The following is a 54,039-nucleotide window of genomic DNA, read 5'->3' on the forward strand; positions in this document are numbered from 1 at the left end:
ACATGCCCGCCTTCGGCCTTGCCCTTCTCGATGTAGCCCATGATGGTTCTGAACTGGCCTTCGCTCACGATGGAGCCGAGGTTGTTCTCGGGATCGAGCGGGTCGCCGATGCGCCAGTTTCCAAGCTCGGCGAGCAGGGCTTCGGTGAAGGCGTCCTTGCGCTTGCGGGGCACGATGATCCGGGAGTTGGCGGTGCAGTTTTCGCCCATGTTCCAGAAGGCGGCAGCGGCGGCCTGCGCGGCGACGGCGGCGTAGTCGGTCACGTCGTCGAGCACCACGAAGGGGCTCTTGCCGCCGAGTTCCAGCACGATGCGCTTGAGGTTGCTCCGGGCGGCGTATTCAAGGAAGCGGCGGCCCACTTCGGTGGAGCCGGTGAAGGACACCACGTCCACGCCGGGGTGCAGCCCGAGCGCCTCGCCCACGGAGGAGCCGGGGCCCGTGATCACGTTGAACACGCCTTCGGGGACGCCCGCTTCGGCGGCGAACTCCGCGAGCTTCAGGGTGGAGAGCGAGGTGACGCTGGCGGGCTTGAGGATGACGCTGTTGCCTTCGGCAAGGGCGGGGCCGAGCTTCCAGCCCACCATCATGAGCGGGAAGTTCCACGGCAGGACGCAGGCGACCACCCCGGCGGGCTCGCGCACGATGAGCCCCAGCCTGCCGTCCCCGGAGGGGGAGATGCCGCCGTACTGCTTGTCCGCGCATTCGGCGTGCCATTCGAGGCACTCGATGGTTTCCGGCAGATCCGTGAGCAGGCATTCGCGGACGGGCTTCCCGCTGTCCAGCGATTCGAGGACCGCCAGCTCGACCTGATGCTTTTCGATGAGCCCAATGAAGCGCATGAGGATTTTTTTGCGCTCCGAAGGATGCATACGCGACCAGACCCCGCTTTCAAAAGCCTTGCGCGCCGCGGCGACGGCCTTGTCGACGTCTTCGCGCCCGCAGGAGGCGACCCGGGCGATTTCCTTGCCCGTCGCGGGGTTGACGGTCGGCATTGTCTCGCCGGAGAGGGCGGGGGCGAATGTCCCGCCGATAAAGGATTCGGTCGGGTAGGACAGGTTCGCGGCAATCCGTTCGTAGTCGGCGTGGGACAGCAATGTCATGGTGGCATCTCCTTAATCGTTTGAGAGGCTTTTCAGATCCAAGGGCCGGAGGGCGGTGCGGCGTGCGTTTCCCGCCTGCCGGTTCCGCAAAACTCCCCGCCGAAAGGCGGCGGAGGGTTTCGCTGTTGATGGTTGCCCGCCCGGCCGGAACCGGCGCAGGAAAAACACGGCGGTCAATCCCTTGGGAGCATATGCCCGTGGGGGAGCAGCATCCCTCTGTCTGGGCCGTTCCGGAACGGGGCTCCCTCTTGGCTTTATTCCTTATGATACGGATCGTTGGGGGCAGCGGCAGCCTTGAACGTTTTCCGGCAGGGGGACGGGTATCTTCCCGGCAACCTTCCCGCCGATCTGCACCGGGGCGAATGCCTTCCGTTCCATCGGCCCGCACTGGAACGGATGCCTTCCGCGCGGCCCCGCCAGCCGAAAGCCTTGGGAAGGGAGAGGGGCCGGGAGGGGAACCTGTGCGGGGGCTTCCCGCTCTCCCAAAAGGCTCCCCCCGGCACGTTTCCCCTAACCTTCCGCCACGGCTACCAGGAAACGAACCCGTTCTTCAGCTTATCGTTTTCTTCCACGATAAGGTGGTTGAACCCGGTGATGTGGACGTCCGAGCAGGACACGTAGGGGACGATCGCGGGCACGCCGTCCAGCGTGGTTTCCCGCAGCCCCTTGGCGTGGAACGCGCCGCCGCAGACGCTTTTCTGGACGAAGGTTTCCTCAAGCCCGATGAGGCCCCGGAAGTACCGTTGTGCAAGGCGGGTGGACGTGCCGGTTCCGCAGGGGGAGATGTCGGCCTGCGCGTCCCCGAAGATGCACTGGGCCAGATAGCCGCCGTCCTCTTCCGGGGCGTTCTGGCAGAAGAGTACTTGATCAAGGTAATTGATCGCCGGGTTCGTCGGATGGGCCACCTTGATGACCTTGTTGGCGGCGGTGAGGATGTCCTTGCTGAGGTCACGCAGGAGGTTGACCGTGTCCTTGGTGATGGTCAGGCCGAGGGACTGTACGTCCGCCAGCACGAAGAAGTTGCCGCCGTACCCGATGTCCACGGAAACGTCGCCGTATCCGGCAAGGTCGATGTGCAGATCCTTGCGGTACAGGAAGGCCGGGACGTTTTCCAGATTGATGCTGGCGACCATGTGGTTTTCCCACTTCACATAGACCGTCACGAGCCCGGTGGGAGTTTCGAGGACGATCTTGGTTTCGGGCTCCACGCGCTTGACCATGCCCGTCTCCACGAGGACCTTGGCGACGGAGAGCGTCCCCGCGCCGCACATGGGCTGATAGGTCAGCGCATCTATATAGAATACACCGTAGTCTGCTTCAGGCGAGCAGGGCTCGGTCAGGATGGCCCCGACGAGGGACAGGAACCCGCGCGGCTGCTGCATGATGCAGGTGCGCAGCCAGTCGTGGTTTTGGCGCATGTCTTCCATTTTTTCAGCCACGGAAGCGCCCTTGAGCGGAGGGATGCCGCCGGTGACGACGCGGATCGGAGTTCCCGTGGTGTGGGCGTCCACAACAAAGATAGACTGGGATGCAAGCATAATAGGCTCCTTTTTGAACTCGTATTTTCCAAAAAGAATCTGTGTTGGAAAAGACCGCCAACAGGGATTCGATAAGAATAAAAGTCTTTGGAAAGGGAGGGATGGGGCTTTGGGGAAGGGAGGGAAAAGCTTTTCTTCAGAAAAGTTTTCCCTCCCTTCCCCAAGCTTTCCACTAACTCAGGCGCTTGCGGATGGCGAACGAGGCCGGGGTCTTGCCGAGCCCTCCGAGGGTACAGCGGAGATCGAGGGGAAGCATGAGCCCCACGTCGTAGACGGCGGCGATGGTCTCGTCGAGCGGGATGACCTTGTCGAAGCCCGCCAGCGCCATGTTGGCGCAGGCCACGGCGTTGAAGCCGCACATGATGTTCTTGCCGAGGCAGGGCACTTCCACGCGGTTCGCCACGGGGTCGCAGGCGAGGCCGGTGATGTTCTGGAGGGCCATCGAAGCGGCGTCGAGGCACTGGGCCACGGTCCCGCCGAGCATATGCGCCACGCCCGCGGCGGCCATGCCGGAGCCCGCGCCGCACTCGACCTGACACCCGGCGACTTCGGCGGCGAAGGTCGCGGACTCCGCGATGAACACGCCGATGAGCCCGGCGGCGAGCATGGCCTTGACGATCTCCTCGCGCGGCAGGCCCAGCGTGCGGCCCACGCCGATCAGCGTGCCGGGCAGCCCGCCGCACGATCCGGCGGTCGGCGCGGCGACGATGACGCCCATCGCGCTCTTCACTTCCATGATCGCGGTGATGTACTTGGTGACGTTGTTGAACAGGTCATTGGGCAGGAGCGTCTTGTTCCGCTGGCCGGAGTCGATCAGGTGCGCCTGCGGGCCGAGGATGCGGTCGGCGTACTCTGTCCCGGCAAGCCCGTCCTCGACGGCCTTTTCCATGATGCCGACCAATCGGCTCATCTTATTGAAAATATCCTCTTCGGTGGTATTTCCGCGCACGCTCTCGTAGTGGGCGGCAAGCTCCCACAACGGCCTGTCGTCCTGCTTGGCGTATTCAAGAAGCCCGGCGGCGTTGGAGAAGGGGACGGAGCAGCCCCCCCATGAGCGCGTGGGCAGGATGGGATCGAGGACGATGCACCCGGCCACGCCGGGCAGTGCCCGCAGCCGGGCCACGGCTTCCCCATCGAGCGCGGAGGCGCACTTGAGGTTGATGAGCAGGCGCGTGCCTTCGCTTTCCGTCCGCAGTTCGTCGGAGGATGCCACGGCCTTTACGGACGCGGCGGCCTGTTCGAGGGGGACGGCCTCCGCGTCCATGAGCAGCAGGTATTCATAGTAGCCGCCCTCGATGCTCACGGGGAAGCCCTCTAAACGCTGCATCTCCACCATACCGCCGCCCACGGAAACGGCTTCCCAGTGAAGGGTGCGCCCGTCGCCGCCGGTTGCGGTGATGCGGTAGTTGTTGGGATGGGTGGCCCCGTAGTCGAGGATGGAGAAGGTCACCTCGACGCCCTCGCGCTCGGCGATGGCGCAAGCATCGGGGACGCGGGGATCGGTCAGGTCAATGTCAAGGAGCCCGCTGACGAATCCGATGTCCGAACCGTGCCCGTGGTAGGATTCGGCCAGTGAGCCGTTGACGTCGAATTCGACGAGGACGCTGCGGACATCCCCGCCGAGGGACTGGCGGACAAGGGCGCCTATGCGGGCGGCACCGGCGACGTGGGAACTGGAAGGGCCGCGCATGACGGGGCCGATGACGTCGTTGAACAGGCTTGCGGGAAGTTTTGCCATAATGATTCCTTAAAGTAGTGCTTGAAAAAGAGGGGCGGGGCCCATTGAGGCCCCGCCCTGCAGGGTTACATGAGGCCGGGGAGGGAACCTGCGAACATATTCAGGATAAGGAGGACGGCAAGCCCCACGACGCCGGAGATCAGCGTGGGGATGGGGTAGACGAGGAATGCCTGCTTGGTGCTCAGGCCGGACATCTTGCAGATGGTCCAGAAACCGGAGTCGTTGGGCAGGCCGAGGCCGATGCCGCCGCAGCAGATGGCGAGGCCCACGAGGACGGGGGAGGCGCCGAGCTGGGAAGTGACCGGGGCGAGCACGGCGGAGGCCGTCACGATGGAAACCGTAATGGAGCCGAGGCCGATGCGCAAGCACTGGCTCATGAGGAAGCCGAGCAGGATGACCGGGATGCTCCAGCTCTGCATGACATTGACGATGGCGGTGCTGATGCCGCTCGCACCTATGACGGCCCCGAACGCGCCGCCCGCGCCGATGATGGCGAGGATGGAGCCCACGGATTCGGCGCCGCGCGAAACCACGGTGTCAAAAGGTTCGGGCAGGTGGTCGCGCAGGGCGAAGTACGCCACGAACACGGTGATCAGCAGTACGATGTTGGTGTTGCCGAAGAAGGAGACGATGCGGCTGGCGGAAGAGGCCGGATCAAGGAAGGCGTTCAGCGTGTTGGCGATGAAAATCAGCACGATGGGCAGGAAGATGATGGCGATGCCGAGCGCGCCGCTGGGGTGATTCTTTTTGGCGAGGGCCTGTTCCACGAGGGCGGCGTCGGGCTCTTCGTCCGTGAGGAAAATCGGGGACTTCCTGCCGAGGAACTTGCCGTACAGCACGCCGCCGATGAGGGAGGCGGGCAGGGCGATGAGCGCGCCGTAGACGATGAACCAGCCGATGTCAGCGCCCATGTTCCCGGCGACGGCCACGGGGCCGGGGGTGGGGATGACGAGGGCGTGCGTGCAGGTGAGGCCGACGACGAGGGCCGTGACCAGCGTGTTGAGGGCCAGCTTGCCTTCGCGGGACATTTCGCGGATGAGGCCGATGAGGATGACGAAGGCCGCGTCAAAGAACACCGGGATGGAGATGATGTAGCCGGTGAGGTTCAGGGCCAGCGCGGATTTTTCCCGCCCGCACAGCCGCAGCATGGTGTTGGCGATTTCGCGGGTACACCCGGATTCATGGAGCACCTGCCCCATGGCGACGCCGAGCAGGATGATGATGCCGATGTCGCCCATCGTATCCCCGAAGCCCTTGCAGGACGTCTTGATGATGGCCATCGGGTCAAGGCCGGAGCATACGCCCATCAGCAGGCAGCCGATGAACAGCGAGAGGAACGGGTGCAGTTTGAATTTGATGACCAGCGCCAAGACGACCGAGATGGACACAAGAAAGGCCAGGATGAGCGAGAGGTTACCGTCCATGAGGGGCTCCTGTGAAAAGGTTTGGATCCGGGAAGGACATCCTGCCGTGGGGAGGCAGGGGGCCGGGACTGTAAGGGGCTCTTTGCCGTCGATGTATCCGCCGGAGGTCGCGGGGGATGCGCCTCCGGCGGAAGGCCTGATGAAAACGCGGGGGAAGCGCTTCCGGCTTGGCCTGCGGAGCACGCGGGGAACGCGCCTCCGGCTGACGGTTCAGGTACTCCGGGGGGAATGGAATACCCGCCCGCCGACGGCACGCCGTGGTTCCCGTGGGATGGAAACCGGGGCGCGGGCCGTGGCGGGAAAAAGAAATCCCGAACGTTTATGAGAGATTACGGCCTGACGGCTATAATCCTTCGGGCGGAATGGACATGGAGGCCAGTTCTTCCAGCGGGAGCGGGAAGAGGGGCGGCTGCGCGTGGTAGGGCGGCAGCGTCTCGATGGGCAGGCCGTGCGCGTGGGCGATCATTTCGGCTACGGCGGCGGAACACATCCGGCCCTGACAGGTGCCCATGCCCGGGCGGGCCTGCGACTTGAGCCCGTCGGGGGAGTAGCACCCGGCCTCGATGGTCCGGCGCAGTTCCCCTGCGGTCAGTTCCTCGCAGCGGCACACCACGGCGTCGTCGGCGGGCAGGAGGGCCGACGGGGAGGGCGCGAAAAAGGTTTCCATGAACGGCTGCATGGCGTCGCAACGGTACAGCCGGAACAGCGCGGCCTTTGCCAGACTGTCCCGCGTTTCCAGCGTCAGCGCGCCGAGCTCGCGGCAGATGTCGAGGGCCACGGCCTCGCCGCTGGCGATGGCGGCGTCGGCTCCGCGCACGCCCGCGCTGTCGCCAGCGACCCGGATGCCGCAGACGTTGGTCTTGCCCCATACGTCCGTCTCGACGTGCCAGTAACGCTGGCGGGGGTTCCACGCATGGCGGCAGCGGGCAAGGCGGGTGATGCGGGTTTCCGGGACAACCCCCTCATGCAGGAGCACGGCGGTCCCTTGCAGGGACTTGCGCTTGCCGAAGCTGGTGAAGTCCACGGTCAGCGTTTCGCCGTCCCTGCGGATGGAAACGTCCTTGGCGGCGGGGTGGCAGGGCGCGCCGAAGAAGGTGCGCAGGCCCATGCCCATGCCGTGCAGCAGGTACTGCGGGCGCAGGAGCGCGCCGGGCATACGCAGCGCGGCCTTGAACAGGCTGGCGGGGCTGCCCGTCAGCGCGACGCCCGCGATGGGGATGCCGAAATGCTTCAGGTGCACGACGGTCTGGAGGATGAGCGGGCCGTTGCCGCACAGCACGACCGGGCCTTCGGGCAGCATGGAGGCGGACTTGAGCAGCACGTCGGCGGCCCCGGCACCGAGCACGCCCGGCAGGGTCCAGCCCGGCAGGGGCACGGGGCGCTCCATAGCGCCGGTGGCGATGAGGATCTGCCGCGCCTGCATGACGTGGCTCGTCCCCTGATGGCTGACATAGGCCCGGCCCGGGGCAAGGTGCCAGACGTTCGCGCCGCCGAGGAAGGTGGCGGGGGACTGGCGGAATTCGCGGACGAGGGCTTCGCCGCGCGCGTAATCGGCCCCGATTTCCTTGCGTTTGTCGGTGGAGGCGGAACCGGCGCTGCGGAAGATCTGGCCTCCGGGCTCGGCCTGCCGGTCAAGGACGAGGACGGAAAGCCCGTGCCGCGTGGCCTGCAACGCCGCGCTCATGCCCGCGGGCCCGGCCCCGATAATGACGATATCCCATTGCGTACGCATCACTTGTTCTCCTCTGTCCTGAAGGAAGGCGCTCCGGACTGCCGTTTCACCGACATGCCTTCCCGCACGGGGATGAGGCAGGACTGCTGGTTCGGGACGCCGTCGATCTCCATGAGGCATTCGTAACAGACGCCCATGTGACAGTACGGGCCGCGCCCGTCGTGCTTGCGGGCCGTGGTGCGGGTTTCGCCGCCCGCCCGGTCGAGGACCGCCGCCGCAACGGTCGTGCCTTCCTCAACCTGTATGGCCTCGCCTTCAAAGGTGATGGTGACCAGTGCGCGCTGGGGGGGAAAAACGGACTTGAACATGAAAAAACCTCTCTCCTGCGCTGTCGTTTCCGTGCCGGAACCGGCTGCGGCTGCTTGTCTACGGGACATCCCGCGGCCTGCTTCCAAGGAAGGGGAATCCCTGAAGGGGGAACCCTCCTTTCCGGGCGGCCTTCCGCCGTCTCTCGCCCCGTTTCCCTTGCGGGCGGCCTGCTGTGCCTTCCGGAAGGCCCGCTTTCCGCCAGAGGGGGGACGGCCTCCGGCAAGGGCCTGCCGGAAGGCAGTCTTTGCGGGGCTGGCGGTTCGCTTTCCGGGCCGGAGCCGGGGCCCCCGGTTTTCACAGTGCGGGCTTTTCCGGCTGGCCCGCCTTGGAAAGCCATGCCCGTTTCCGGGCTGCCTGCGGGACCGTTCCCGCCGTCCCGATCAGGCCGACGGAAGCGACGGCGGGTTCATGCCGAACCGGTCGATGCACAGGGGGGCGAGATCGACCAGCGGGGTTTCGCCGCGCAGCATCTGGGACACGAGCTTGCCCGTGATGAGGGACAGGCCGATGCCGTTGCCTTCATGCCCGGCGGCCACATACACGCCCTCCACGTGGGTGGGGGAGATGATGGGCTTGCCGTCCGGGGAGGCGGGGCGGACGCCCGCGTAGGCCCGGATGAGCTTTACGCCGCTGAAGGACGGGAAAAAATGCTTGGCGCGCTGCGCTATGGCCTGCATCACGGCGGGGTGGGGCGTCGTGTCCATGCCGACGAAGCGGCGGCTGCTGCCGATGAGCACCGTGCCCGCCGCGGACGGCTCAAGCACCATCGCCACGCCGAACTGCTCCATTTCCGGGGTCACGCCGGGGCGCTTCTTGCCGCTCTTGGCCGCCAGATAGCCGAATTCCGCGTAGTTCTTGCTCACAAGCCCGTCGAGGCGCTCGGTGACGAGGATCTGCCCCTGCCGGGGGCGGATCGGGACTTTCACGCCCACCATGTCGCCGAGGCCGGGGGTCCAGACGCCGGAGGCCAGCACCACTTTCTTGGTGGCGATGCTGCCGCTGCTGGTTTCCACGCTCTGCACCGCGCCGTTCTTGACCGTGATCCCGGTGACGGCTGTGCGGTTGAAGGCTTTCGCACCTTTCTGGCGGGCCAGCTCCGCGAGGCCGAAGCACAGGCGCATGGGGTTGAGCTTGGCGTCGCCGTTGAAGTTGAGGCAGGCGATGACCTTGTCGGAGACGTGCGGCTCGTGGCGGAGCAGTTCGTCGCGGTCCCAGAAGGTCACGTCCACGCCTTCGTTCTTCTTGCCCTCATAGTTGGCGAGCACGGTTTCCATGTCCCGCTCGTCGTCGACCAGCAGGCCGAGGCCTTCGGGCTCGAATTCGATGTCGCAGGGCAGCTCGCGGCTGATTTCCGGGAACATGTCCTGCCCGATCTTGCAGAACTGGCTGAAGTAGCCGGGCGCGCTGTCGTAGGTCACGGCGTGGCCGTCGCAGCGGCGGCTGGAGCCCCATGCGTATTCGCCGCGCTCGACGAGCGCCACGTCCGCGCCGTCACGGGCGAGGTAGCAGGCGACGGCGGTCCCTACGGCTCCGCCCCCTATGACGACGATTTCCGCGTTTTCGTGTTTGTTCATCGTTCGTTCCTTTGGCCTTTCAGCGGCGGGAGGCTTGCCGGGCGGTTTCCAGCCCGGCGCGGGGGCCCTCCGGCGGCGCGCCCGGGGGCCGGAGCCTGCCGGGGCGGTCGGGGAGGGCTCCCCATTCGGGGGATTTAGGCGAAGTTGGTCTTGCCGAGCAGTTCGTCGAGCTGGGCCTTCACGCCTTCGGAAATGGGCTGGCGGGGCAGGCGGAGCGTGCCGGTGCCGAAGCCGCGCTGCTTGAGGATGTACTTCACGATCTGCCACAGCTCGCCGGTTTCCTCGGTGAGGCGGAGCAGGGGGAGGATCTGGCGGTACAGCGCGCGGGCTTCCTCAAGCTTGCCCTGATTGACGATGAGGTCGTAGAGGCGGGCGGACTGGGCCGGGGCGACGTTGGCGAGGACGCAGACCCACGCCTTCGCGCCCATGACGAAGCTCTCGTAGGCGAGGCTCTCGCAGCCGCAGAAGATCACGAGGCGGTCGGCCAGCTCGTCCACGGCGCGGGTGAGGCGCATGATGTCGCCGGTGGATTCCTTCAGGAAGCCCATGTGCGGCAGATCAGCGATTTTGTCCAGCGTTTCTGGGAGGATGTTGACGCCGCTGCTGCCGGGGTTGTTGTAGATCATCACCGGCAGGGTGACGTTTTCGGAGATGTGCTTGTAGAAGGCGTAGATTTCGTCCTGGCTGGGATGCAGGCCGGGAGGGGGGAGGATCATGACGCCGTCGGCGCCGATGGAGGCGGCGTGTTTGGCGACTTCGAGGGTGACGTCCACGTTGGTGGACACCGCGCCGATGATGACCGGAACGCGCCCGGCCACTTCCTTCATGGCGAATTCGGCGAAGGCCTTGCGTTCTTCAAGGGTCAGCGCGGAAAATTCGCCGGTCGCGCCGAGGGGGAGCAGGCCGTGCACGCCGGATTCGATGAGCCAGTTGATGTGCTTGGCGCAGGCGGCGTAGTCGATCTCGCCGTTTTCCTGAAAGTGGGTGACGGTGACGGCGAAAATGCCGTGGATCTGTTTCATGAAGAACACCTCATTGTGTTGGTTGCGGCGGATTCCGCGCGCCGGCTCCGCGATGCGGGCGGCGCTGGCCGCCGTTGTCCGTTGCGGAAGCCGGGAGCCGGAGGGCGCGGATTCCGTGTTGCGTTGGTTGCTACGGATTCTTCACTGACAGCAAGGAAAATGCCAAAACGGGACGGTTTCCCTATCGTATGAGAATCGTTTGGAAAGAGGAAACCTTTTTTGGCGGACGGCAAAACCGTGTCCGAAAAGGCATGATTTGAGTGTTGCGTTTCGCTCCACTTTTTTCTAAAAGGGCGTTCAAGTGTAGCGATACACGACAGGCGGACACCGGCGCGCTACACTTGGAGCGTCCGTTACGCTCCGCCGCCGCGCCGCCCCCGCCCTTGGGACGCCGTTTCTTTGAGTTTGTCCCGCGGGGCGTCCTTGTTGCGCCGCCCCGTCCGTGGGACGCCGCACGGGGCAGAAGCCCCGCAGGGCGATCATCGCCCGTTGACCCGCCTTTGGGACGCCGCTGTCCAATACGGCGTTGAATGCTTCAGCCGTCGGCGCTGTCCGCGTCTACGGGACGCCGCCCCGTTTTCCCCTTTTCGCCCGGACTTCCGGAGGCCCCGCATGGATACCTATGAAAAACGCAATCTCCTTGAAAAGAGCTACCAATCCGCCGTCCATGAGGCGTGGAAACAGTTCATCGCCAACAAGCCCATCAGGGAGAAGGACATCCCGCCGCACATCCTGCGCAGTTGGAAACTGAGCCGCGAGGCGGGCATGGACCCGCTGAACCCGCAGGTGCCGCCGGTCCTGAACAAGCGGGAACTGGCGAGCCTGTGCCGCCAGCACCAGACGCTCATCGACTCGGCCAAGCCCATCCTCGACATGCTGGAAGTCTCGATCCGCGACACCGGGTACATCGCCATCCTCGCGGTGGCCTCGGGGCACCTGCTGGCCGCCGTGGGCGACGACAACCTGCTTGTGCAGGCGCGGAGCCAATACAACATCCCCGGCGCGCAGAGGAGCATCAAGACCATTGGGGCGTCGGCGCTGTCCATGAGCATCGTGGAGCGCGCGCCCATCCAGATAACCGGCTATGAACACTATAATTGCTGGTTCCACGAGTGGAAATGCGCCTCGGCACCCATCTTCAACGACAACGACATCCCCATCGCCTCGCTCACCATTTCGAGCCATATTTCCTGTAAGGACATCCACACGTTGACGCTCACGACCTCCTGCGCCAACTGCATCAGCATCCGGCTGCGGGAGAGCGCGCTCATCGACACGGAAAAGCGCCTCAACGCCATGCTCCAGCGCGTGCTCAATTCGCTCCCCGAAGCGGTCGTGGCCATCGACGGGAACGGCTCCATCACCCACGCGAACAACAAGGCCGCCAACTACCTGCTCCCCAAGAACGGCGTCCTTGTGGGCAAGAACATTGACGATCTGTTCCCGAAGCCCGAGTTGCCGCGCGTCCGGCAGTTCATGCGGCGGGGGGTTCCGGAGACGGGGGACGTGACCATCCTGACGCACGAGGGCGAGCGGACGCACTTCTGCCGCTTCGAGCCGATCCAGCTCAGCAACGGCGACTTCGGCATGACCCTCTCCATCAGCATGAAGAGCCAGATCATCAATATTGCCAACCATGCGGGGGGCAATTACGCCAAATATTCCTTTGACGCCATCAGGGGGAAAAGCCCGGAACTCAAGGCGCAGATCGACCTTGCCCGGCGCACGGCGCGCACGGCCTCGCGCGTGCTGCTGACCGGGGAGAGCGGCACGGGCAAGGAGCTTTTCGCGCAGGCCATCCACAACAGCAGCTCGGTGTGCAAGGGGCCGTTCGTGGCGGTTTCCTGCGCGGCGATCCCGCGCGACCTCATCGAGTCCGAGCTATTCGGCTATGTGGGCGGGGCGTTCACCGGGGCCAGAAAAGGCGGCATGATCGGGAAGATGGAGCTTGCCAAGGGCGGCACGCTGTTCCTCGACGAGGTCAACAGCCTGCCCCTCGAAATGCAGGCCAAGCTGCTGCGCGCGTTGCAGCAGATGGAGATCGTGCGCATCGGTGACACCAAGCCGACGCCCGTGGACGTGCGCATCATCGCCGCGACCAACGAGGATCTCAAGGACGCCGTGGCGCAGGGGACGTTCCGGGGCGACCTGTATTTCCGGCTGAACGTCATTGAGATCGCCATCCCGCCGCTGCGCGAACGGAAAGCCGACATCGGCTATCTCGCGGGCATCTTCCTCGACCGGCTCAGCCAGGCCAGCGGGCAGGGCGCGCCGGAGATTTCCGGCCCGGCGCTCAAGGCCATGCAGGACTATGCGTGGCCCGGCAACATCCGCGAGCTGGAGAACGTCTGTGAACGCGCGTGGTTGCTTTCCGGCGGCGCGGCCATCACCAAGGCGCACCTGCCCCCGCGCATCCTTGAGGCGGCGCACGGGGCGCAGCCCGGCGAGGAGGGCGGCGGGCTTGGCGAGGGCTTCGATGCCGGGGCACGGGAAGGTGCGCCGGGCGATGCGCCCGCCCGGAACGAGGTTGTCGCGTCCGGAAGCGTGGACACGGTGTATTACGAGCTTATCCGCAGCACGCTGGACGCCTGCAACGGCAACCTGAGCAAGGCGGCGGAGCAGCTCGGCGTGGCCCGCAGCACGCTGTACAGAAGGCTGCGAAAGTTTGGGATTATTGAATGAATGGGCGGATGGGGAGAGAAGACTGGGGAAGGGGGGAGAAGCGTGGGGCGCTCCTCCCTTTCTTCAGAAAGGTTTCTCCCACCTTCCCCCGCATCTCTTTGTTCGAGAACGCTACAGTTTGGCCGTTCTTTGTGAAAAGTGTAGCGTTGCGCTACAGGTTCCGCGTGCTCCGCTACAGATGCTTTGAGCGGACAAACAGGGCTTTGTGAAAAGAGATAAGCAATTTGAACGGATAGGAGTTTGGCACCGTTATTGCTCACTGAAAGGGCATGAGAACAAGGCGCTACGCCTCTGAAAACGCCAAACCTTATACGGAGCACAAAGCCATGATGAAGCGCATCGACTATTTCATCCCCACCCGGATCGTCTTCGGCGCGGGCCGCCTGAAGGAACTCGCCACCCTTTCCCTGCCCGGCAAGAAGGCCCTCTTGTGCGTCACCGAAGACAAGCTCATGGAAAAGCTCGGCATCCAGCAGCGCGTGATCGAACTGCTCGGACAGAACGGCGTGTCCGTGGCCGTGTTCGACAAAGTCACCCCCAACCCGACCCGCACCGGCGTCATGGCGGCCGCCGCGCTCGCCAAGGAAAGCGGCTGTGACTTCGTGATCGGGCTCGGCGGCGGCAGCAGCATCGACACCGCCAAGGCCGCCTCCATCATGATGGCCAACCCCGGCGACCTGTGGGATTACGCCTCCGCCGGAAGCGGCGGGCGCAAGCCGGTTTCCGGCGCGTTCCCCGTGGTGGCGATCTCCACCACCGCCGGGACGGGCACCGAAGCCGACCCCTATGCCGTTGTGACCAATGAGGAAACCAACGAAAAGCTCGACTTCACGCTCGACGAGATCTTCCCCGCCATTTCCATCATCGACCCAGAGCTGATGCTCACCCTGCCGCACAAGCTGACCCTGTTCCAAGGCTTCGACGCGCTGTTCCACGCTTCCGAATGCTACGTGAACAACGGCAACGAGAACCGCCTCACCGAGCTTTTCGCCGTCGACGCCATCGAAAAGGTCGCCAAGCACCTGCCCATCGTCTCCGAGGACGGCTCGAACCTCGAATCCCGCAGCAACATCTCCTACGCCGCGAATATCCTGTGCGGGTTCACGCAGTCCCTCGTGTGCACCACCTCCCACCACATCATCGCGCAGGCCCTCGGCGGGTTCTTCCCCAACGTGCCGCACGGCGCGTCCCTGCTGCTCATCGCCGACGCCTACTACAAGAAGGTCTGCTCGCTGCTGCCCACGGAATTCGACGCCATCGGTGAAATCATGGGCGAAAAGGCCGACCCCGCCAAGCCCGGCTACGCCTTCGTGACCGCCCTTGCCAAGCTCATGGAGCGTACCGGCATGGACAAGCTCGCCATGTCCGACTTCAACATCAACAAGGACGACCTGCCCAAGGTGGCCCATATCGCCGCCGCCGAAGTCGGGTTCGAGTGCGACCGCTACACCGTCACGGAAGCGGACGTGGTCGAAATCCTGATGCAGTCCTACAAGTAGCCGCCGTTCCCTTTCCGGGAAGCCGCGCGGGGTGCCGCTCCCCGCGCGGACGGCGGGGGTCGCCTGCGGGACAGGCGGCTTCCTTCGGCCAGAGGACGCTTCCCGCTCGGACGGCGGAAACCGGCAAAGCGCGGGAGCCGCACACCGATCTCTGGGCCGCTCCCCGCACGGGCGGCGGGGCCTGATTCCAGCGGATGCCTCCGGCGCTCCCGGCCCCGTTTCTGTGCGGACGGCGGTCCCCCTCCAATGGGAACCAGCGGGCTGCCCGTCCCCCGCGTGGGCGGCGGGCTTGCCCGAGAAGGCGGGGAAGGTGGGTTTGCAGCCGTTCCCCGCGTGGGGCGGTGGCTGTATTCGCGCTGAGGGCGTCCCGGCGGCTCTTTGCAGCCGTCCCCCGCGTGGCGGCTGGGACTGGAACCCCTTCCCCGTCGGGGCGTCCGATAGGCTTTGAATTTTGGGAATATGCCCGGAGCCCATTCCCGTGTGGCGCAGGCCCGGCAGCCTTGCGGGGTGGAGAGTGGCCCGCCCCGCAAGGGAACCTTCGGGCAGGGGCGGCCCCCTCGGGCGGGTCCGCCCAGCCCGGCTGGGGCCGCTTGCCTCCGCATATGTCCGCTTCCCGAAGGCCGCCGCATCCGACGGCGCGCGGCGGGAGGCCGTCCATCCCCTTCCGGGTCGCCGCCATTCCCGGCGTGCCGCCCCCGGACAACGCTTTTTTTCGTGGAGCAGCCGTGAAGCTGAAGACCGTCCTCTTCGGGACAACGTATGCATTCGGTTCGATCAAGGAAGTCCTGAACAAGGCCGGGGAGTTGCGCTCCGGAGACGTGCTGGCGGGCGTCGCCGCCTCGTCCATGCGGGAACGGGTCGCCGCCAAGCAGGTGCTCAGCGAGCTGACCCTCGGCGACCTGCGCGAAAACCCCGTGGTCCCCTACGAGGACGACGCCATCACCCGGGTCATTCAGGACGCCGTGCACACGCCGGTTTACGGGAGCATCAGGAACTGGACCGTCGCGGAGTTCCGGGAATTCCTGCTGGACGGGCGCACGTCCGCCGCCGACATCGAGCGCGTCCGCAAGGGCCTCACCTCCGAAATGGCCGCCGCCGTGTCCAAGATCATGTCCAACGCCGACCTCATCTGCGCGGCGAAGAAGATGCCCGTGGTGGTGCGCTCCAACAACACCGTGGGCCTGCCGGGGCGGTTCTCCTCGCGCCTCCAGCCCAACGACACGCGGGATGACGTTTCCTCCATTGTGGCACAGGTTTATGAGGGGCTGTCCTACGGCGCGGGCGATGCGGTCATCGGCATCAACCCGGTGACGGATACCGTGGAAAACACCAAGGCCATGCTCAACGCCTTGTGGGAGGTCATCGAGCGGCACCGGATACCCGCACAAAACTGCGTACTCGCGCACGTGACCACCCAGATGGAGGCCATCCGGCAGGGGGCCAACGCGAGCATGATTTTCCAGAGCATCTCCGGGAGCGAGAAGGGGCTCGGCGAGTTCGGCGTGAGCGTGGGGCTGCTTGACGAGGCGTATGACCTCGCCGGGCATTACTGCCAGGCCGCCGGGCCCAACGTCATGTACTTCGAGACGGGGCAGGGTTCCGCGCTGTCGGCGGATGCGCATTACGGCTGCGATCAGGTGACGATGGAGGCCCGCTGTTACGGGCTGGCCCGCCGCTACCAGCCGTTCATGGTCAACACAGTGGTCGGCTTCATCGGCCCGGAATATCTGTATAACCATCAGCAGATCATCCGCGCCGCCCTTGAGGATCACTTCATGGGCAAGCTGCACGGCCTGCCGATGGGCTGCGACTGCTGCTACACGAACCACGCCGACACTGACCAGAATTCCAACGAGAACCTGATGCTCCTGCTGGCCGTCGCCGGGGTCAATTTCATCATCTCCCTGCCGATGGGGGATGACATCATGCTGAACTATCAGACGAATTCGTTCCACGACATCGCCACGGCCCGCCAGCTGCTCAACCTGCGGCCCGCGCCGGAGTTCGAGCAATGGCTGGAGCGGCACGGCATCATGGAAAACGGTATGCTCACGGCGCGGGCCGGGGACGCCTCATTCCTCTTTTAAGGCGCGGCGTCGCCCATTCGTAAGGAAAGGACATGCGGGAACAGGATGTAGAGCGTATCGCGGCGGAAGTGCTCGCCGCGCTGAGGGAAGGCGCTCCGGCCGGGGCGGATCGTCCGGTCGGTCACGGGGAAACCGGGACTGGCGTTGTCCCGTCCGCCGGGCGGGGAGGCAAGCCGGAAGCGGCGCATACCGGGATGCCCACGGCTCAGGACGAAGGCCGGGACGGGGGCGGTACGCTCCCCGATCTGGCGGGGCCGGAATTCCGCCGGGGGTGTTTCATCGCTTCACCCCATCGGCGTGACGTCATTGATGATTTCGTTTCACACACCGGGGCGCGCATCGCCACCGGGACTGTGGGGACGCGGCCCCCGACGCGGGCCTACCTGCGTTTCCTTGCGGATCATGCCCGCTCGAAGGGGACGGTCTTTAAAGAAGTACCTGAAGAATGGATCAGCGGGCATGGCCTGTGGAGCGTTTCCACGCTGGCGGAGGACAAGGATACCTACCTCACGCGGCCCGACCTCGGGCGACTGCTGTCCGAGGAGTCGCTGCGGGAGCTGAAGCGCCGCTATGCCGACGCCCCGCAGGTGGTGATCGTGCTTTCGGACGGCCTGAGCACGGATGCGCTGCTCGCCAACTATGAGGAAATCCTGCCTCCGCTCTTGAACGGGCTCAAGCAGGCTGGCATCCGGGCCGGGGCCCCGCTGTTCCTGCGGCACGGCAGGGTGAAGGCCGAAGACCGCATCGGCGAGGCCGTGGGCTGCGACGTGGTGGTCATGCTCGTGGGCGAGAGGCCGGGGCTCGGGCAGTCGGAAAGCATGAGCTGCTATGCGGTCTACCGCCCCACGGCGGACACGCTCGAATCCGACCGCTCGGTGCTTTCGAACATCCACCGGGAAGGGACGCCGCCTGTGGAAGCAGCAGCCGTCATTGTGGATCTTGTCCGGGACATGCTGCATTGGAAGGCCAGCGGCATCAGGCTGAACAGGCGTCAGGCCGGGGACGCGGGCGCATGACGCCGTCAGCGGGCCGGGATGCCGGGACGGGAAAGGGGGAAGCCCATGCCCAATGAGACGAATACCGGGACGCGCGCCTATGTGCCGGGGAAACAGGTGACGGTGGCGCACCTCATCGCGCACCCCGCACCGGAAATCTGCGAAAAGGCCGGGATTCCCGACGTGGACGCCATCGGCATCCTCACCCTGACGCCGGGCGAGACGGCGATCATCGCCGGGGATATGGCGGTGCGTTCGGCGGACGTGAACGTGGCCTTCCTCGACCGCTTTTCCGGCACGCTGATCCTGTACGGTTCCGTGGGCGCGGTGGAGCAGGCCCTCACGCAGGTTAACGATATGCTCAAACGGCTGCTGCAATTCACCATTTGCCCCGTCACCCGGCACTGACGCCGGGGGGCGCGGCACCGGGCCGGGCAGTGCGGGGGCCCGCGCCCGTTCCGGAGTGGGGTCGGGCGGGGCGATGCCAGCATAGCGATACGCTGGGTGCCCTCCCGCCTTCCGGGGTGGGGGATGCCATGCCGTTTCCAATCCGGAAGCGGGGTGGCTCGCTTATCTGCGGGCCCGGCGCGCTGAGGCCGCTGGAGGGCGGCCTTACGCCGATGCTGAAGGGAGAAGGCCGCTACGGAGGAAATCATGCCCAAACGCTGGAAATGCCTGCTTGCCGGGCCGCCCGAGGCCGGGAAGAGCACGCTCTGCGCCGCGCTTCTGGAGCCCGGTTCCGAAAGGCGGGTCATCAAGACGCAATCGCCCGTATTCCATAAAGATCTGATGGTAGACCTGCCCGGCGAGTACATCACCTACCCGCAGCGCCGCACGGCGTTCCTTGTGGCGGCTGAGGATGTGCGGGCCATCCTGTATGTGCAGTCCGCCACGGCGGAGCCCGCCCATGTCCCTCCGGGGCTGCTGCAAACCGTGCCGAACCTCCTCATCGCCGGGATCATCAGTAAAACCGACCATCCCGACGCGGACATCCCGCGCGCCGAGCGGGGGCTGGAGCGCATGGGCCTGCGGGGGCCGTTCTTCACGGTGTCGGCATTCCGGCCCGAAACGCTGGAGCCGCTGCGCCGCTGGCTTGAAGAGAACCATCTCGTCCCGTGCGCCGGAACCGGGAAAGGCGCCTGATCTGGAGGAAAGCCTTGTAAGGAAGGCAGGTTGAAAAGGCTCTCGAAGGAGGCTGGGCTGGACGGACGGCAGCGGGGCGGGATTTTTTTGCCACGGGCCGAAAAAAAGCTTGCCATCCCCGCATGGTAAGCGTAGTACTCTTTCCACATGACGCGGGGTGGAGCAGCACGGTAGCTCGTCGGGCTCATAACCCGAAGGCCGTAGGTTCAAATCCTGCCCCCGCAACCAGAAAGTTCAAAGGCTTACGATTTTCATCGTAAGCCTTTTTGTATAGAAAGAAAACCACCCGCTGTGCGGGAGGTTCCGAAAAGCTTACAGTGTATGCGACACAAATTTGTGTGTTGTTGTGCGCAAAAATTTGTGTCGCGTTACATTCCGGCTTGGGGATTTTACGGGGCGGTTGATTGAGGTAAAAATCTATTTGGTAACATAGTGGCAGCACAGCATAAGAAAAGGAGTTACGCTGTTAAGCGTAACTCCTTATTTTTTTACTTGGTGCGCCAGGGAGGAATCGAACCCACGGCCCGCAGCTTAGAAGAACATTGGCGGGGTGCGGATAGGAAACCCATCAACACCATAACAGATTGTGCTTGTATGTTTATCCGCTCTAAGCCTAGGATAGGGAATCCCATAAACATCCGTACAGCGGGCAACCAACGGGCAACCATATGAGCGACGAATCCAAGCGGACGTGGCTGACGCATCCCGGCAAGCCGGGGGTCATCTACAGGGAACATCCTACACGCAAAATCGCGCGCAAGCCAGATCGGTTCTGGGCCATCCGCCACCGGGCCGGGGGAAAGCGCCTCGTCGAGACGCTCGGCTGGACTTCCGAGGGCTGGACGGCCGACATGGCCCACGCGCTGCTCGTGGAGCTGCAGCACAATGCCAAGCTCGGCCTGCGTCCCCAGACGCTGAAGGAGAAGCGCGAGATGGCGGCGGGGGCAAAGGCCGAGGCCGCCCGGCAATCCGCCTTGGAGGGCCTGAAGGAGCTCACCTTTGGCGAGCTTGCCGGGTTCTATCGGGAGTGGGCAGCCGCCAACCGCCGGAGCGGGGCAGGCGTCGCCCGCATTCTGGACAGGCATATCCTCCCCGAGCTGGGGGAAAAGCGGGCGGCCGACATTACGCCAGCCACCGTGAACGAACTTAAAGCGCTGCTTGAAGCCAAGCGCCCGGAGAGGGGCCGCGGCCAGAATGACCCGGACGCCCGCCTCAGCCCGCAAACCGTGCTGCACTGCCTCAAAACCGTCCGTGAGGTCTACAATTACGCCTTGGAGACGCCCCACCCGGACATGCCCGAGAGGATGCTGTACGTCGGGAAGAATCCCGCCATCCTGAGCCGCAGGGGGCGCGGCGTGCGCGTCCCCGTGAGCGACGCCCGCAGGCTGCGCATCCTGACGGACGCCGAAATAGAGCGGCTCCTCGCCTACGAGGGGCAGCACAAGACGTTTGCGGCGGAGCTGCGCGACATGATACTGCTCTCGCTGGACACGGGTGTCCGGTCCGGGGAGCTGATCCGCCTGCGCCGGGAGGATGTGGACACGGAACGGGGCACGCTCCGCATCCTGTCGGGTTCCGATTTCGGGCTGACCAAAAGCGGCCGCACGCGCATCGTCCATGCCGGATACCTCTTTCCCGAGGCCCGCGACGTGCTCCGCCGCCATGCCCGGGGCGACTCCCCCTACCTGTTCCCCGGACGGGACGGCGGCGTGCGCGACGGCACAGCTCTGGGCCGGGCCATGAACCGCATGGCCGAGACGCTGGGCCTGAACAGCGGCGTGACGGACCCGCGCAACCGGGTGGTCTGGCATACCCTGCGGCACACCTTCGCCACCCGGATGCTGGAGTCCGGGGTCGACATCTACACCCTCAAGGAATTGCTCGGCCATTCCAGCGTCGCGGTAACGGAAGGCTACCTGCACCTGTGCGACCGGGCCAAGCGCGAAAAGGCGCTGGCCCGGATCACGCTGGAACGTGCGGTTACATTTCGGGGACATCAATGACCGTTACGCCCTTGTTTTCGAGATAGGCGACGAAGGCTTCCCGGGGGTAGTAAACCTGTTCCCCGATGAGCCGCCGCTGGCGGGGGCCTCTGCCGAGCTTGTCGTCGTTGGCCAGCGTCTTGGGGCTCAACCCGCCCCCGGTGAACCACTTGACCGCCTTGCGGGCAATCAGGGGCGGGTAGAGCGGAATGAGATAGCTCAACACGCTGGATTCTATATGTTCTGCCATAGTTGCTCCTCCCTCCGCCCGGTGCGGGCGGGAATGGTCTCTGGGGGACGCCGTCGCGTGGCGGCGTCCCCCCAGCCGTTTACGGCCTCAAAAAAACAAACCCGAAAACGAACCCGACCACCAGCATCGCAAGCGTCCAGTTCATTGTCCCCCTCCATACTGTTCCGTATGCACGGCGCGCACCAGCTGCATCATGGAGGCGATGGAGGCCAACGCCTCCTGCCCTTCCTTGAGGATGCGGTCGTGCTGGTCGCGGGGCAGGCGTCCGTCCCTGATATCCTCGGCGCACTCCGCCGCATACTCGCCGAACTCTTTGACGCTGCTGATGAGCGTATCCATGAGATCGCCGGTTCCCGTGCAGGGCTTTACTTTGACGAAGACGCCGCCCATCTCTCGCGCCATGAACTGCAGCGGCTCCATCGAGCCGGTCGTGGCCATGATGGGGAGGAGCCAGTCCACGTCGAGCTTGTGCTTGGGCTGCCCCGAAACGCTCGACATGAACGTCTGGTAGTTGAGCCCCAGCCGCTCCGCGATGCCCTTGCCGTCCAGCGTGTCGCAGCCAAGCACGCTGGCGTGCACGCTCTGGCGCAGTGAGGGAAAGCCGCAAGTGCCTCTCATGCTCTTTCACTCCGTTGAGTTGCGGTTCAAAAAGATTCAGGTTGAATTCGCGGTTTCCGCCCGCGCTTTCTTGCCACTGGTTCCGGCAACAAGTCTTTAGGAAAACCCATTTCAAGAAGTTGGTTCACACGTTCCGGAGAGGCCATATCCGCGATGAGGAGCTTGCTTAGACCGCTTCGAGATATATTCATTTCGATTGCTATCTGAGCGATACTTTTGCCATTCCTTCGCAGAAACAGGGAGAGCCGTTCTTGCCTCGTGAGTGGAGATTGTGTTACGTTTGCAACCAATTGCATGTTTTTTACTCCCAAGATGCTTCGACTGCCTATTGCTGTGTATCTTTAGTGATCATGTAGAACTAAAAAGAGTTTAGGTCAAACATTTTTAATTCTGGATGCTGTAAAAATGGAACAAGATTGGTCTGAACAATACAAGATCGTTTGGAATATTTTTCTCGCGCATCCCCAGTCGGTCGAGAACGGCATATCCCGTCGTGGTTTATCAAGATATCTTGGTATTTCATCTGGTAAAACACAGAAATGGGAGGCTGGACAATGGCCGAGTGCTGAAGACCTGTCCAAACTTCATGACAAGCTGGGCCTCTCATACAGGTGGCTGGTAACGGGAATAGGGGAGCCTTTTGATTCAGAAGAGAGTGCTGCGAACCTGAATGATTCTGCTGAGGCAGAGCGTCTGAGAAGCCGGGTAGCGGAACTTGAGCGGGAAAATGCAGCCCTGAAGGAGCGGCTGCTCGCGGCTCATGAAGCCAACACCGAGATGGGCAGGGCAAACGCGAAATTGAGTGAACTGGTGGCCAAGCAGAGTGAGCAGGGGTTGGACAGAGGAGATGTGGAATCCGCTGGCGCTGTGCGTGGTGTGCCGCAGGGTGGCATATTAGAGAGCTTTACCAGTAAGAATTGAATATCTCAAAAACAGAACAGGCCGGATTGCTCCGACCTGTCCTGCTATTGACATTGGGTTATAAAGCCTGCCTGTATCAGATCCTCGACATGGGCAGTGGGGCTTTCAGTCCTGATCACGCTGCCGTTATACATCGCTGCCCGTTTTGCCGAGCCGCGCATCCATTCTTCGATGGTCGGATCGGGATCAAAGGTGGACTTCCAGAGTGCCTCCGCCAGTTGCTGGAAGCCCTCGGCCTCCAGCAACATTCCATCCATTGTTTTGAATCGCATGGTTCTCCTAGACGACAGCCGCGAGGACGGCGGTGCGGTTGCGGTAAAAACGGACGACACCTTCGCTGATCCCGGTCCAGAGTGATTCGGTCTGCGGAGCGGGACGATTGGCGAGTCCGCTGTCAAGGCGATAGGCGGGACGGCCGTCAACAGTGATCGGAGAAATCTGCAGTCCGACACGGCGCAGCCGGGTAATCGCAGCTCGTCCGGTATGAGGCAGCCAGCCAAAGCGTTCGCACATCGCATCCAGCATTACAACCCGGCTTTCCGTAAACATGCCAGCAAGCTCGGCCTGTACCCCACGCAGTCCGGGGCATTCGATGACCGGAGCTGCTGCCGGAGAGTTCGGAGTCTTGCAGGCTTCAATGAATTCCCCAAGGAAACGCACCCAGCTCGTTACCTTCGCGGCACTTACGGTTCCAGAATGCTGCCTAAATTCAACGGTGCCATATCTGGGAAAAGACTGCAAATTCACCTTGAAATAGCGGCCAGACTGTGCGCGGACCATTTCTTCGATGGTTCCGGCGCTTTCGAAGCGGGCATCGAGAAAATCTGATACCGAACGGCAGTATGTGTTGGTGCTGCCCCTGCGGCTTTGCGGCATGAATGCGTCAATTTCGGCTTCGTGTCTGGCATAGCGGCGCACGATGGTGTGGATGTCGCCAGCGGTCAGGTCTCGGGCGTCGAAATGGACATGGAGTCCGCAGCTGCGGTTTGCCGTCGCTCCTGCGTCATCCAGCGCGGTAGCCACCGCACGCGCCTCCTCAAGGCCAGCCTCGCCGTGCAGAACGGGGCTGACGACTTCGAACCCGCCATGCACGCTGGAATCGCTGACCAGCTTCCAATGACCACGCGTGTTATGATTATAGTCTTCGTTTTGGACAGAGATGCTGATGGCGCGGAGCGCACGGAGCGCGGTCTGACGGTCGATACCCACGATTTCCATTTCAATGCCGAACTTACGATTCATTTTTAACCCCTTGTTTTTACTAGCGTTACACTCTCGCCGTGGTTGTGTGTTCGCTCTTTGCGAGGTTGATTGCAAGTCTTTTGTTGCTGATTTTATTGTTTTTTTATAAGGCCCGCCCGGACATCAACGTCCACGCGGGCCTTATTCCGTCAGCTTGCATCCGGGAAGTAGAGGACATAGCCGAGCCCCATAGAGTCCATCTGGCTTCCTCCCAAAAACTCGTGAATGGTGTAAGGATCAACTTCTTCTGTTTCGCCTAAAAAACCGGCCAACGCGAGCGCGATATCGAAGGGTTGAGCATCGTCATTCACAACTATGGCGGGGCATTTCTTGCCATACATGCCACGTCCGGAATAACCGGGATAAAAGTTCATTTGGCCGTCATGTTCTGCGCAGAAATTCTTCAGGGCATCAGCTATGTCAAACATTTAATACCTCGATATTGTTTGTTTTATTTATTCCTGTGGGTACGTGATCCCCCTTTCAGGGATGGATTGCAAGCATTTTGTCTCGTATTTATTCGATTTTATTTGAAAAGGGGCTCCCCAAAGGGAGCCCTTTTATTACATCCACGCCTCAAGCTGCCGGATGGTCTCTGCGGCGACGTCGTGGTCTTCCGGGATAACCGTGTCCACTGTCTGCCAGAGTGCCCGGTATATCTTGTCCGCAGGCAGGCCCGCGCAGAGCAGTTTGCAGCTCATGGACTCGGCAACGCCAAGACAGAATTGATCGATGGGGTCAGGGTTACCGACCAGCATGACGACGTCAGCCTGCTCGCAGCGGGCCTTCATCTCATAGATCGCTTCCCGCTCACTGGCGGTCTGCAGCAGCAGAGTCATCTCCGGGAACCGGAGCTGAAGAAGTCCCTTCATGAGCGACGTGGCGACGGTATTCTGCGAGCCGGTGATGAAGTACACAGTCAGCATGGTATGTTCTCCTATATGTTGATTTTATTGGATAACCTCTTCCCGTGACTGTGTGTTCGCTCTTTCCTCAGATGATTGCAAGTCTTTTCTTACTGATATTATTCGTTTTTTTGTATTCGTGGGATACGCCCGGTTACAGCTTCATGATGAAGCACAAGGCGTAGTAAGGCGGCAGGGTGCTGAGGGCCTGAGCCGTAAGCGTGTGGTATGCCCGTCATCGGTGACGGCGTGTCCGTGTGCGGCGGTCGTGGCCATGCACGTTCGAGCCGACGGCGTGGCCGGGATCGGAGACTCCGTCTCTCGTGGGGTTACCTCGTTTCAGGCGGTGCCTGCAGGCGCAGCCTTTCGGATTTGAATGACGTTTCACAGTGGTTCTCATCACCAAACAGGTTGGCCAGCCCGTCGATGGCGTACATCGGCCACGGGTTCCCGTCTGCCGCCATACGGTAGGCTCGGCTGGACAGTGTTTCGTCCGGCCAGCCGCCGATGAGCGCATTGACGAGCTGGTCAACAGCGATGAGCAGGTTTTTCCAGTAGTTCATGCTGTGCTAGAAAGAGATTGTGATGGCGTTCAGCTCCTCAGCCGTAGCGGCAATATTGATTGCATCCCTGAGAGCCCATTTGCGGGCATAAAGTGCGGAGCCGTTCGCGATAATTTCCTGTTGCATGACGCGCAGGTCCGCCAGTGTGACCGTGTGGATTTCATTGTTGTAGTCACAGAACTGCAGGCTCTCCGGCGCGCCTTCGGCTTCCATAAGCGTGACAAGCCCGGAGACATTGCGGTTAGCCGCATCATTGGCGTCGATGTCGAAGCCCAGTGAACAGGTCAGATGGGCCGTGGCGGTCGCCTTTGTAAAGGCATTGGCCAGCTCCTCCTGTTTCCTGCCCCTGGTGGCTTCAACGCTGTTGTATTCGGCAAGGCGGGCGGCCTCGGCTGTCGCGGCCTCATCCTCAAGCCGGGCCTTTTCCGCTTCCCACAGTTCCACAAATGGAGCGACATCTTCCGCATAATCGGCAAGGGTCAAGGGGTGGTTGATATCATCCCTCCATTCCATTTCGCCCGTACCATTATGCCACTGGATGGCGTGCAGATTTTCAGGGACGGGGAAGTCAAACTGCAGTGGGGTGCCATCAACGATGATGAGACGGTCGGATGGGACGACGATGACATGCTGTTTCATGGAGAATATCCTTTCTAGTCTGGCTAGAGTTTCATGATGAAGCACAAGGCGTAGTAGGGAGGCAGGGTGCTCATGGCTTGCGCCGTGACCGCGTGAGTGTGTCCGCCATCGGTGACGGTGTGCCCGTGCGCGGCGGTCGTGACCGCGTGCGTATGGCCGTTGTCGGTGAGGCCGTGGCCATGTTCCGACGAACCAACCGCGTGGGCGTGGCCGGGATCGTAAACGCCGTGGGCATGTGCCCAGCTGTTGCCCGTATATTCAGAGTAGGTCCATGTATCGGGCGCGTCATTACAGACGCCGCCAATGCCTCCGCCGCTATGGGCATGTGCTTGATATCTGACGGCATGGTTGTGCCATGCCAAGGTGTTCCCATCCAGCGTCGAACCCTGAATGCCGATTCCGGTTCCAGCGGCCCCGGTCCAGATGTTCAGTGCGCAGTTCCAGATGGCTATGCCCGCCTTGGCGTTCCCGGCAGTCCCGCCGGGTGCGGCGGTGCCGAGGCCGATTCCCGTCTGGGCGCTTCCGGCGGCGACGCTGGGGGTAGCCGTTGCCGTGCCGCCGGTTGCGCCGGGCTGATAGGCTTTTCCCGCCCCGAGGATGAAACGGTCGGTCAGGTTGGGGGTGCCGTTGGTGCCGTCGCACAGCGCCCACCCCGTGGGGATGGTGCTTGCGGAGCCGGACCACATGCCGATGAAGCCCGTAGGGACGACTTCCTCAAGCCGGTTCAGGAGCTGCGGGAGTGCCATCAGCGCACCCCCCAACGGCCCGCCAAGCTAGGAACCGTCTCTCTCTCTCTCTCTCTCTCTCTCTCTCTCTCTCTCTCATGGGTATTTCCTTTTACAGTTTCATGATGAAGCACAGGGCGTAGTAGGGAGGCAGGGTGCTCATGGCTTGTGCCGTGAGTGTGTGGGTGTGCCCGCCGTCGGTGACGGTGTGCCCATGCGCGGCGGTCGTGACCGCGTGCGTATGGCCGTTGTCGGTGATGCCGTGGCTGTGCTCGGATGAGCCGACGCCGTGGGCATGGCCGGGGTCATAGACACCGTGGGCGTGTCCCCACGAAGCGCCTTGAGCGCCAACCAAATACTGGCCATCATGGCCGACGCCTACCCATCCGCGTTCTCTGGCATCGTCCTGATAGCGTCCAACAAGACCTGTATGGACATTCTGGCAATACCCTTGGCGAGTCGTATTGGTTACGCCCCAAACGGAATGGGGATGGTTGGGAAGGGTATTCCCATCCAGCGTCGTGCCCTGAATGCCGATTCCGGTTCCTGCTGCCCCGGTCCAGATATTGAGGGCAGCGTTCCATATGCCGATTCCGGTCCCGGCGTTCCCGGCAGTCCCGCCGGGAGCGGCGGTAGCGAGGCCGATTCCCGTTTGGGCGTTTCCGGCGGCGACGCTGGGGGTAGCCGTTGCCGCGCCGCCGTTTGCGCCGGGCTGGTAGGTTTTTCCCGCTCCGAGGATGAAACGGTCGGTCAGGTCGGGCGTGCCGCCAGTGCCGTCGCACAGCGCCCAGCCCGTGGGGATGTCCGCAGCCGTTCCCGACCACATGATGATGCCCCGGCTGGGCATCAGAAAGCGGCGCACTTCGTCGAGCGCGCGCATGAGCATGGGGTTGGCCATCAGCTCACCTCCACAAGGATATCGTAGTCCGTGGGGATCGCGTCGTGCCAGCGGATGACGGTCGAGGCTGCCCCGGCTGCCCCCACTTCCTGATACTGGTGTACGGCGGCATCGGCCCCGGCCTCGCAGCGCAGGCCGCACAGGTAGACCCGCAGCCGCTTGTTCCCCACGGTATAGGCGGGGACCGTGTAGTTCGTGCCCTTGGCGATGGCGCTTGTGCGTGAGCCCGCAGGGGAGAATGCCGACACGACGGCCGCCGCGAGCAGGTCCCGCAGGTCCTGCTTCTGTTGCTGCAGCTCCTCTTCCACGCCCTGCAGGCCGTCGGACTGCGCCTTGAGGGCGTCGTCCTGCGTTTTGGCGTTGGCGTCGAGGCCCTGCAAGGTCTCGCGCAGCCGCAGCACGTCGTCCTCGAGGAGGTTGTCCGGGTGCGGCAGCGGGAGTTTCAGGTACGTTGTCTTTTCATCAATCATGGCGGCTCCTAGATCACGGCCATGAGCCGGATGTTGCTGACGCGGGGACGGGCTGTGGCCGTGCCGGTCAGGGTCAGCCTGACCTTGGTCTCGCTGACGTTGGAGAGCGCCGCCTTGAAGCGGTACTCCACAAGCCCGTCGCCCTGATTGGTGGTGCCGTCGGCGGTGAGCGACTCCCATTCGCCGGAGTCCTTGCGGATCTGCGGGGTGACGGTCGCCCCGGAGGGGATGACGGCGTCGTAGACGAGCACGGCCTTGGTCGCGTCGCGGGCGGGGATGGAGCGTGTCGCATAGTCGGCGGTCAGGCCCACGGCCCCGCTGATGAGCTGCGTGCCGGGCCACAGCACGGGGCTGGCCGTCGGCGTCCCCGCAAGGCGGGCCTTGACGCTGATCGGCCCGGTCGTGGGCGTGGCGAGGCGCAGGGGCTGCCCGTCGGCCACGGTCAGGGTTTCCCCGCCGGGCAGGGCCATGTCGTACTTGACGCGGGTGTCGGCGTTCGGGGTTTCGGAGAGGGAGAGGAGCAGCAGGTCGGTGGCCCCGGAGACGGATACCGAGCCGAGTTCCTGCTGGCTCGACGCGCCGCTGAAGGACGCCTCCAGCAGCCGGAAGGTCAGGTCGCGGTCCTGATGGGCCGTCCATGTGCTGGCGTTGCTGGAGGAAAGCAGCACGCCGACCTGATAGGGCTGGCTGACGACCCACTGCTGCGCGGTGGCGTCGAACTTGCCGAGTTCGGCGACGGAAAGGGCCGTCTCCGCGTCGTCGCAGAGCACCACGAAGGCGTATTCGGTGCCCGCCGCCAGCGAGAGCGGCGAGGGCAGGAGCACGCGGGTGTGGCCGCCGCCGGAGACGACGATGGAAGAGGCCGGGATATGGGCTTCGGTGAGCACTGTGCGGGTGGGTACGCCGTTGGCCACGTCGCGGATCTGCAGGCGGGCGTCGCCGCCCTTCGCCGTGAACCACAGGTCGACCCCGGCAAGCTGCGTGGCCTTGTCCAGCACAAAGGTCTGTGCCAGCGGGTCCACCCAGATGGTGGTGATGGTGTTCACCTGCCGCAGGGTGTTGACCGTGAGCTGTCCCTGCCCGACGAAGACCGCCGAGGCCCGCGAGCCGCCCTTGCCCGTGAAGGTCACGGCCTTGGCCCCGGAGGGGACTTTGGCCGGGATATGGAACGAGCCGTCCAGCGTGCCGTTGCCGTCGGCGGTGCCGGAAACGGCCAGCGTGATGCCGTCGAAGGTGGCCGAGGCAAGCTGTTCGCCCGCGCCGAACCCTTCAATGTGATAGGCTACGTCGATCTGGCGCAGGTACTCCAGCGCATTGGTCGTGGAACCCAACTGTTCGGTACGGGTCGCGGTGTCTTCCCCCACGACCCACGAGACGCCCGGCACGTAATGCCCGTTGTTGAACCGTTCGGTCACGGCGCTGGCCCATTGGGTCTGGCTTTCGGTCCAGCGGTCCAAGGCGGGGTTCAGGCTCGCACTCCCGGGAAGCGGGTCAAAGGCCATGTAGGGGTTGACCTTCATGGAACCGGTACGCAGGGGCTGGGCCAGCAGGGGCGACGGCGTCCAAGGGTTGGCCGTGGGCGCGGCCACGTCATTGGGCAGGGCCGTTGCCGTGGCTTCGATGGGCAGGGTCAGGACGCCGCCCACCACGGCGGCGGTCTGGGAAAGTCCCTGATCGCGCATGTCGTCGTTCAGCAGCGGATCAACGAAGATGCCCGCCCGTGCCCCGGATTCGCGGGTGAACACGTCGGCCTCAAGGCGTTGCCGGGCGACTTCCTGCTGCACCGCGTCGATGCGGCGGTTGATGGTTTCGATTTCCGAGAAGGGGACTACGCGCACGCCGTCGGAGAGCACGGTGCGGGTGCTGCGCCATGTCTGGCCAACGGTGGCGATGGGCAGGAGCGACGCGGGCACGCTGGGGCTGCGCGGGGTGTTTTCGGAGGCCACGCCCTGCAGCCAGACGAACAGCCCTTCCTGATTGATCGCCAGCCGGTCGAGGCGCGGCAGGGCCTGCCGGTAGGTGATGAGGATGGAGGAACCGTTAACCGCGCCTTCGATGCGGAAGCCGTCGGCGTCCAGCCCCTTGGGTTCGGCGCTGACCACGCACTCGTAGGTGCAGGAATAGGTCGAGCCGGTGGCGGGCTCGTTGCCCGTGGGGGACCAGTCCACGGTGTCGCCGTTCTTTTTATAGTCCGTCCCCGCCGTGTAGACGGTATCACCCTGACGGCACTCGACGATGGAGACGACGGCGGTGTCCGGCAGGGCGTCGGCGGCCCCGGAGTAGCTGCCGTGGACCACGCTGACGGTCTTGCGCATGGTGATGCGCACGGCCTCGACGTCGTGCAGCGGGGGGTGGGCCACCGTGATGCGTTGTCCGCCGGACTGTGTGGACGTGGCGTCGGCGGTGTGCACTTCCGTGTCGATGCGGCGCAGGTCGGGCACGGCGGCATAGGTCAGGCGGCGGGAGGTGGGCATGTCCACGCCGTAGCCGTTGACGCGGGCGCGGCCTTCCGAAACCGTATAGACCTGATGCCCGTCGGCGTCGTCCCCGGCCATGAGCACGGTCAGGCCGTCCACGATGTACGAGCCGCCCGCCGTGGAATCGCGGTCGTATTTGGCGATGCTCTGGGTGAACGTGTCCAGCGTGGGCGGGGCTTCCTTGGCCCGCAGCTCGCCGTCGTCCACGGTATAGACGACGTAGAATTCCCCGTCGCCGTTGTCGCCGTCAAAGCCCCACGCGGCGTTGGCCTGAAGCCGCCAAGCGCCCGGCTCGCCCTCGCCGCGTGAGCCGATGGCGGGGTTGTACAGGGTGGGGTAGTCAAGCTCAGACACCACGCGCTGCGTGAGCCGGATGCCCACGGCCACCGTGCCGGCCACGGGGATGGTGAAGGTGGCCTCGGGCACGCCGCGCACCGCGCCCCGGAGGTAGACGGCCCCGGACTGGGCCCGGACTTCGCCGGTCTCCTTGTTCACGATGATCCCGGCGTCGCGGATGATGTCGCCGTCCTTGAACAGCGCGTCGGCCACACCCTGCAGGCGGTGCATGGCGGCGGACTGCGCCTCGTTCAGCTCCGCGCCTTGCAGCGTGTAGCCGTCGCGGTAGAGGATTTTCTCATAATTTTTCGATGCGTTGAAGTTGTCGTAATAACTGTCGGGCATGTTGGGCATGAAAGCCTCCTGAAAGTTGCCGGGCACAGTGCCGAGAGTCGTGTCCCCGGAGGGGCTCGGAAAGCGGCGCGTGGTGCGGCTGGCTGATTGGCGTAAAGGGGGGACGTTGCGGGGAGGGGCGGATGGCCCTAGATCGGCAGGACGAACTCGACGGTCTGGCGGACGGAGGGGCTGCGGTTGATGCGCGGCAGGATGATCTGTGCCGCCAGCAGCAGGCCGGGCTGTTTGAGGTCGGCGGGCGTGAAGTAGCGCTGGCCCTCGGGCAGCCCGTCAACGAACTCGGTGTCCATGAACAGCCCCATTTCCCTGATGATCGCGTTGGAGGCGTCGCTGTAGGCGTAGGCCGTCTGGACGTAGAGGTACGGGGTCGGCTCCGTCACGAGCCGGTAGCGGGCCTCCTGCACCGCGCCTTCGGAGCCGGTGGACACGGGGATGACGATGCCGCCCGCCTCGTCGGGCTCCACGAAGCCGATGTGCGAGGGGGTCCGGCGGCCCAGTTCGTTGAGCAGCGCGGTGCTGTCCACGAGGGAGGGCAGGGTTGCGCCGTCGGCGTCCCATGCGGGATCACCGGAGCCCCACGCCAGATGCAGGGGGCGGGACGAAATCGCCAGCGCGATGGCGGCGCGTCCGGTTTTGGTCAGTGTTGCGAGTGCCATGTTGTTCTCCTTATTGGATGGTGATGTGCGAGGGGGTTTTCCAGTCCTGCCCCGTTTGGGTCCATGCCCCAGCCCACTGCGGCGCGAACAGCGTGAGCAGGCCGGATGCGGGCGGGGCGGGGGCAAGGGCTGGCGTGCCTGTGCCGAGGGCGGACAGCCCGGCGCTTTCGGGCGCTGCCCATGTGTTGGGCTTCATGCTTAGGGCCTGCGCGCTCAGGATACCATGTTCCGGCTCCACTTCGGGCAGGGGGCTGCCGGAAACGGAGAGCAGGCCGGTCCCGGCGGCGAACGGCGGGGCCGGGTCAAGGGCTTCAGCGGGCAGGGCCAGCGAGGACGGCAAGGCCGTCTCCGGGGGTGTCCATGTGTTTTCGGCCAGTTTCATGGCCAGATCGCATTGGGAGACTTGTTGCACCCGTTCTGGGTCCGGGATGCCTCCGGCCGAGGCCAGCCATGCCGTGCCCGCCGCTTGCGGGGCGGGCGGGTCGAGCCGGGGCGTTTCCGTGCCTTGGGTCACGATAGCCATTTCGTGCAGCCGCCGTTCCTCGCGTCCGCACTCATGCCCGGACAGGGTGAAGGAACCGAGCCGGGGCGGGTTGCCGATGACCACCGCAAACGTCGCCCCGAGCCGCGAGTTGGTGTCCGCCAGCATGGATTCCGTGGGCACGAGCTGCGCGCGGGAAAGGCTGCGGCGGCCCATGCGCCAGCGCGGGAGCTTGCGGTCGAAGCCGGTATAGTCGAGCCAGCTCCGGGCGTCCCATTCCCCGCGCCACGAGCGGCCCAGAGTCTGGCGGTCGGCCCACAGGATGCTGAACAGCGCGCCCATGACGAACGGATGGTTGCGGGGCAGGGGCTCGGAGAGCCTCGAGCGCCCGACGATGAAGCGGTCGAGGTACGGCGCGGTGTGGCCGGACACGCACTCCGTCCCGAACGAGGCCGCATGGAGCGACGGCAGATAGGCTTCCGCCTGAAAACTCCTCTTTGTCCCGAACGAGACGACGATGTCGCCATCCGGGCCTTCGACGGGGACGCCGGAATAGAAGGACAGCCAGCCGTCGCCAAGGGCCGGGCCTTCCGAGAGCACGATGGGCCGCCGGTCGTAGGCGTCGGTGTACATGCGCCACAGGCGGCAGCGCGCCGGGGCCATCTCGGTGCAGATGGTGACGATGCGGTGCACGTCGTCCATGTCCGCAATCTGCGGCAGGCCAAGCTGGTACGTTGCCCAGTAGGCCCCGGGGCCGTTTTCTTCGATGGCGGCGGCATAGCCGAACCGGCGCAGCGCCGCGTAGAGGCTTGCGGGCGTGCCCTTGATGCTGTGCCATGCGATGGCGTCGAGGATGAGGCCCGCCAGTTCCGCGTCCGTCCGGGCCGTTTCGCGGAAGTCGACGTGCAGTTGCCACGCGAGACGTTCCAGTTCCGCCGTGTTCAGGGGCGTCAGCCCGCCGGACGCCTCGGCCACCCGCCCGATGGGGGCGAGCATGCCGGGGACGGGACGCCCCGCGGTGAGCGCCAGCCGGTGCCACAGGAGCAGGCTGGGGACGCTGCGGACGACGCGGCGCAGGAGCGTTTCCAAGGCCGAGCCTGCCGCGCCGAACGCGGGGTCGTCCGCGAGGGCGGGCGTGAGCAGGCCCCGGACCTGCGGATCTCCGAGCCTAATCATGGGGCCGCCCGTCACGGCTCGCGACTGCCGTCGGCTTTACGGTGTCTACCCAGAAAGAAAGGGTGCGCTTAGTCATCTTCAATCCCCATAAATTGCAGGTCGAGCGATGTTTCGCGGGCGATCTGGCGCTGTTCCAGCTTTTGGTAGTGCGGGCTGGCCAGTTCCACGCGCTTGGCCCCGGCGCGTTCGAGCAGGCTGATGAGCCGGGTGGGGTTGATGTCCCGGCCCGGGGCGCTGCGCTGCCACACCCGGTATTCTTCAAGTGCCGCTTTAATGTTTTGCGTCACGCTGGCGGCCAGCGGGCCGTTGTCCCGGTGCAGCCACCAGCCGCCGGAGACGGCGTACTCGACGGGCTCAGGCGCGGCCACGATGACCGTGTCGGTAAGCGGGCGCACGCCGTCGGCGCTCAGGCGTTCCCGCACCAGTTCCAGCACGCTTTCTGGGGGCAGTTCGCCGCCGCCCATGACCGGGCGCACGTCCACGGTTCCGGGTACGGGCGCGTATACGGCCACGTCGGCGATGCCCTGATGGGCGGACAGGGCGTGGTAGCGGTAGGCCCCGGAAGGCCCGGCCACGGAAAAGCGTTCCGGGGCGAGCCGGATGCGGGCGCGGTAGCTGGCGTCGTCCTCGACGTCGGCCCCGAGCCGGGTGGTTTCGGTGTTGCGGACGGCGTCCACATAGGCGAGCGGGTCGACCAGCCTGTTGATCTGGCCGGGGACCAGCCCGTTGGCGTGCACTCCGGCCCGCAGGCAGGTTGCCGCTACGTCCACGGAGCGTTCCCCGGCGGGGATGGTTGCCGTCTCGTCCGTGGCGAAGGTCAGCCCCGTGTCGCCGTCCCCGGCGTTGGCCCGGGTGCCCTGCGGGATAAGCACGGACCAGCCCAGCGGTTCCGCCGTGCTGAACCGCAGCACAGTGCGGGACGGGCTGGCGGGCAGCCGGGCCGTATCCACCAGCGCGCCGATGAGGTCCTGATGCGGCCCTCGGGCGTGGGCCAGATACTGCTGGTTCCCTGTTTCGTTGATGAAGGCCGCCAGCAGGCTGATGATGTAGGCGTTGGACTGGAGGAACAGCCGCACCGGGTCGCCGGGATAGACGGTCTGGCCCGAGGCTTCCTCGTAGGCGGTAATGACCATCTCCTCGATGCCGGAGGGCGTCAGTTCCGAAAAATCCACGGCGGTGAAGTCGTCAAGCAGGCTCACAATGCCACCCCTTCCCTGAGCTTGAAGGTCACGACGGGCCGGAGTTGCCCGTCGAGGGTTTCAGCCCGCAAAAGCCGGATGCTCACCACCTCGGTGCGGGGTTCCTTTTCTTCGATGGCGTCCGTCAGTTCCGCAATCCGGAGCGCGGCCATCACCGGGGCCGGGGCGTCGATAGCGCCGCCGTGCGAGGCGAAACGCCGGTCCAGCGGGACGGAGTAGGCGAACGTGGTCAGGATCATCCGGATGTTCTGGACGATGGCGTCCAGCCCCGTGGCCCCGATGACGAGCGGGGCCGCCTCGCGCATGTCGACGACGGGCATCAGTGGTACTCCTTCAGGGCCAGCGTCAGGCCGATGGTGTGGACGCCGCCGGGGCCGCTGTTGCGCCAGTCCTGCGTCACGCTTTCGATGATGACCTTGCCCCAGTTGAGCCCCCCGAGGATGAGCCGGTTGACCTCGCCGCGCTTGCACATGGCCCCGAGGCTGTCGGCTTCCTGCATGGGATTGACGCCGAGGGCGGCGCTGAGGGTCATGGAAATGGAGAAGGTCCCCAGCTCCGGGGCGATGAATTCGACGCAGGGGAGCGCGCCCTGCACCTGATGCTCCTCGATGCGGGCCTTGCGTTCCCGGGTGACTTGCGACGGGGTGAACACCCGCGTGTCGGACACTTCAAAGACGACGTTGCCGAGGGTGCCTACCTTCATGATCAGCCCCCGACCGGCGAACCGGAGGTATCGGAGCCGCTCCTGACGTTGTCGTGAACGTGACTGCGAACTGATACGCTTCCCGCGACGATGTCATTGTCGGGGACGGTGATGCCGCCATTGCGTACGGTGAAGGAACCCTGCAGCTCACTGCTGGCAGCGCCACCGCTGTAGCCGGTTTGGATGAGGTTGCCAGCCAGCTCAATGCTTGGAGCCTTCAGGCTGATGCGGGTAAGGCTTTCGACGGATATGTCTTTTTCGGCCTTGAGCGAAACGCTCCCTCGGACGTTGGCGATGAGCTTATGTTGTACGCGGTCGTACCAGAGTTCTGTGCCGTCCTCGTAGCGGACGTAGTCGACCTGCGCTTCTTGGTTGGGGGAAGGTGTTTTCGTCGTGTAATGCGCGCCGAGGATGACGCCTTGTTCCAGACCCTGCCCGGAAAACAGGCAGGCCACGGGTTCCCCGATGTCGGGCAGGGTCTGCGCCTTGTCCTTCAGCGTGCGACGCTCAAGGACGCGCAGGGGCATGGTCACCATGCCGTCCCCGTCCGGGAGCTGGACGCGGGCTGCTCCCGATGCCGGGTCCACGCCGGTTACGATGCCGAAGCGCAGGCTTGCTCCCCGGTTGGCTTCCAGCGCCGCTATCCGTCGTTCCTGTTGCGCGTAGTCGAATCCGCTCATGTTGCCCTCAATAGTCCAGCGTTCGGCGTAGCTCCACGCCGGTCGTATATTTGCCTTCGATTCTGTGGGTTGCCGTGGTGACGAAATACTTGCCGTCGAATTTCCCGAAACCGTCCAGCGTCAGCGTGCACCCGGCCACCACGCCGGGGTGCCCCATGATGTCGAGCGAGCCGGTGTTTTCGGCTTCGTTTTTGTTCCGCAGGGCGCTTTGGGCGAAGGTTTCCGCTTCGGCCTTCGACTCGATCTTCTGGTTGATGAGCGTTATTTTTTCCCGTTGCCCGTCAGCGCCGGGCTCACCGAAGGAATAGGAGTGCATTTCCCCTGATTCCGGGTCCATGTACTGGACGTCGCAGCCGCTGTAGGCCGTCCCTTCCGATTTTTCCTTGAACGACCATCGTGACGGCGAAAACTGCCCTCCGGTTCTGGAGATGGCGACGGTGGCGGCTCGTGCGTCACCGCGTTTTGCGGCCTCACAGACGAGCTTGCCGTCATGGACCTTGACGTTCACCCCCCGGGAGGAGGCCAGCCGCTGTAGGAAGGGCAGGTCGGATTCCTCGCGCTGGTCCTGCCGGTTGAACGGAAAGGCATCGGCATTGTAGAGCAGTTCAAGCCCGTTGCGCTGGGCGATTTCTCCGGCCACGGCCTGTAGGGAATAGCCTTCCCATGCCTGCGTTTTTTTCGTTTCCCGCAGTCCGTCCGTGAGCGCGGCGGACACGGCCTTGATGCTGACCTTGGTCGGCGGGCCGGAGTATTCCACCTCGTCGACCTTGAACGAGCCGCAGTTCAGGGAGGCGTCCTGTCCGGAGCCGAACCAGTCCGTGCACAGGATACGCATGGACACCTCGGTCCCTTTCTTGGGAGCCCACTCCCCGAGCCACTTGCCGTCGCGGTCATGCAGATCGAGGCGTACCTCATCGGCCTTGCCCGCGGCGTTGTCGGTGTAGGTTGCGGACAGGAGCGAGGGGGCGAGCGCGTCCGTGGCGTCGTGGCCGCCGATAGTGACGGCGAGCCTCACGCGCCGGGCGTGCTCCTGCTCTTGTTTCCCGTTGGTTACATCCACGGCGGAAGGACCTCCTCCGCTGCGAAACGGCGAAGCATACGGCCGCGAGCAAGTCGCGTCCGTGCCGTTTCTGCGCTATCCGCTCGCCGCTGCTCGCGACTGCCGTCGGCTTTAAGGTTGGTTACATCCACGGCGGAAGCTCCATGTTGATTTCCGGTTTTTTGACGCCGTCGGGCACGTTCAGCCGGACCCCGGCGGGGAACTCAAGCATATCCATATGTTCGATGTTGGCGGCGATGAGCCTGTCCATGAGGTGTTCATCGCCCCACAGCCGGAGAGCGATGGCATCCCAGCAGTCACCTTGTTGCGTTATGTATTCAGTTGCCATAAGCCAACCTCCTCTGATCTCCGACGATGTTGCCGAGCATGCGGGCAATCCGTTCCTCAATGGCGGAAGCGCGGCTGTCGATGCTGCGCAGCAGCGCGTCGCCCATGTCCGCAGCAGGGATGCCGTTGAGGGTGACGGGCATGGAAAAATACAGATTGACTGGTTGCTGGGCGGATGGGGACGCCGTGTTCCCGGCGGGAGCCGTCCGCCGTGCCTCCCCAGACGCGGCGTATTCCGGAACCCGGGAAGAGGCCGGGGCTGTCCGGGCCTGCCCGGGGAGCTTGGCCTGTGCCGGTTTGGCCATAGCTTCAGAGAGGGCGGGTTTCGTCGGCCCGATGAAGGGGGTCCCCGCGGCTGCGGGCTGGAGCGCGGCCTGTTCGGGATTGGAGCCGAACGTGAAGAAATCTCCCACGCTTTCCCAGAACCCGGTCTCTTGTTTGGAGGCGGTGTCCTTGCCGGGATAGGCCGCCTTGGCCCCTTCCACAGCTGCCTTGGCGGATTGCGGCTCTTCATCGTCTCCAAATCCGAATGCGCCCTTGATATCCTTGTAGATGCCCTTGACCGTCTCAACGGGCTTCATGGCCATCGCCTTGACGCCCTCCACCAGTGTGTCGATGAGCTTGGCTCCGGCGTCGTACAGCGACATGCCGTTCCAGAGGTCAGAGATGAACGTCAGTGTGCCGGTAAACGCGGCTTCAACCAGTTCAAGGATGGGGCACACGGTTTTCAAACCGGACCAGACGGTGTCCACGACGGCCCGGAATCCTTCGAATTTGTTGTAGGCCCAGACGAGCCCCGCTCCGAGCGCAGCGATGCCCACGATGATCAGCCCGATGGGATTGGCTGTGAGTGCCGCGTTCCAGAGCCACTGTGCGGCGGTGATGATTTTGATTTTGGCGGCGCTGGCCAGAGCGACTGCCGCGTGGGCCTTTTGCGCCACGGTTGTCGCGATGACGGATGGGCGCAGTGCAGCGAAGATGCCCTTGGCGATCTGCCAGCCGTCCGAGAGGACGGTCGCCGCGTAGCCGCCCGCCAGCGCGGATACCTTGAGTCCAACCAGTGCGATGCCGACGAGCATGACCCCCTGCGTGACGCCGGGAAACGCTTCCGCTAAGGCCCGGACAGGCTTGATGACGGAGGTGACATACTCGGCGGCTGAGGCAAGGGGCGGCAGGAGCACACTGCCGATGGTGATGGCGAGGATTTGTCCGGAGGCCGCCAGCCGATCCAGAGCGCCCTGCGTCGTCTCCGAGCGGGTTTTGAACTCGGCGAGCTGGGAGCCTTTGGCTTCTTCGGAGTTGGCCAGCGCGAAAATCTCACGCAGTTTGTTGGGATTGTTGATGAGCGGGGCCAATGAGGCGAGCGATTCCGTGCCGAACAGTTCCTTGGCGATGCCAGCCTGTTCCGCTTCTGGCATTTTCTTGATGGCTCCGAGTACCGTGAGCAGGGTGTTTTCCGCTTCCTTGCCGCCTTTTTTCATGCCTTCCGCTATGGCTCCGACATTGCGAAACCCCAACTGCTTCATGGTCTCTTTCTGAGCCTTGGTCATGGCGTTGCCTTGGCTCAAGGTCAGCAGGAAGTTCTTCATGGCCGTCCCGGCGGTTTCCTTGTTTTCCGAGGTTGAAACCAACGCGGCGGCCAAGCCTACGATGGACTTTTCGGAAAACCCCGCCATTTTTCCCACCGCGCCCATCCGGGCTACGACTGAGGATGTGTCCGCAGCTGTGGCGTTCATTTTTGAGGCCACATAGTTCATGGCATCGCCCATGCCGCGGGTCTGCTCCGCCGTGAGCTCCATGCGCGACTGGTAGGTAGCAAGGCGCTCCCCGGCTTCCTCGGCGGTGATGCCGTAAGCTACGGACATTTCGGCGGCGTCGTTGAGGAATCTCTTTATTTTTTCGGGATCAAGATTACCGTCTGCATCGTTGGCCACACCAGCCTCGGCAGCGGCAGCGGCTATCTTGGTGACTTCGTTCGGGCCGAGCCCCGTCCGTTCCGAAACGGAGAAGATGTCCTGCTTAATCCGTTTTTCGTCGTCATCCTTGGCAAAATTGGCCACCTTTTTGAGGTCGGCCCAGTTGCTTTCGTAGTCGATGGCAAGCTTGACCGGGGCGACCACCGCGGCGGCCGTAGCCACCGTCCCCATGATCTGCCCGTGGTACTCTTGCCGTTTGGCTTGGTTGGCCAGCATTTTCTGCTGGCGCCCGAGAGCGGCTTCGGTGCGCCCGATGGCCGCTGCCGTTTCGGATTGTGCCTTCGCCATGTTCTCGACGGTGACGCCGTATTTTTTTGCCGCCCGTTCCGCGCTTTTGAAAGCCCGCTCGGAGGCTTGCACTTGCCCGATCAGCTTGGTTCTGGTCTCGGGGAGGAGTGGTCCAGCATTGAGACGGGCACGAGCCGCTTCAAGTTCCGCGCTGGCTTTAACCAGTGCCCCTGATTTCTGGGAAACGGTCTGTAGGCCTTTAAGATCAGACTTGAGCCCTTTGACGCGGGAGGAAACCGTGGTAAAGGCGGAAGCGACGGAGGCCCCTACCGCGGCCCCCACAGCAAACGTCACGCCAAAAGAAGTGCCCATGAAAACCTACCAAGAGTTGATGCCCAAACAGTATGCAAGCTGGTGGCCGCTGTTCGTTCCCGTTGCGGCCATAGCCGCCTGTATCGATAAATGGTTCCTCGATGCCACAAGCTGGCCGGAGGCGGCGGGGCACAGCGTTTTTGCCGGGCTCTGCTTCATGGCCCTTGTGTACGCGGGAAAGGCCGTGCGGCCCTTCCCTTGGGTGATTCCCGTGGCCGCCGCCGTGACCTGCGCCCGGAAGTGGTTCTTCGACGCCCCGACATGGGCGGCGGCGCTGGACGCCGGGCTGGTCACGGCCTTTGTGCTGCTGGTCGTCCTCCATCTGATGAAAGGGGCACGCTAGGCGGAGAGCCGTTTTTCCAGCTCGCAGGCCGTGTCCAGCCAAGCCTCGGCTTCGTCAGGCGTCAGTGCCAGCACATCCCGCAGGGGCCACCGGGTCAGCCGGGACAGGCTCACCACCAGCATCCGCAGCCCTTTCTCCAGTGTCCCGTCCGGGTCTTTTCTGGCCCCGAAACGTGAGGAGCTGGTCCTGTAGCCGCTCATAATCCTCCATATCCAGTTCGCGCAGATCTTCAGGGCGCAGCCCGGTGAGGGCGGCGACGAGCGTGGCCTCTTCGTCGAGCCCGCCGTTTTTTATGGGGTAGTCCAGCATGTCGCCCACGGTGGGGCGGCGCATGGTGATGGAGGACAGGGTGCGGTCGGAAAGCTGCGCCGGATACCGGAGCGCGATTTTCGCGGTCTTTTCCATTGGGTTACTCCATGCCGAGGTCGCCACGGACTTGGGCGAGGTAATCGGTTCCGGCGATGGTGCAGATGAAGTTCAGCTTGTCGATCTCCACCAGTTCCTTGCCGCCCTGCGAAAGCTTGAGGTAGTTGACCTCGAGCTCGGTTTCCGAATCCATTTTCTTGCCCGGTTCGGCCTTGCCGACGCCGAATTTTTTGGGGACGGTGCGGGCTACCAGCTTCACGGCGTCGGTGCCGAACTCGCCGTTCCCGGCGTCGAACTTCTGCACGCTGGCCCGGACGTCGAGCTGGTGCGTTTTCGGCGCGAGCAGGGTGACAGCGTTCTCGTTCACCGTATTCCATTTCAATTTCAGGCTGATGGCCTTGAAGTGCCCGATGACGGGCGTGTCCAGTTCCCCGGCGATGCCGAGCCCGCTCATGGACTCGGTGACGTATTCGAGGCTCGGCAGCTCGATGTCGGCCACGCCGAGCAGGGCGGAGCTGCCTTCCATATAGACTTTGGCGTTGATGAGCTTGTCGGGGATGACGTTTGCGGAGGGAAGGTTCATGGCGTCTCCTTACTCGGCGAAAAGGTTGGTCAGATACGACGGGTCGTATTCTAGCGTGAAGCGGATTTCCCGGGCCGGGGGCGGGGGCGCGATGAAGACGTGGAACCGGGCGATGCCGTCGATGAGGTCGGTGCTCGGGTTTTCCCCGGCGAGGAAGGCCACCTTGCCGCCGAGGATGTATTCCCGGGCCGCGAGGCCGTTGAGCCAGAGGTTGAACGAGTCGCAGATCTGCTCGATGAACCGGCGGCGCAGGGGCGAGTCGGTGAACTGCCACGCGGTCAGTACCAGCGTGTTGCCGATGTAGTTGAACATGCGGCGTACCGGGATGAAGGTGTCCTTCACGTCGGTAACGGCGGGGTAGGCGGCGGTGCGGTTGCCCCAGACGGTCATCTGGCCGGTAAAGTTGAGCCCGGTGACGATGCCCTGCCCGTTGAGGTAGGCGGCCTCGGAGGGGGTGAGGGCCAGTTCCCTGCCCGCGTGGGTCAGGCCGTTGCAGAGCATCCGGCGGTTGGACGGCGACCAGTAGGGCACGCCCTCGTTGTCGGCGTCGCGGCTGGCGACCGTGGCGGCCAGATGCACGGAGCCGTGCTCGACGGCGTTGCCGAAGACCGGCGAGCCGAAGAAGATCTGCAGGGCCGGGTCGGTGAGGTTGTTGTCCTTCACCCATGCCGGGACGTCGGTATATTTGGCCACGCTGGACGGGACATCGACAAGGCCGGTCGCCTTGAAGTGGCCGTTGATGTTCGCGGCCTTCGCGCCGATGACCACGGCCACCGCCGGGTCGTCGGAGAAGCCGGGGGCCAGAAGCTGGCCGGGGACCAACCCGAAGCGGGGAAAGACTTCCTCCACCAGTTCCAGCCCGGTGCGGCTTCCGGTGGAAGCGTCGATGCCGCCGATGACGTCGGCCTTCGTGACCTTGGAGACGTCGGACTTGGCCGGGGTTTCGCCCTGTGCGGGCGCGGTGTGCTTCGCCGGGTCAAAGACGTTGATGCAGACGATGGGGGCCACCCCGTAGCGCGACAGGTAGACGCTGGCGGCCTCGTGCAGCGTGAAGCCGGTTTCGTCCTCGCCGGGCGCGCCGAGCTGGGCCGTGAATTCCGCCATTGAGAAGATGAGCAGCGGTTTGTTGACGGGCCGTTCCGTGCCTTCGGGCAGGTTGTGGACCGGGGCCGTGCCGATGATGACCGGGAGGGAGACGTCCACGCGCACCGGCGCGACGATGCCGGTGGCGGTCTCTTCCCAGTAGACGCCGTGATTGTACATGGTTACCCCTTAATGTGGTTGCGCTTCACGCGTTCGTGGGTCGTGAAGAAGCCTTTCTTTTCCCGCATGCCGCGCAGGGCCTCACCCGCCTTGTCCAGCGGGAGGAAACAGGCTTTCACGTCAGGATCGGCAAACAGCTTTCCAAGGTGGCTGGGAATGCCTCCCTGGAACACACTGCCGTACATGAGCAGTACAGGCTGGCGGAATGTCGGCCCGAGGTAGATGAGCGTTTCAGGGAGTGGAGGAGTCGCTTTCGCCTTCTTTTCCGTATCCATAGTTTTTCCTTTTATTCCCAGCCCTTCATAGTCCATTGCGACAGCATGACAGCCTGAAGGAAGGGCCTTGGTTTCGTTTCGGCCTTTTCCCATGCCAGCAGCCGTCCCCGGTGATCGGGCACGAGCTGGAAGCGCCGTTTCAGCGGCGTTTCCCGGCAGGCTCCGAGTACGCGGGTGATGCCGGACATAAGGATTGCCAAGTCTTGTTCCGCGCCCTCGGCGTCTCCCGGTTCCGGGTTGTAGACGCAGCAGATGAGCGCGATGACGGCGGTTTCTCCTCCCTCTTCATGATAACCGTTCACGGGTACGAGGATGATGCCGGGAAAGGTTTTCCAGCCATTTTCGGGCGGAGGCAGGTCTCCGATAAAGACTTGTACGGGCTGTATAGTGTCGCCTTCGGCGGTCTGGCCGAGCAGGTGCAGATCGGCAAGGCCGTCCGTCAGATAGGTTTTCAGGGCGGGTAGGATGTGTGGGTTCATTTCGCGGCCTCCAGAGCCAGCGTCCGTTGAACGTGACTGGCCAGCACGACAGGCAAGCAATCATCAATTTCTCTCATGCACAGTTCCCAGACTCGGTACGATGCCACGTGATATTGAATTGTTGGCCCATATGACTCTCGAATAATTTCTTTTTGATAGGTTCTCTTTGAGTTGGATACCTTCCAGTACTTCACGCCCATATGCCCGCCCTGCATTATTGCGATGAACGGAAGGCTCGCGCCTTCAATGCGACTTCTTCCGTCGCGTCGTTCTCCCTTGCGCAAGGCAAAGGTGAAATCCGGCCATTCCTGTGGGCGTTTCCCCGGGCGTGCCGTTACAGCCTTCTCTTCGACATCGTAGTGAATGAGCGGCTGCGCTTTGCTGCGCACTGTAATGCTCCCAGAGACCGTCCCGCCTCGGCTTATCGGTTTTCCAAGAAGAACCGCTCTCTTAAGAGCCTTTTGGGGAAGTGGAATCTCTCCAATGAGATACTCAACAAGGACATCCCGTACATGCTGCATCGTCTCGGCAACAGCCGGATACATGGCCTTCTGGATGCCGTAGGGCACGCCCTTGAGCTGGCGCAACGCCCGCGAAAAATCCTCGTCACTGATGCCGATCTCGATCATGCTCAGGTTCCATTCCGATAAAGGTTCACCCGGATCAGCCCGTGTTGATCCACGGCATCGTCGACGGTCCAGAGGGTGCCGTCGATCCGCATGTCTTGCCGGGGACGGGGGAGTGGGACAGCCCCTTCCCCGGTGGACGGCACATGCAGCGCGCGGCGTAGCTGGTGCACGCCCCACGTTTCCACGTTGCTTTCATAGCGCCCTTCTGCGGGGGCCACGGCGTCATCCCAGATGCCGACGGTGTCGAGGCCGTCCACGTTCATGGGGACGCCGAACTCGGCGGGGTTCAGGAAGGCATGCCGCACGTCGAAGGCGAGGGCTTCTTCAAAGAAATTCCGGCTCATGGAGTCCCCCTGACAAGCGACTTTACGTCCGCCTTGATTTCACGCAGGTCCAGCGACACGGCGTCCATCGTCGCTTCGGTTTTGGCCAGACGGCGCTCGTGGTCGTCCGTGCGGTCGCGCAGGGTCGTGAACATGCCCTCGTGCCGGGCCTGCGTGTTTTCGAGGCTCGACAGGCGCTCATCCATCCGTCCGATGTAGATCGCGCTGGTGACGGCGGAGGAGCCGATGCCGACAAGGATGGCGACAAGCAGCGGTATGACAACCGACTGGATATACTTCATGATCAGATACTCTCTGCCTGTTCGATCCACAGTTGCAGCTCCCCGGCCTCCTGAGCCGGGAGGTGAACCCATTCCCCGGGTACGGTCTTCCATTGTCCGGCCTCCCTGTATGCCCATCCGTCAGTCACGAGGGCTCCCGGCGTCGCCGGAGCCGGGGGCAGGGCGCTTGTCCGTCCCGCCACGGCGTTGCAGCCACTGGTCAGCAGGGCCAGAGCGTACAGCGCGAGTGCGAGCTTGGCGGCGGTAGTCCCGAAAACCTTCAAGGAACAGTTGAAGGATGCGGACAAGCGCGGCCCAGACATCACTTGCCGCCATTGGCCGTGTCATCGGCGTTCTTGGCCTTGCCCTTGTTGCAGCCGATCCAGTTGAGCAGGCCGTACACGAGGCGGTAGAGCACGCCGGACCGTTCCGTGGGAGCGGGCAGGAACACGCAGATAAACGCGCATACGCCGGACAGGGCGGCCAGCCCCTGCGCGAAGACGCCGGATTGGGTATCCAGCAATGCCGAAAAATCCATAATGGCCTCCTACACGGCGCGGGTCATCCAGCCCGCGAGGAATTTGCGCTGCGAGAAGCTGCTCGCGGCGATGTCGAGGTATTTCTTGCCCTGTGCGGCGTTCAGCGCGTGGACCACGTCCCTTTCGGCGCGGTATTCAAGCACCAGCGCGAGGGCCTTGACGGTCTTCGGCCCCACGGCCCCGTCTTCGTCGAGGTCGTCAAAGAGCCGCTGTTCCTTGCCGTTGCGCCGGACATAGTTCATGGCGTTGCACACGCGCTGGAGGAGCTTGCCGGAGCCGCCCCGGCCCAGATTGACGGCCTGTTCGAACAGTTCGTTGGCCACCAGTTGCGGCCAGCGGGCAAGGCCCATCTTGTCCCACCACTGGACCCGGTAGAACGCCGTGACGAGGTCCTCCAGATTGGGAAGGGTGGTCAGGTGGCGCGAGAAGGCGAGGCTGCCCTGCTGGAAAGAGGGGTGCGCCTTGGCCGCGTCGATGAAATGCCAGCCCGGCCAGTCCGGGAAGAACGCCCGGGCGATGCCCGCATACGTTTCCCCGCCCTTGTCGCCGGGGACGTTGCACCAGTCGCCCTCGAACGTGCGGACAGGGTTGTAGGCGATGTTGAAGTCGGCGCTCATTGAGTGCCCTCCCCGGCGCTTTCGGGAGTCGCCTCTGGAGTGTCGGCGTCCCCGCAGGGGGCCGCGTTTTCGTCGGGAACTATCCCTTTTCTCTGCCCTCTCTTTTGGGCCTGCGCGGGCACGGGGGCCGTGACATGCAGCGGCGTGGCGTAGCCCTCGCGGATGAGCGCGTCGGCCTTGTCCGCGTCCAGCGTGACCGCTTCACCGGGAAGGAAGAGATGCTCGCCGTTATCAAGGGTGACGTGCAGGCGCACGTCCTTGGCCGTCTCGCCCATCACGCCACCGCCTTGATGAGCACGGTCGCGCCGGGCTGTTTGGGCCACGGCAGGGGGCGGGACTCGGCGATGGTGAAGATGCCGGAGGGGTCGTCCTGCTTGAACTGCTTGGAGAAGATTTCCACGGGGCCGGTGCAGTCCACGTCCATCGGCTGGCCGAACTCCATGACGTTCTCGGCGTCGGATGCGGCCAACAGGGCATATTCGGGCGCGAGGTAGTATTGGACCTTGCCTTCGATGTCCTTGTAGGTGCCGGTCACCAGCCAGATGCGCAGGCCGTTCCAGATGCCCTTGAACTTGCTCTGGATGCTCGGGGAGAGCTGGCCGATGTTGATGTTGTTGCGGTCAAGGTCGTCGCGGACGTCGGGGTGCTTCCTGAAGGCGGCCCATGCCTTGCGACCAAGGTAGAGGTCGGTCGCGCCGAGGTTGGCCTCCTCCTGAATCATTTCGTCGTAGGTCTGGAGGGAGTCCTGCAGGTCGGAGTTCTCGCCGGTCCATTGGGCCGCGCCTTCGAGTACGACGGTGTGGGCCTGCGGACGCCGGAAGTCGACGGTGAACGTCTTGACCACCTTGCCTTCCACGGCGTCGAAGAGGTCGATCTTGCCGTGGACGATGGCCTGCGCGCACATGATCTCGACCATAGTGTCAATGTCGGCGCGGTGATCGTCCATATCCTCGGCAATGGCGCGTTCCACGGGGTTCACGTTGAGGTCGTAGGGCGCCTGGCCTCCGGCGTGCTTGAGCAGGTCGGCGGCCTTGAACAGGCGTTTCGGACGGAAGCGCGGGGCCTTGACCGCGAACGCGGCACCCTCGCGCCCGCTGCGCATGGTGCCCCCGGCGGCGTTGGTGATGGAGGGGAGCATGGAGACGCCGCGGGAAACGACGTGCAGCTCGAACAGTTCGGTGGCCTTGGGGGACTGACGGCGGAACATGTTGCCGAAAATATCGTATTTGACCGGACGCTTGTTGATGACGCCGGTGAGGACGCGGGAATCGAAGTAGTCGATGTCGGCCATTGGTTTCTCCTTATGCATCTCCGGCGAAGACGCCGACCTTGCGAAGTTCGGTGAGGGCCGCCTGCTGATCGGCGGCGGAAACGCCGTCGTCCCAGATAAGCTCGGAGGCGATGACGGCGGCGTGGACATAGACGAGCGCGTAGGCGTCGCCCTCGGCGGGGATGGCGACGTCTTCGGCCAGCACGCCGAGCAGGGCGGCGGTTTCGCCGTCCCCGGGCTTGGCATAGGCCCCCACGGTCGTGGCGGAGGTGGCCGTGACGGTCTTTGCGGCGATGACGGTTCCGGCGAGCAGGGTCTGGGCGGTTCCGGCGCTCGAAAGCACGATGCGCTGCGTGACCACGGGATGGTCCTTCAGGAAGACCCGGCGCTTGTACGATGCGATTTCCTGCATGGTCGGCTCCTTACAGGGACGCGATGCGGTCGATGGTTGAGGCCATGCCGTCGCTCTTGAGCCCGGCGTTGGTGTTGAGGGGGCCGGGCGTCTGGGCGGTCAGGTGGGCGAGGATGGCCTGTTGCGCCGGGGTTCCGGCAACCTGACCGGAAGCGGGTGCGGGGGACGGGAGCAACGCCCCGAGCGCCTGAAGCTGCCCGGAAGTGATGCCTGCGGCGGCCAGCGTTTCCACGCGCTGGGCGGCTTCGGCCCCGGCAACCGCCGCGAACAGGGCCATGCGGTTGTCGAGGGCGGCCTGCACAGCCTGCTGCTGTTGCGTTTCCATTGCGGCGTTCGCTTCGGCGGCCCCCTGTTTCTTGACGTCCGCTTCGATCTGCGCCAGCAGTTCGGGATGGCTGGACGCGAGTTCTATGCGATCCATAGGTTTCTCCTTGGTGGTGTTGATGAGCGCGATGAGCGCGTCCATGCCGGGCACGATGCCCGTGACGAGGCCCAGCTCGTGGGCGCGGGATGCCAGAAAGACCTGCCCGTCGCCCCATGTCTCCGGGGCGGCCGCATCGACCGGCATGTGCGCGGCGACGTCGGCCCGGAACATCGCGTGCAGTTCGTTGATGGGTTGCTGCAGGTAGGCTTTGACCTCATCGGTCAGCGGCTCGGCGTCGTTGCCCGCGGCCTTCCATGCGCCGCCGGTAAGGTGGGTGACGCGGACGCCGCATTTCTCGAGGAAGCCGGACCAGTCCATATGCCGACAGATGACGCCGATGCTGCCGATGGTGGCCGTGGCCGGGGCATAGACGCGCCCGGTGGCCGCCGCGAGGTAGTAGGCGGCGGAGGCGCACAGGCCGTCGGCGTAAGCGTACACGGGTTTCGCGGTTTGCGCGGCCAGCCACGCCGCCAGCTCCGGGACGCCGGAGGCCACGCCGCCCGGCGAGTTGAAGCGGAGCAGCAGCGCGGAGGCGGATCTGTCCTGCATGGCCAGCGAGACGGCGGCCTTGATGGTGTCGTGGCCGACGGCGTCCCATTCGGGATCGCCGTAACGGTGGATGGTGCCGGAAATGTCGATGACGGCCACGCCTTCCCGCACGGCGTAGAGGAGGGGGCCGCCGCCATGAGAGGCGATGGCGGCGGCCCGGGGCGCGGGTGCGGTGTCCTTGCCGTTGGAGGAGGCAAGCATGGCGTCGAGGGACGACAGGGCGTCGGGCGTGATGGCCCAGAGGCGTTCAGCCATCAGCTCGGCAAAAAGGGGATGAAGTTCAGGCATGTCACTGCACCTTTTCCGTGGTGGGGTCCGCGAACAGCGAGCTTTCGCGCCTGCGCTGCTTCACGACGCTGTCCAGATCGCGCCCGCGTTCGGCGAGGGCTTCCCGGCGGGTCTTGAGGCCGTAGTCGATTTCCTTGCACACGGCGTTGACTTCTTTGACGGGGTCGACATAGCCGCGGGCGGGGCCGATCCACAGCGCGGAGGAATAAAGGCGCGGGGCGTCGTAAAAGTCCGGGGCCTTGGCCGGGAATTGCAGCTTGCCGCGCAGCCACGCTTCCTCGATGACCATCTGGAAAATGGGCTGGCAGTAGTGCGACACGAGCCACTGGCGGTAGAGCGTGAAGACCTTCCACGCCTCGAGCATGGCGGCGCGGGCGGAAGAGTAGTTGGTCTGGGAGAAGTCCTTGGCGATGACCTCGTAGGGCATGTCCACGGAGGCGGCCATGCTGCGCAGGACGAAGCGGCAGAACTGCTCGAAGTTCGGGGACGGGCTCGAGGTCTCGAGCATGTGCGGCCTTTCGTTGGGGTTGCCGTACATGATGGTGCCGGACTCGACGCTCTGGTAGTAGCGGGGCGGCTCGGAGGCGCTTTTCCTGCGGGCGTGGACGTAGTCGGGGAGGATGTTGTTGCCTTCGTCCAGCTCGATGAACATGGTGAGGCTCGAGGTGATGACCTGCGAGAGCAGCTCGTTGTCGAGGGAGTCGGAGAGGTGCCGGAACAGGTTCATGCCCGGGGAGAGCACCGGCACGCCGCGTTCCTGTTCCTCCTCAAGGTGGCGGAACAGATGGAACACGCCGGGCCGGTGCCCAAGCCTCGCGGGGATGCGGGTGAAGTCCCGCGAGGTCAGGCTGGAAGGGGAGACGAAGCTCCCCAGAGAAGCCGGGGACGGGGTGGCGAGCCAGTAGGCCGAGGGGGAGCCTGCCGCATCGTACTCAATCCCGTCCCGGATGGAGGGGGAAAAGCGTTTGTCAGAGGGCGTCATGAGCCGCGTCGGGTGGACGGCCTGGATGGCGAGGGAGAGCGGGCGCAACGGGTCGCAGGCCATGACCGGGACATGCAGCAGCTCGCCCTGCCGGAGCATGGACCGGAGGCCGAGGTATTGCAGATCGCCGAAGTGCATCATGCCGCGCACATCAGCCGTCGGCACCCAGTCTTCCCAGACGCGTTCGATGGCGTCTTGCAGCTCCAAGGCTTCCTGTTCGGAGATGCCGAGGCGTTCCCAGTCGAGATCGGATTGCGGCTGCAACCCTTGCCCCACGGCGTTGGTCGTGATGGCGTTGACGGCGCTGGAGGCCGCCCAGTCGTTCGCCGTGAGGTCGGCGGAACGGCTCTGGATGAGCGCACGCTCCTGCGCGGCGTTCTCCGTGGTGGCGACGCCGGGCACGCGGTAGCCGGACATGCCGCCCCGGAACGACCCGGCGTTCCGCGAAGGGCGGGGCATCGGGCTGGCGGTGCCCAAGGGGGAAGCCATCTGCGCCTCGGCCTGTCCCGTGGGCGCGGAGCGGGCAAACTTGCGGGGGGTGCGTATCGTCCTCATCGGATGACCACCCCCTGCACACGGACCGGGCCACGCGAGGCCCCGCCCAGCGTATCGACGATGTCCGAGAAAAACGCGATCTCGCGGTTGATCTCGCCAAGGTCATAGCGGGTGAGGCTTCGCGTGCCGACGGTATAGCTCTTGCCGACCGCGGCGTAACGCTTGGCGGTCTTCCAGACTTGCAGCTCGGACTGCGCTTCGGAGAGGGTGTACCCCCGGTAGGTGCGGGCATTCATAGCCTCGCAATCTAGCCGTTTCCAATTGCGGTGTCGTGCCGAATATGGGGAATATGGGGAATGTGGGGAATAAAACGCGAAAAAAGATTGACTCAAGCGGTAACGTGTACCCAATATAGGACACAAAGAGGGCGCCATAAAACGGATTCACGCGATTTACTGCCCAAATCGTTCATGGGGCAAGGGCTCTATGCGTTCAGAACAAATCTGTCGAGCGTTCGGGGCACCCCGGTCTCGGTAAGAAGGAGGAGACATGGTTCTTGAAGGATTAACCCCCGGTGATGAGCTTGATAACGACCAATTGTGTGCGAAGTTCATGTGCTCGCCGCAAGGGGGAATGCGATACTCAAAGAGGACGGAATCCCTTGTATTGGTCTCCAACCATGTAAAATCCCTCTATGACGATAGATGGATTGGAAACGTATTGCATTATACAGGCATGGGAACCATAGGGGACCAAAGCCTAGAGTTTATGCAAAACAAAACACTGTATCTGTCCAACGAAAACGGTGTTGCCGTTTACCTTTTCGAAGTATTCCAAGAAAAGCGCTACACCTACACAGGAAGAGTGCACCTCAGCGCGCAACCTTACCAAGAAATTCAAGAAGATGTTGAGGGAAGAGAACGTAAGGTCTGGATTTTTCCTCTCAAGCTCCTGAATGCAGCACCACCGGTCAAGGCGGCTATTTTAGAGCAGCTTGCCCAGCATAAAGCGAAGCAGGCGAAAAAGTTGTCTGTTGCGGAACTGCGCAAACGTGTGCAGTCGGCCCCCAAGATACCGGGTTCTCAAAGAACAAAGACGGTTGTCTTTCAGCGGAACCCGTATGTTTGTGAGCTCGCCCAACGTAGAGCCAACGGCGTGTGCCAACTGTGTCAGCAGCCGGCGCCGTTTTCACGGAAAGACCATTCACCGTATTTGGAAGTACACCACGTGATATGGCTCTCCGCAGGGGGAGAGGATAGTTTGTCCAATACCGTTGCCCTCTGTCCGAATTGCCATCGAAAGATGCATGTCCTTGCCCGGAAAGAGGACGTTGAACAGCTTCAACAACGAGCTCAAGAGCCTTACACAGAGTAATCGCTACGGCACACTGACACACCCTCAGCGTGCCGTTTTTTCTAGGCATAGAAACGCATCAGGCGAGGGCCGCTTGCTGCTTTCCCCAATATTGGGCCATCACCGCCAGCCCGCGGAGGCGGTTTTCCTCAAGCTCGGCTTCCGTGGGCACCTTGAAAGCCGTATCGGACACGCAGGGGCGCTGCGTCGGGAGCGTCGGTTTCGGGGCGCTGGTTTGGGGTCTATCGTTTTTTGGGGGCTTGGCGGCGTTGGCGAACCACTTTCGGAGAAAGAGCAGGACATTTCGGATGGCCTGCCCGCGCAGCACGCACCAGTTCCGGGCTCTGGCGAGCTGCTTGCCATAGTCCACTTCCGGGAAATCCCGCTGGAGGATGCGGGCCACCTCGTCGGAGACGACCAGCGGGGCGGGGCTGCTCTCCGGGGCCTTCGCGGGCGCGCCTTCCACAGGCGCAGCGCCCGCTGATATCTTGTCTTTTTCTTTTATCTTATATCGCGAGGATACCGATACCGTATCAACACCGTAGGCGTTGGGCTTTGGCGGGCGCGGGCCGGAGGCTTCCATGATGTGCGGGTAGCGGGTGACGATGGCCTTGCGGATGGTGTCCGACTCCACCTTGGCGAGCTGGCCGCGCATGGCCACCACCATCTTCGGCGAGGACGTGCACTGGTGCTTGATGTAGCTGGCGAGCCACACCTCGCCGCCGTCGATGACGGCCTTGCCGTCCCGCCGGAAGCGCTCCAGCGCGGCGTCCACGTCCGGGCCGGAGCAGGCGGTCTGGAAGGCGATCATGCGCCGGGACGCCTGAAACACGCCCACGAGGTTGGTGTGGGCGCTGGAAAACAGGTGGATGTAGACGAGCTTTTCGGTCGCGTTCAGGGACTCCACATACGGGTCCGTCCAGTACCGTTGGTCAATCGAGCGGAGGGCCATCACTCCACCCCCTTGGGGCAGAGGGTGGAGCGGACGTTGTCCAGATTGGCGGCAAGTTCGTCGAGGGCGACGATCATCCCTTCGCAGCCGACGAAATCCTTGCGCGCGTCATTCAACAGGCGCAGATGCTCGGAAACCATTATGGCGAGAAAATAGGCGTCGTCGAGATCAAGGCACATCTGCCGAAGCGTTTCTTGAGACTTGAGGACAGGGGGAGTGAAGGGGAGTTCCTTGCGCATTACGCCACCTCCTTTGACCACTCGCAACGGCGGGAAAGAAGCGTGGCGAGGCAAGCTCGTCCACGCCCGCCGTGCTCGTTCAAAGCGCCGCACGCGGCGCGACTGCCGTCGGCTTCAATGGTCAGGGAGGTGCCGCACAAGGTCCAGCGCACGCGGCGCTGATAGGCGAGGGGAAGGGACTGGAGGGAGGCAGCCGCGGCATACTCCCCAAAACGGAGGAGCTTGGAAATAAGCAGCTGCAACGGTAGACGACCGGCGCACAGGCCGGGGCGGGAAAGGCTCACGATAGCCGACATGATGAAACTCGCAGTTTTTTTGTATTTCGGAGTCAGCAGAACGCAAAAAACTCCGGGTGCTACAAACTGCCTGCGAAGCAGCGGACGTATTCCCCCTTGCGAGGTATTGTATTAGTCCACACCCGGAGCTTGAATTCTCCGATAGACCCTTTTCATCCACCGCTATCGTGAAACTCGGCTGGATGTTGGGCATAATAAAACCACGTTATGAACGGAACGCGGCCACCGTCGCAGGTATGGTGTTTGTAGCACCTTTAAAAAGTTTGCCAGAGGGGGCGGGGAATGTCAAGGTTTCCGTTGCTCTTTGGCAAACAACCATCTTTAATAATTCGATAGCTATATAAAAATATGTAAGTTACATCGGTGGGGGAGTGTTGTATTGATTTCGAATCATAATAACGGCGAAATTTTCGCATACACGTATCAGTTTATAAAAAAGATGTATATTGTACGATATCATAGATAAATAGCTACAGGGAAGGAGCTTTTCAAAAATATTCGAACAGATCACAGAAAAATTAATATCTGCAAATATAAAAATATAATTATTTATATAAGTTATAAAGAAGTTTAAAAAGGATGTATAACATAATGAAAAGACTATTATACTAATTTGAACAGTGAATATTTTTTTATAAATATCAGATATTTTATAAAACATATTTTGTTGATCAGATTTCTTGGCATATGCGGATTTTGCATAGTTTGAAAAAATGATCATTGCAAAAGAAGAAGATGTAAAACCAAAGAATATTGATATAAAAACGATAGTATTACTCAAAAAAGAGGAGTCAATACTGAAATTAGGAAATATAAAAGGTATAATAGGAAATAAAAATATCCCATTAGCAATATTTATTTTCATTTTGTTTCAATTGTTCGTATGAATTGTAAAAAAACGATATCATCTTCATAAAATCCACGATCGTTTTTTATTAAAAGAAGATGCACTTTTTCTAAAAATTGGTCAACTTTAAATATCTTTTCAAAATTATTATCA

At 63.3% G+C, this 54,039-nt stretch carries 59 protein-coding genes and 1 tRNA gene; 11 read left to right on the plus strand and 49 right to left on the minus strand.

Annotated elements, in window-relative coordinates; translation table 11 throughout:
- From ACZM8Y_RS09370 to ACZM8Y_RS09405, 8 genes are all read right to left on the minus strand, one after another.
- On the minus strand, nucleotides 1-1,100 hold a 1,100-nt coding region (locus ACZM8Y_RS09370; RefSeq protein WP_489501714.1), incomplete at its 3' end, for an aldehyde dehydrogenase family protein.
- Nucleotides 1,101-1,627: 527 nt separating this feature from the next.
- The gene (locus ACZM8Y_RS09375) at nucleotides 1,628-2,638 is read right to left on the minus strand and encodes a proline racemase family protein (protein WP_483971656.1); all 1,011 of its coding nucleotides are present in this window, start codon (nucleotides 2,636-2,638) and stop codon (nucleotides 1,628-1,630) included.
- Between the two features lie 172 nt (nucleotides 2,639-2,810).
- The gene (locus ACZM8Y_RS09380; protein WP_479858738.1) at nucleotides 2,811-4,376 is read right to left on the minus strand and encodes an L-serine ammonia-lyase, iron-sulfur-dependent, subunit alpha; all 1,566 of its coding nucleotides are present in this window, start codon (nucleotides 4,374-4,376) and stop codon (nucleotides 2,811-2,813) included.
- A gap of 65 nt (nucleotides 4,377-4,441) precedes the next feature.
- Nucleotides 4,442-5,800, minus strand: a complete 1,359-nt coding sequence (locus ACZM8Y_RS09385; RefSeq protein ID WP_482334496.1) for a GntP family permease — start codon at nucleotides 5,798-5,800, stop codon at nucleotides 4,442-4,444.
- 343 nt (nucleotides 5,801-6,143) lie between these two features.
- Nucleotides 6,144-7,532, minus strand: a complete 1,389-nt coding sequence (locus tag ACZM8Y_RS09390; RefSeq protein ID WP_482334501.1) for an FAD-dependent oxidoreductase — start codon at nucleotides 7,530-7,532, stop codon at nucleotides 6,144-6,146.
- Nucleotides 7,532-7,909 carry a (2Fe-2S)-binding protein gene (locus tag ACZM8Y_RS09395; RefSeq protein ID WP_016360363.1) on the minus strand — a complete coding sequence of 126 codons (378 nt, stop codon included), beginning with the start codon at nucleotides 7,907-7,909 and terminating at the stop codon, nucleotides 7,532-7,534. The genes ACZM8Y_RS09390 and ACZM8Y_RS09395 overlap by 1 nt, the downstream gene beginning before the upstream one ends.
- A gap of 312 nt (nucleotides 7,910-8,221) precedes the next feature.
- Entirely contained in the window at nucleotides 8,222-9,415 is a 1,194-nt protein-coding gene (locus ACZM8Y_RS09400; protein ID WP_279140023.1) for an NAD(P)/FAD-dependent oxidoreductase, read from the minus strand.
- Nucleotides 9,416-9,549: 134 nt separating this feature from the next.
- On the minus strand, nucleotides 9,550-10,437 hold the full coding sequence (locus ACZM8Y_RS09405) for a dihydrodipicolinate synthase family protein (protein WP_482334499.1): 888 nt from the start codon (nucleotides 10,435-10,437) through the stop codon (nucleotides 9,550-9,552).
- Nucleotides 10,438-11,049: 612 nt separating this feature from the next.
- On the opposite strand from ACZM8Y_RS09405, the gene ACZM8Y_RS09410 reads away from it, so the two are divergent.
- The 8 genes from ACZM8Y_RS09410 to ACZM8Y_RS09445 all read left to right on the plus strand — a co-directional run bounded on the left by ACZM8Y_RS09410 (nucleotide 11,050) and on the right by ACZM8Y_RS09445 (nucleotide 20,846).
- Entirely contained in the window at nucleotides 11,050-13,119 is a 2,070-nt protein-coding gene (locus tag ACZM8Y_RS09410) for a sigma-54-dependent Fis family transcriptional regulator (protein WP_227328754.1), read from the plus strand.
- A 269-nt stretch (nucleotides 13,120-13,388) separates the two neighbouring features.
- Nucleotides 13,389-14,618 carry an iron-containing alcohol dehydrogenase gene (locus ACZM8Y_RS09415; protein WP_005027546.1) on the plus strand — a complete coding sequence of 410 codons (1,230 nt, stop codon included), beginning with the start codon at nucleotides 13,389-13,391 and terminating at the stop codon, nucleotides 14,616-14,618.
- A gap of 602 nt (nucleotides 14,619-15,220) precedes the next feature.
- Nucleotides 15,221-16,705 (plus strand): ethanolamine ammonia-lyase subunit EutB, encoded by a 1,485-nt coding sequence (locus ACZM8Y_RS09420; RefSeq protein WP_482334715.1) that lies wholly within the window; start codon nucleotides 15,221-15,223, stop codon nucleotides 16,703-16,705.
- Nucleotides 16,706-16,737: 32 nt separating this feature from the next.
- Nucleotides 16,738-17,721, plus strand: a complete 984-nt coding sequence (gene eutC, locus ACZM8Y_RS09425; RefSeq protein WP_009380669.1) for an ethanolamine ammonia-lyase subunit EutC — start codon at nucleotides 16,738-16,740, stop codon at nucleotides 17,719-17,721.
- 45 nt (nucleotides 17,722-17,766) lie between these two features.
- Nucleotides 17,767-18,108 carry an ethanolamine utilization microcompartment protein EutS gene (eutS, locus tag ACZM8Y_RS09430; RefSeq protein ID WP_009380668.1) on the plus strand — a complete coding sequence of 114 codons (342 nt, stop codon included), beginning with the start codon at nucleotides 17,767-17,769 and terminating at the stop codon, nucleotides 18,106-18,108.
- Nucleotides 18,109-18,354: 246 nt separating this feature from the next.
- Entirely contained in the window at nucleotides 18,355-18,843 is a 489-nt protein-coding gene (locus tag ACZM8Y_RS09435) for a EutP/PduV family microcompartment system protein (RefSeq protein ID WP_009380665.1), read from the plus strand.
- A 151-nt stretch (nucleotides 18,844-18,994) separates the two neighbouring features.
- Nucleotides 18,995-19,071 (plus strand) — tRNA-Met (locus ACZM8Y_RS09440).
- A 440-nt stretch (nucleotides 19,072-19,511) separates the two neighbouring features.
- The gene (locus tag ACZM8Y_RS09445) at nucleotides 19,512-20,846 is read left to right on the plus strand and encodes a tyrosine-type recombinase/integrase (RefSeq protein WP_482333366.1); all 1,335 of its coding nucleotides are present in this window, start codon (nucleotides 19,512-19,514) and stop codon (nucleotides 20,844-20,846) included.
- Here the strand turns inward: ACZM8Y_RS09445 and ACZM8Y_RS09450 are convergent.
- Both ACZM8Y_RS09450 and ACZM8Y_RS09455 read right to left on the minus strand, forming a co-directional pair.
- Nucleotides 20,824-21,075, minus strand: a complete 252-nt coding sequence (locus ACZM8Y_RS09450) for a hypothetical protein (protein ID WP_482333368.1) — start codon at nucleotides 21,073-21,075, stop codon at nucleotides 20,824-20,826. The genes ACZM8Y_RS09445 and ACZM8Y_RS09450 overlap by 23 nt on opposite strands.
- 141 nt (nucleotides 21,076-21,216) lie before the next feature.
- The gene (locus ACZM8Y_RS09455) at nucleotides 21,217-21,693 is read right to left on the minus strand and encodes a phage regulatory CII family protein (RefSeq protein WP_482333370.1); all 477 of its coding nucleotides are present in this window, start codon (nucleotides 21,691-21,693) and stop codon (nucleotides 21,217-21,219) included.
- Nucleotides 21,694-22,098: 405 nt separating this feature from the next.
- Here ACZM8Y_RS09455 and ACZM8Y_RS09460 point away from each other — a divergent pair, with 405 nt between their 5' ends.
- Entirely contained in the window at nucleotides 22,099-22,614 is a 516-nt protein-coding gene (locus ACZM8Y_RS09460) for a helix-turn-helix domain-containing protein (protein WP_482333372.1), read from the plus strand.
- Between the two features lie 44 nt (nucleotides 22,615-22,658).
- Here the strand turns inward: ACZM8Y_RS09460 and ACZM8Y_RS09465 are convergent, their stop codons facing one another.
- The 19 genes from ACZM8Y_RS09465 to ACZM8Y_RS09555 form a co-directional block, all read right to left on the minus strand.
- A complete protein-coding gene (locus ACZM8Y_RS09465) occupies nucleotides 22,659-22,886 on the minus strand; it encodes a hypothetical protein (protein WP_482333374.1) in 228 nt (75 codons plus the stop codon).
- 7 nt (nucleotides 22,887-22,893) lie between these two features.
- Nucleotides 22,894-23,856 (minus strand): amidoligase family protein, encoded by a 963-nt coding sequence (locus ACZM8Y_RS09470; RefSeq protein WP_482333376.1) that lies wholly within the window; start codon nucleotides 23,854-23,856, stop codon nucleotides 22,894-22,896.
- A 149-nt stretch (nucleotides 23,857-24,005) separates the two neighbouring features.
- Nucleotides 24,006-24,284, minus strand: a complete 279-nt coding sequence (locus ACZM8Y_RS09475) for a hypothetical protein (RefSeq protein WP_278657515.1) — start codon at nucleotides 24,282-24,284, stop codon at nucleotides 24,006-24,008.
- 135 nt (nucleotides 24,285-24,419) lie between these two features.
- Entirely contained in the window at nucleotides 24,420-24,782 is a 363-nt protein-coding gene (locus tag ACZM8Y_RS09480; RefSeq protein WP_482333378.1) for a hypothetical protein, read from the minus strand.
- Between the two features lie 308 nt (nucleotides 24,783-25,090).
- Nucleotides 25,091-25,324 (minus strand): pseudouridine synthase, encoded by a 234-nt coding sequence (locus ACZM8Y_RS09485; protein WP_482333380.1) that lies wholly within the window; start codon nucleotides 25,322-25,324, stop codon nucleotides 25,091-25,093.
- 6 nt (nucleotides 25,325-25,330) lie between these two features.
- On the minus strand, nucleotides 25,331-25,963 hold the full coding sequence (locus tag ACZM8Y_RS09490) for a DUF4376 domain-containing protein (RefSeq protein WP_482333382.1): 633 nt from the start codon (nucleotides 25,961-25,963) through the stop codon (nucleotides 25,331-25,333).
- A 23-nt stretch (nucleotides 25,964-25,986) separates the two neighbouring features.
- Nucleotides 25,987-26,709: a hypothetical protein gene (locus ACZM8Y_RS09495; protein WP_482333384.1), complete on the minus strand. Its 723-nt coding sequence runs from the start codon at nucleotides 26,707-26,709 to the stop codon at nucleotides 25,987-25,989.
- A gap of 91 nt (nucleotides 26,710-26,800) precedes the next feature.
- The gene (locus ACZM8Y_RS09500; RefSeq protein WP_482333385.1) at nucleotides 26,801-27,586 is read right to left on the minus strand and encodes a hypothetical protein; all 786 of its coding nucleotides are present in this window, start codon (nucleotides 27,584-27,586) and stop codon (nucleotides 26,801-26,803) included.
- Complete coding sequence (locus tag ACZM8Y_RS09505; RefSeq protein ID WP_482333387.1) at nucleotides 27,586-28,056, minus strand: hypothetical protein; 471 nt, start codon at nucleotides 28,054-28,056, stop codon at nucleotides 27,586-27,588. The genes ACZM8Y_RS09500 and ACZM8Y_RS09505 overlap by 1 nt, the downstream gene beginning before the upstream one ends.
- Before the next feature lie 8 nt (nucleotides 28,057-28,064).
- On the minus strand, nucleotides 28,065-31,223 hold the full coding sequence (locus ACZM8Y_RS09510; RefSeq protein WP_489501715.1) for a DUF4815 domain-containing protein: 3,159 nt from the start codon (nucleotides 31,221-31,223) through the stop codon (nucleotides 28,065-28,067).
- A gap of 128 nt (nucleotides 31,224-31,351) precedes the next feature.
- Nucleotides 31,352-31,879, minus strand: a complete 528-nt coding sequence (locus ACZM8Y_RS09515) for a hypothetical protein (RefSeq protein ID WP_482333391.1) — start codon at nucleotides 31,877-31,879, stop codon at nucleotides 31,352-31,354.
- A 10-nt stretch (nucleotides 31,880-31,889) separates the two neighbouring features.
- Complete coding sequence (locus ACZM8Y_RS09520; protein ID WP_482333393.1) at nucleotides 31,890-33,536, minus strand: phage tail protein; 1,647 nt, start codon at nucleotides 33,534-33,536, stop codon at nucleotides 31,890-31,892.
- Between the two features lie 68 nt (nucleotides 33,537-33,604).
- Nucleotides 33,605-34,735 (minus strand): baseplate assembly protein, encoded by a 1,131-nt coding sequence (locus ACZM8Y_RS09525; RefSeq protein WP_489501716.1) that lies wholly within the window; start codon nucleotides 34,733-34,735, stop codon nucleotides 33,605-33,607.
- Entirely contained in the window at nucleotides 34,732-35,055 is a 324-nt protein-coding gene (locus tag ACZM8Y_RS09530) for a GPW/gp25 family protein (RefSeq protein WP_475563695.1), read from the minus strand. Before ACZM8Y_RS09530 ends, ACZM8Y_RS09525 begins: the two co-directional genes overlap by 4 nt.
- Nucleotides 35,055-35,438 (minus strand): phage tail protein, encoded by a 384-nt coding sequence (locus ACZM8Y_RS09535; RefSeq protein ID WP_302553159.1) that lies wholly within the window; start codon nucleotides 35,436-35,438, stop codon nucleotides 35,055-35,057. Before ACZM8Y_RS09535 ends, ACZM8Y_RS09530 begins: the two co-directional genes overlap by 1 nt.
- A gap of 2 nt (nucleotides 35,439-35,440) precedes the next feature.
- Nucleotides 35,441-36,118, minus strand: a complete 678-nt coding sequence (locus tag ACZM8Y_RS09540; protein ID WP_487480093.1) for a phage baseplate assembly protein V — start codon at nucleotides 36,116-36,118, stop codon at nucleotides 35,441-35,443.
- A gap of 7 nt (nucleotides 36,119-36,125) precedes the next feature.
- Nucleotides 36,126-37,178 carry a phage late control D family protein gene (locus ACZM8Y_RS09545; protein WP_482333646.1) on the minus strand — a complete coding sequence of 351 codons (1,053 nt, stop codon included), beginning with the start codon at nucleotides 37,176-37,178 and terminating at the stop codon, nucleotides 36,126-36,128.
- Between the two features lie 121 nt (nucleotides 37,179-37,299).
- Complete coding sequence (locus ACZM8Y_RS09550) at nucleotides 37,300-37,506, minus strand: tail protein X (RefSeq protein ID WP_279201955.1); 207 nt, start codon at nucleotides 37,504-37,506, stop codon at nucleotides 37,300-37,302.
- Nucleotides 37,496-40,081, minus strand: coding sequence for a phage tail tape measure protein (locus ACZM8Y_RS09555; protein ID WP_482333648.1), 2,586 nt, complete (start codon nucleotides 40,079-40,081; stop codon nucleotides 37,496-37,498). The genes ACZM8Y_RS09550 and ACZM8Y_RS09555 overlap by 11 nt, the downstream gene beginning before the upstream one ends.
- On the opposite strand from ACZM8Y_RS09555, the gene ACZM8Y_RS09560 reads away from it, so the two are divergent.
- Nucleotides 40,080-40,424 carry a hypothetical protein gene (locus ACZM8Y_RS09560; protein ID WP_482333650.1) on the plus strand — a complete coding sequence of 115 codons (345 nt, stop codon included), beginning with the start codon at nucleotides 40,080-40,082 and terminating at the stop codon, nucleotides 40,422-40,424. The two genes, ACZM8Y_RS09555 and ACZM8Y_RS09560, sit on opposite strands and share 2 nt — an antisense overlap.
- A 54-nt stretch (nucleotides 40,425-40,478) precedes the next feature.
- Here the strand turns inward: ACZM8Y_RS09560 and ACZM8Y_RS09565 are convergent, their stop codons facing one another.
- Genes ACZM8Y_RS09565 through ACZM8Y_RS09645 form a run of 17 tightly spaced genes read right to left on the minus strand, consistent with a single transcriptional unit; the run spans nucleotide 40,479 to nucleotide 50,591 of the window.
- Nucleotides 40,479-40,829 (minus strand): phage tail assembly protein, encoded by a 351-nt coding sequence (locus ACZM8Y_RS09565; protein ID WP_482333652.1) that lies wholly within the window; start codon nucleotides 40,827-40,829, stop codon nucleotides 40,479-40,481.
- Between the two features lie 4 nt (nucleotides 40,830-40,833).
- A complete protein-coding gene (locus ACZM8Y_RS09570; RefSeq protein ID WP_237910387.1) occupies nucleotides 40,834-41,373 on the minus strand; it encodes a phage major tail tube protein in 540 nt (179 codons plus the stop codon).
- Nucleotides 41,374-41,382: 9 nt separating this feature from the next.
- Entirely contained in the window at nucleotides 41,383-42,636 is a 1,254-nt protein-coding gene (locus ACZM8Y_RS09575) for a phage tail sheath family protein (protein WP_482333655.1), read from the minus strand.
- 2 nt (nucleotides 42,637-42,638) lie between these two features.
- Entirely contained in the window at nucleotides 42,639-42,911 is a 273-nt protein-coding gene (locus ACZM8Y_RS09580; RefSeq protein WP_288706082.1) for a hypothetical protein, read from the minus strand.
- 11 nt (nucleotides 42,912-42,922) lie between these two features.
- The gene (locus ACZM8Y_RS09585; protein WP_482333657.1) at nucleotides 42,923-43,390 is read right to left on the minus strand and encodes a hypothetical protein; all 468 of its coding nucleotides are present in this window, start codon (nucleotides 43,388-43,390) and stop codon (nucleotides 42,923-42,925) included.
- Nucleotides 43,387-44,019, minus strand: coding sequence for a hypothetical protein (locus ACZM8Y_RS09590; protein WP_302553148.1), 633 nt, complete (start codon nucleotides 44,017-44,019; stop codon nucleotides 43,387-43,389). Before ACZM8Y_RS09590 ends, ACZM8Y_RS09585 begins: the two co-directional genes overlap by 4 nt.
- 2 nt (nucleotides 44,020-44,021) lie before the next feature.
- A complete protein-coding gene (locus ACZM8Y_RS09595; protein ID WP_482333661.1) occupies nucleotides 44,022-44,363 on the minus strand; it encodes a hypothetical protein in 342 nt (113 codons plus the stop codon).
- On the minus strand, nucleotides 44,360-44,674 hold the full coding sequence (locus ACZM8Y_RS09600; protein WP_302553146.1) for a hypothetical protein: 315 nt from the start codon (nucleotides 44,672-44,674) through the stop codon (nucleotides 44,360-44,362). Before ACZM8Y_RS09600 ends, ACZM8Y_RS09595 begins: the two co-directional genes overlap by 4 nt.
- Nucleotides 44,647-44,946 (minus strand): hypothetical protein, encoded by a 300-nt coding sequence (locus tag ACZM8Y_RS09605; protein ID WP_482333664.1) that lies wholly within the window; start codon nucleotides 44,944-44,946, stop codon nucleotides 44,647-44,649. Before ACZM8Y_RS09605 ends, ACZM8Y_RS09600 begins: the two co-directional genes overlap by 28 nt.
- On the minus strand, nucleotides 44,946-45,161 hold the full coding sequence (locus tag ACZM8Y_RS09610; protein WP_475562695.1) for a hypothetical protein: 216 nt from the start codon (nucleotides 45,159-45,161) through the stop codon (nucleotides 44,946-44,948). The genes ACZM8Y_RS09605 and ACZM8Y_RS09610 overlap by 1 nt, the downstream gene beginning before the upstream one ends.
- Nucleotides 45,162-45,170: 9 nt before the next feature.
- Nucleotides 45,171-45,779 carry a glycoside hydrolase family 108 protein gene (locus ACZM8Y_RS09615; RefSeq protein ID WP_302553144.1) on the minus strand — a complete coding sequence of 203 codons (609 nt, stop codon included), beginning with the start codon at nucleotides 45,777-45,779 and terminating at the stop codon, nucleotides 45,171-45,173.
- Nucleotides 45,776-46,057: a hypothetical protein gene (locus ACZM8Y_RS09620; RefSeq protein ID WP_302979367.1), complete on the minus strand. Its 282-nt coding sequence runs from the start codon at nucleotides 46,055-46,057 to the stop codon at nucleotides 45,776-45,778. Before ACZM8Y_RS09620 ends, ACZM8Y_RS09615 begins: the two co-directional genes overlap by 4 nt.
- Nucleotides 46,054-47,070, minus strand: coding sequence for a major capsid protein (locus tag ACZM8Y_RS09625; protein ID WP_482333668.1), 1,017 nt, complete (start codon nucleotides 47,068-47,070; stop codon nucleotides 46,054-46,056). Before ACZM8Y_RS09625 ends, ACZM8Y_RS09620 begins: the two co-directional genes overlap by 4 nt.
- 10 nt (nucleotides 47,071-47,080) lie before the next feature.
- Nucleotides 47,081-47,461, minus strand: coding sequence for a head decoration protein (locus ACZM8Y_RS09630; RefSeq protein WP_278657530.1), 381 nt, complete (start codon nucleotides 47,459-47,461; stop codon nucleotides 47,081-47,083).
- Between the two features lie 10 nt (nucleotides 47,462-47,471).
- Entirely contained in the window at nucleotides 47,472-48,722 is a 1,251-nt protein-coding gene (locus ACZM8Y_RS09635) for a S49 family peptidase (protein WP_482333671.1), read from the minus strand.
- 1 nt (nucleotide 48,723) lies between these two features.
- Nucleotides 48,724-50,259 (minus strand): phage portal protein, encoded by a 1,536-nt coding sequence (locus ACZM8Y_RS09640; protein WP_487480095.1) that lies wholly within the window; start codon nucleotides 50,257-50,259, stop codon nucleotides 48,724-48,726.
- Nucleotides 50,256-50,591, minus strand: a complete 336-nt coding sequence (locus ACZM8Y_RS09645) for a DUF6148 family protein (protein WP_487480096.1) — start codon at nucleotides 50,589-50,591, stop codon at nucleotides 50,256-50,258. Before ACZM8Y_RS09645 ends, ACZM8Y_RS09640 begins: the two co-directional genes overlap by 4 nt.
- A 157-nt stretch (nucleotides 50,592-50,748) precedes the next feature.
- Between ACZM8Y_RS09645 and ACZM8Y_RS09650 the strand changes: the two genes are divergently transcribed.
- Nucleotides 50,749-51,573, plus strand: a complete 825-nt coding sequence (locus ACZM8Y_RS09650) for an HNH endonuclease (protein WP_479859194.1) — start codon at nucleotides 50,749-50,751, stop codon at nucleotides 51,571-51,573.
- Between the two features lie 58 nt (nucleotides 51,574-51,631).
- On the opposite strand, the gene ACZM8Y_RS09655 is transcribed toward ACZM8Y_RS09650, so the two are convergent.
- Genes ACZM8Y_RS09655 through ACZM8Y_RS09665 form a run of 3 tightly spaced genes read right to left on the minus strand, consistent with a single transcriptional unit; the run spans nucleotide 51,632 to nucleotide 53,039 of the window.
- A complete protein-coding gene (locus ACZM8Y_RS09655; RefSeq protein WP_487480097.1) occupies nucleotides 51,632-52,504 on the minus strand; it encodes a hypothetical protein in 873 nt (290 codons plus the stop codon).
- Nucleotides 52,504-52,743 carry a hypothetical protein gene (locus ACZM8Y_RS09660; protein ID WP_487480098.1) on the minus strand — a complete coding sequence of 80 codons (240 nt, stop codon included), beginning with the start codon at nucleotides 52,741-52,743 and terminating at the stop codon, nucleotides 52,504-52,506. Before ACZM8Y_RS09660 ends, ACZM8Y_RS09655 begins: the two co-directional genes overlap by 1 nt.
- The gene (locus tag ACZM8Y_RS09665) at nucleotides 52,743-53,039 is read right to left on the minus strand and encodes a hypothetical protein (protein WP_487480099.1); all 297 of its coding nucleotides are present in this window, start codon (nucleotides 53,037-53,039) and stop codon (nucleotides 52,743-52,745) included. Before ACZM8Y_RS09665 ends, ACZM8Y_RS09660 begins: the two co-directional genes overlap by 1 nt.
- Nucleotides 53,040-54,039: the final 1,000 nt, after the last annotated feature.

It is taken from the genome of Bilophila sp. (assembly GCF_057864385.1).

Excerpts from the sequence above, each read along its gene's own strand:
- ACZM8Y_RS09665 (WP_487480099.1), bottom strand. The coding sequence starts at position 53,039 with ATGTCGGCTATCGTGAGCCTTTCCCGCCCCGGCCTGTGCGCCGGTCGT.
- ACZM8Y_RS09420 (WP_482334715.1), top strand. The coding sequence starts at position 15,221 with ATGTCCGCTTCCCGAAGGCCGCCGCATCCGACGGCGCGCGGCGGGAGG.
- eutC (WP_009380669.1), top strand. The coding sequence starts at position 16,738 with ATGCGGGAACAGGATGTAGAGCGTATCGCGGCGGAAGTGCTCGCCGCG.
- ACZM8Y_RS09490 (WP_482333382.1), bottom strand. The coding sequence starts at position 25,963 with ATGAAACAGCATGTCATCGTCGTCCCATCCGACCGTCTCATCATCGTT.
- ACZM8Y_RS09485 (WP_482333380.1), bottom strand. The coding sequence starts at position 25,324 with ATGAACTACTGGAAAAACCTGCTCATCGCTGTTGACCAGCTCGTCAAT.
- ACZM8Y_RS09605 (WP_482333664.1), bottom strand. The coding sequence starts at position 44,946 with ATGTCTGGGCCGCGCTTGTCCGCATCCTTCAACTGTTCCTTGAAGGTT.
- ACZM8Y_RS09535 (WP_302553159.1), bottom strand. The coding sequence starts at position 35,438 with ATGAAGGTAGGCACCCTCGGCAACGTCGTCTTTGAAGTGTCCGACACG.
- ACZM8Y_RS09555 (WP_482333648.1), bottom strand. The coding sequence starts at position 40,081 with ATGGGCACTTCTTTTGGCGTGACGTTTGCTGTGGGGGCCGCGGTAGGG.
- ACZM8Y_RS09500 (WP_482333385.1), bottom strand. The coding sequence starts at position 27,586 with ATGGCCAACCCCATGCTCATGCGCGCGCTCGACGAAGTGCGCCGCTTT.
- ACZM8Y_RS09615 (WP_302553144.1), bottom strand. The coding sequence starts at position 45,779 with ATGAGCGCCGACTTCAACATCGCCTACAACCCTGTCCGCACGTTCGAG.
- ACZM8Y_RS09630 (WP_278657530.1), bottom strand. The coding sequence starts at position 47,461 with ATGCAGGAAATCGCATCGTACAAGCGCCGGGTCTTCCTGAAGGACCAT.
- ACZM8Y_RS09640 (WP_487480095.1), bottom strand. The coding sequence starts at position 50,259 with ATGAGGACGATACGCACCCCCCGCAAGTTTGCCCGCTCCGCGCCCACG.
- ACZM8Y_RS09390 (WP_482334501.1), bottom strand. The coding sequence starts at position 7,532 with ATGCGTACGCAATGGGATATCGTCATTATCGGGGCCGGGCCCGCGGGC.
- ACZM8Y_RS09415 (WP_005027546.1), top strand. The coding sequence starts at position 13,389 with ATGAGAACAAGGCGCTACGCCTCTGAAAACGCCAAACCTTATACGGAG.
- ACZM8Y_RS09580 (WP_288706082.1), bottom strand. The coding sequence starts at position 42,911 with ATGGATACGGAAAAGAAGGCGAAAGCGACTCCTCCACTCCCTGAAACG.
- ACZM8Y_RS09435 (WP_009380665.1), top strand. The coding sequence starts at position 18,355 with ATGCCCAAACGCTGGAAATGCCTGCTTGCCGGGCCGCCCGAGGCCGGG.
- ACZM8Y_RS09515 (WP_482333391.1), bottom strand. The coding sequence starts at position 31,879 with ATGGCACTCGCAACACTGACCAAAACCGGACGCGCCGCCATCGCGCTG.
- ACZM8Y_RS09575 (WP_482333655.1), bottom strand. The coding sequence starts at position 42,636 with ATGTACAATCACGGCGTCTACTGGGAAGAGACCGCCACCGGCATCGTC.
- ACZM8Y_RS09445 (WP_482333366.1), top strand. The coding sequence starts at position 19,512 with ATGAGCGACGAATCCAAGCGGACGTGGCTGACGCATCCCGGCAAGCCG.
- ACZM8Y_RS09585 (WP_482333657.1), bottom strand. The coding sequence starts at position 43,390 with ATGAACCCACACATCCTACCCGCCCTGAAAACCTATCTGACGGACGGC.
- ACZM8Y_RS09590 (WP_302553148.1), bottom strand. The coding sequence starts at position 44,019 with ATGATCGAGATCGGCATCAGTGACGAGGATTTTTCGCGGGCGTTGCGC.
- ACZM8Y_RS09395 (WP_016360363.1), bottom strand. The coding sequence starts at position 7,909 with ATGTCCCGTAGACAAGCAGCCGCAGCCGGTTCCGGCACGGAAACGACA.
- ACZM8Y_RS09595 (WP_482333661.1), bottom strand. The coding sequence starts at position 44,363 with ATGAGCCGGAATTTCTTTGAAGAAGCCCTCGCCTTCGACGTGCGGCAT.
- ACZM8Y_RS09375 (WP_483971656.1), bottom strand. The coding sequence starts at position 2,638 with ATGCTTGCATCCCAGTCTATCTTTGTTGTGGACGCCCACACCACGGGA.
- ACZM8Y_RS09520 (WP_482333393.1), bottom strand. The coding sequence starts at position 33,536 with ATGATTAGGCTCGGAGATCCGCAGGTCCGGGGCCTGCTCACGCCCGCC.
- ACZM8Y_RS09455 (WP_482333370.1), bottom strand. The coding sequence starts at position 21,693 with ATGAGAGGCACTTGCGGCTTTCCCTCACTGCGCCAGAGCGTGCACGCC.
- ACZM8Y_RS09465 (WP_482333374.1), bottom strand. The coding sequence starts at position 22,886 with ATGCGATTCAAAACAATGGATGGAATGTTGCTGGAGGCCGAGGGCTTC.
- ACZM8Y_RS09400 (WP_279140023.1), bottom strand. The coding sequence starts at position 9,415 with ATGAACAAACACGAAAACGCGGAAATCGTCGTCATAGGGGGCGGAGCC.
- ACZM8Y_RS09625 (WP_482333668.1), bottom strand. The coding sequence starts at position 47,070 with ATGGCCGACATCGACTACTTCGATTCCCGCGTCCTCACCGGCGTCATC.
- ACZM8Y_RS09650 (WP_479859194.1), top strand. The coding sequence starts at position 50,749 with ATGGTTCTTGAAGGATTAACCCCCGGTGATGAGCTTGATAACGACCAA.
- ACZM8Y_RS09570 (WP_237910387.1), bottom strand. The coding sequence starts at position 41,373 with ATGAACCTTCCCTCCGCAAACGTCATCCCCGACAAGCTCATCAACGCC.
- ACZM8Y_RS09550 (WP_279201955.1), bottom strand. The coding sequence starts at position 37,506 with ATGGCAACTGAATACATAACGCAACAAGGTGACTGCTGGGATGCCATC.
- ACZM8Y_RS09460 (WP_482333372.1), top strand. The coding sequence starts at position 22,099 with ATGGAACAAGATTGGTCTGAACAATACAAGATCGTTTGGAATATTTTT.
- ACZM8Y_RS09505 (WP_482333387.1), bottom strand. The coding sequence starts at position 28,056 with ATGATTGATGAAAAGACAACGTACCTGAAACTCCCGCTGCCGCACCCG.
- ACZM8Y_RS09410 (WP_227328754.1), top strand. The coding sequence starts at position 11,050 with ATGGATACCTATGAAAAACGCAATCTCCTTGAAAAGAGCTACCAATCC.
- eutS (WP_009380668.1), top strand. The coding sequence starts at position 17,767 with ATGCCCAATGAGACGAATACCGGGACGCGCGCCTATGTGCCGGGGAAA.
- ACZM8Y_RS09450 (WP_482333368.1), bottom strand. The coding sequence starts at position 21,075 with ATGGCAGAACATATAGAATCCAGCGTGTTGAGCTATCTCATTCCGCTC.
- ACZM8Y_RS09405 (WP_482334499.1), bottom strand. The coding sequence starts at position 10,437 with ATGAAACAGATCCACGGCATTTTCGCCGTCACCGTCACCCACTTTCAG.
- ACZM8Y_RS09380 (WP_479858738.1), bottom strand. The coding sequence starts at position 4,376 with ATGGCAAAACTTCCCGCAAGCCTGTTCAACGACGTCATCGGCCCCGTC.
- ACZM8Y_RS09480 (WP_482333378.1), bottom strand. The coding sequence starts at position 24,782 with ATGCTGACTGTGTACTTCATCACCGGCTCGCAGAATACCGTCGCCACG.
- ACZM8Y_RS09510 (WP_489501715.1), bottom strand. The coding sequence starts at position 31,223 with ATGCCCAACATGCCCGACAGTTATTACGACAACTTCAACGCATCGAAA.
- ACZM8Y_RS09610 (WP_475562695.1), bottom strand. The coding sequence starts at position 45,161 with ATGGATTTTTCGGCATTGCTGGATACCCAATCCGGCGTCTTCGCGCAG.
- ACZM8Y_RS09560 (WP_482333650.1), top strand. The coding sequence starts at position 40,080 with ATGAAAACCTACCAAGAGTTGATGCCCAAACAGTATGCAAGCTGGTGG.
- ACZM8Y_RS09475 (WP_278657515.1), bottom strand. The coding sequence starts at position 24,284 with ATGTTTGACATAGCTGATGCCCTGAAGAATTTCTGCGCAGAACATGAC.
- ACZM8Y_RS09655 (WP_487480097.1), bottom strand. The coding sequence starts at position 52,504 with ATGGCCCTCCGCTCGATTGACCAACGGTACTGGACGGACCCGTATGTG.
- ACZM8Y_RS09530 (WP_475563695.1), bottom strand. The coding sequence starts at position 35,055 with ATGCCCGTCGTCGACATGCGCGAGGCGGCCCCGCTCGTCATCGGGGCC.
- ACZM8Y_RS09540 (WP_487480093.1), bottom strand. The coding sequence starts at position 36,118 with ATGAGCGGATTCGACTACGCGCAACAGGAACGACGGATAGCGGCGCTG.
- ACZM8Y_RS09565 (WP_482333652.1), bottom strand. The coding sequence starts at position 40,829 with ATGGAAAAGACCGCGAAAATCGCGCTCCGGTATCCGGCGCAGCTTTCC.
- ACZM8Y_RS09660 (WP_487480098.1), bottom strand. The coding sequence starts at position 52,743 with ATGCGCAAGGAACTCCCCTTCACTCCCCCTGTCCTCAAGTCTCAAGAA.
- ACZM8Y_RS09470 (WP_482333376.1), bottom strand. The coding sequence starts at position 23,856 with ATGAATCGTAAGTTCGGCATTGAAATGGAAATCGTGGGTATCGACCGT.
- ACZM8Y_RS09635 (WP_482333671.1), bottom strand. The coding sequence starts at position 48,722 with ATGCCTGAACTTCATCCCCTTTTTGCCGAGCTGATGGCTGAACGCCTC.
- ACZM8Y_RS09495 (WP_482333384.1), bottom strand. The coding sequence starts at position 26,709 with ATGGCACTCCCGCAGCTCCTGAACCGGCTTGAGGAAGTCGTCCCTACG.
- ACZM8Y_RS09385 (WP_482334496.1), bottom strand. The coding sequence starts at position 5,800 with ATGGACGGTAACCTCTCGCTCATCCTGGCCTTTCTTGTGTCCATCTCG.